Genomic DNA, 57,671 nt, shown 5'->3' with positions numbered 1-57,671 from the left:
CGATGATCTGGGCCAGGTCGGCACCGGGCGGGATGTCGCCGCCGACCACCCGGGCGTCCGGGGGCTCGATCCGGCGGGCCGCCTCGGCGGCGAGCCGGATGCGCAGCTGCGGGTAGCCGTTCATGCCGACCGAGCGGCAGAACCGGATCACGGTCGCCTCGGATGTCTCGGCGGTGGTGGCGAGGTCGGTGATGGTGCGCCGGGCGGCGTCCGCCGGGTCGGCGACCACCAGCCGCGCCACCCGCTGCTCGGCGGGCGACAGCGAGGGGAGCAAACCGCTGATGTGGACGATCAGTCCACCCGGCTCGTGACTCGCAGAAATCTTCGGACTCTTCGCCACGCATGAAACTTACTTTCATGAAGCGTGAGCGTCAACCATCTCCCCGCGTATCGGGAAAAAGTACTCTGGACGTTCATCAGTATTGCGCCGAACACTGCCATTTCCGCAGCTTCCGGCGCTTCCCCCGGCAGGGCCCCACCCCACGCCGGTCGGCGGCCGACGTCCCGCCGTTCCGACGGCCCGGCCTACCGGGCCGGGGACAGCCGGCACCCCCGGCCGGGGTGGCGCGAACGGTCGAGGCCTCGGCCCGGCGCGGGCGTTCCGGCCTACGGGCGGCCCTGAGCCGCCAGCCGCTGGCCCGCGCCCCGGTCTGCCGCATCGGCCCGACCCGGGCCGGACGGTGCCGGCTCCCCGACCGGCGCGGATTGCCCGACCGGCACGGATTGCCCGACCGGCGCGGGTTGCCCGACCGGCACGGGCTCCCCGGCCGGCGCGGGCCACTCGGTCGGCAGCCAGGCGGCCAGGTGGGCCCGGATCTGCCGGGAGACCTCCTCCGGCGGGCGACCGGCATCGACCACCACGAAGGTGGGGAACTCGGGCAGCGTCCGGTAGGCGGTGTCGGCGGCGGTCAGCCAGCCGATGGTCTCGTGGTCGGTGCCGCGCTGCTCGATCCGCCGGTACGCCTCGGCCGGCTCGACGGTGAGCAGGAAGGTGACCTGCGGCGGCGGGAACATCCGGTATCCGGCGCGGGCCAGCCGCTCCCAGCGCTGCCCGCCATGCGCCCGGATGCTGGCGTACTGGCAGGCGGAGTAGCGGTCCATCACGGCCGTCCGGCCGGTGACCAGGCAGCTCAGCAGCGCCGCCGCGATGGCGAGCCAGCGCAGCAGGGACTCGAGGGCGAGCAGGCCGCGCCGGCCGACCAGCCGCTCGGCGTCCGGACGGCCGAGCCGTTGGGCGAGGCGCCCAAGCCAGCGGCGCCCGCCGGCGTTGCGGTGGTATGTCGCCGGACGCCCGGCGGCGGTGAGCGCCTCGGCGAGGTGGTGGGCCTGAGTGGTCTTGCCCGAGCCGTCAATGCCGATCAGGGCTACGGCGCGCAGTCGGGCCTTGCCGCGCCGCTCCCGCAGTGATCTGGCCACTCTCCCCAGCCTATCGGACCCGCGCCCACCACGGCGATTTGTCCGTCCGCACCCCATTGCCGCCCCGTCGGGCGAGGCTCAGGTGTGGGCGACCTCTGTGCCGGGTACGCAATTCGAATCCGCCTGTCCACCTCACGACCGACGGGAGAGCCAGATGGCCGAGCGCGGGGACGAGACCCTGGTGCACACGCTGAAGAAGGTCGCCGCCGTGCTCAAACAGTCCGAGATCCCGTTCGCCCTCGGCGGCAGCTTCGCGGTGTACGCCCACGGCGGGCACTCCAGCGACCACGACGTCGACTTCCTGATCCGGGGGCAGGACGTCGACCGGGCGATGGAGGCCCTGGTCGAGGCGGGCTTCACCGCCGAGCGCCCGCCCGAGGACTGGCTGGTGAAGGTCTACGACGATGGCCGGATGGTGGACCTGATCCACCGGCCGATCGAGACCCCGGTGACCGAGGAGACCTTCGCCGACACGATCGTCCGGCCGGTGGACGCGATCCACATGCCGGTGCTCTCGGCGAGCCAGCTCATGGTGCACAAGCTGCTCAGCTTCTCCCAGCACTACTGCGACTTCGCCCGGGCGCTGCCGCTGGCCCGGTCGCTGCGGGAGCAGATCGACTGGGAACGGGTACGGAAGGAGACGCAGCACTCGCCGTACGCCGAGGCGTTCCTGGTGCTGATCGACCGGCTGGACGTGGTGCCGCACTCCGGCGCCACCGAGGAGAAGGAGATCGTGTGAGCGCGTACCGCGACCATGCCGCCGGGACGCCCGCCGTCGCCGCCGGGGCGCCCGACGAGTACGTGGAGGCCGAGATCCAGCGGCTGCTCGCCGAGGACCCGGCCGTCGCCGAGCAGGGAATCACCGTGGTCCGCCGGGAGCGGGGCCTGGTGCTCTACGGCGAGGTGGAGAGTCCGCACCGGCGGGAGGAGATCCTGCGCCGGGTGGCCGAGCGTTTCCCCGACGTGCCGGTCACCAGCGACATCGGGGTGATCCGCGCGCAGGCGCCCACGGAAGTCGAGCAGTTGCCGTGAGGGAGGTCGAAAGGTGATCCGGATCGCCGCCGTGGGCGATGTGCACGTGGACCAGGACGTGGTGGGCCGGTTCCGGCCCGCCCTCAACGAGTTGGCCGACTGCGCCGACGTGCTGCTGCTCGCCGGCGACCTGACCCGGCACGGCACCGAGGCCGAGGCGCGCTGCGTGGCCGAGGAGTTCGGCGGGCTGGGGGTGCCGGTGGTGACGGTGCTCGGCAACCACGACCACCAGTGTGACCAGGTGCCACAGGTGGTCAAGGTGCTTGAGGACGCGGGCATCCGGGTGCTGGAGGGCGAGGGGATCGTGCTGGAGTTCGCCGGCGGGCGACTCGGCGTGGCCGGGGTGAAGGGCTTCGGCGGTGGCTTCGCCGGCCGGTGCGCCAGCGACTTCGGCGAGCCGGAGATGAAGTCGTTCGTCCGGACCACGAACGAGAGCGCGGAGGCGCTGGGCACGGCGCTGCGGGGGCTGGACTGCGACCTGCTGGTCGCGCTCACCCACTACTCCCCCGTGCCGGACACCCTGGCGGGCGAACCGCTGGAGATCTACCCGTTCCTCGGCTCGTACCAGCTCGGGCAGGCCATCGACTCGGCGCCGACCGCGCTGGCCCTGCACGGGCACGCGCACGCCGGCAGCGAGCGGGGCACCACCCCGGGCGGGGTCCGGGTCCGCAACGTCGCCCACCCGGTGATCAAGCAGGCGTACAGCATCTTCCACCTGGGAGATCATCTGGACGCCGGCGAGGTTTCCCGGATCGGTCACTCGGGTATTCAGCAGCCATGGAGCTGATTCTCTGGATTCTCGCAGTCATTCTCGTGGTCGCCGGCATCCTGGCGCTGTTCCGCCGGCAGATCCTGTGGGGCGTCGTCCTCATCGTGGTCGGGCTGTTGGTCGGCCCGGGTGGTGTCAGCATCTTCAGTTGACGCCTGATCTCGTAACCACCACCGACCCGCCGGGGTCGTCGTGACCGGAGCTCCGTCCTCCCAGACAGGAGCAACGGTCAGGACGGCCCCGGCGTCCTGCCGTCCGTAGGCCGGGTGGGCGCGGGCGGAGTTTTGGTGCCCGGATCGCCGGGCACCTCTTCGGCATGACAGTTTCGGACAGCGCCCGGCGGTCGACCGGGGCGCGGAAGTGGTGGGCGCTGCTCGGCTTCGGCGCGGCGGTGACGGTGGCCGCCGCCATAGGCGGGCTCGGCGTGCGGGGCACCTCCGAGGAGTACGCGAGCCTGAACCAGCCGGACTGGGCACCCCCGTCCTGGCTGTTCGGCCCGGTCTGGACCCTCCTGTACGCGCTGATCGCCATCGCGGGGTGGCTGGTCTGGCGACGGGCCGGCTTCGGCCCGGCGCTGTGGGCCTGGACCGCCCAACTCGTGCTGAACGCGATCTGGACCCCGCTGTTCTTTGGCGCCGGCCGGTACGGCCTCGCCTTCGCCGAGATCGTGCTGATGTGGCTGGCCATCGGGGTGACCGTGGCGCTCTTCGCGAGGCTCTCCCGCCCGGCAGCGACGCTGCTGCTGCCGTACTGGGCCTGGGTCACCTTCGCCGCCGCCCTGAACTGGTCCGTCTGGCAGCTGAACTGAGAGCAGGGCCCCTGTCGACGCGAGGCGTCGACAGGGGGAACCCCTATCGCGCCTCGGCAGCGCGGGACGTTGGGGATGTCGCCGTTGACTGCTCTCAGCGTGTCTGAACTATCCCCCCGGAAGGCCCTCGAACGGCCCTTCGGACGCCTCCCGGGCGGCCACGACCCCTATCCGTGGGAGCGTGCCCACTAGGGGTGAGCGGGTTTCGGGATTGTTACTCGTCCGTGTCCGGCTGGGGCTGGACTCGCTCCAATGCAAGCGCTTGCATGTGGTGACGCCCATCGGACCGGCGCTGCGTCGAGCACGACCGCGCCGGCAAGGAAGGAGAACGGCATGGCGGTATCTGCCAGACCACGCCAGGCTCTCGCGGTCGCTGGCGCACTGGGGCTGGCGCTCAGCGTCACTGCCTGCGGCACCGGCGACGACAAGAAGAGCGAGAACGCGGGCTCCGCGGAGTGCGCGGCATATGAGAAGTACAAGGATCACGACGGCAAGAAGGTCACGATCTACTCGTCGATCCGGGACATCGAGGCCGACCGCCTCGACCAGTCCTGGAAGCAGTTCGAGGACTGCACCGGCATCGAGATCGACCACGAGGGCAGCGGCGAGTTCGAGGCCCAGCTCGGTATCCGGGTCGACGGCGGCAACGCGCCCGACCTGGCCTTCATCCCGCAGCCCGGCCTGATCAAGCGGTTCGTCGACTCCGGCAAGCTCAAGCCGGCCGGCGCCGACACCAAGGCGATGGCCGAGCAGAACTACTCGGCCGACTGGCTGAAGTACAGCACCGTGAAAAGCCAGTTCTACGGCGCTCCGCTCGGCTCGAACGTCAAGTCCTTCGTGTGGTACTCGCCGAAGACGTTCAAGGAGAAGGGCTGGACCGTCCCCACCACGTGGGACGAGCTGACGGCCCTCAGCGACAAGATCGCGACGAGCGGCACCAAGCCGTGGTGCGCCGGCATCGAGTCCGGTGACGCCACCGGCTGGCCGGCCACCGACTGGATCGAAGACATGATGCTGCGGACGCAGACCCCCGAGGTCTACGACCAGTGGACCACCCACGGCATCCCGTTCAACGACCCGAAGGTCGCCGAGGCCCTCGACAAGGCCGGCACCATCCTCAAGAACGAGAAGTACGTCAACGGCGGCTTCGGCGGCGTGAAGAGCATCGCCACCACCTCCTTCCAGGAGGCGGGCACGCCGATCACCGCCGGCAAGTGCGCCCTGCACCGGCAGGCGTCCTTCTACGCCAACCAGTGGCCGAAGGGCACCAAGGTGGCCGAGGACGGCGACGTCTTCGCGTTCTACTTCCCGGCGATCGACCCCGCCAAGGGCAAGCCGGTCCTCGGTGGCGGCGAGTTCGTCGCGGCCTTCGCCGACCGTCCCGAGGTCCAGGCGGTGCAGACCTACCTGGCCTCCGGCGAGTACGCCAACAGCCGCGCCAAGATCGGTGACTGGGTGTCGGCGAACAACAAGCTCGACCTGGCCAACGTGCCGAACCCGGTCGACAAGCTCTCCGTCCAGATCCTCCAGGACCAGAAGACCGTGTTCCGCTTCGACGGCTCGGACCTGATGCCGGCCGCCGTCGGCGCCGGGACCTTCTGGAAGGGCATGGTCGACTGGATCAACGGCAAGGACACTGCCACGGTGCTCAAGGGCATCGAAAGCAGCTGGCCGAAGTGATCCCGGCGGTGGGCCGGCCCGTTGAAGAGGGCCGGCCCACCGGCCGCGTCGAAACCCCGAAGGAGGGTTGATGGAGTTCGACTTCGCCGAAGAGCAGCCGAAGCTCCTCATGCTGATGTACGGGCTGATCGCGTTCGTCGCGGTCGTCGGGAGCCTGCTGCTGCTCCTCGACGCCGTGCCGTCCTGGTTCGCCCGACGCCGTGAGGCGCAGCTGGTCGCCGCCTCGGCGAGCGGGGCCCCGCTGCCCCGGCGCCCGAAGCAGCGCGAGGGCATGTTCGCGTTCTTCTTCCTGCTGCCCGCGGTGCTGCTGCTCCTCATCGGCCTGGTCGTCCCGGCCATCCGCACCACGCTGCTCTCCTTCATGGACGGCAGCAGCGACAACTGGGTCGGTCTGCGTAACTACACCTGGATGTTCTCCGAGGACTCGATCGTCCGGGTGCTGATCAACACGCTCGTCTGGGTGCTGCTGGTGCCGCTGGTGGCCACCGCGTTCGGGCTGCTCTACGCCGTCATGGTGGACAAGGCCCGGTTCGAGTCGGTGGCCAAGTCACTGATCTTCATGCCGATGGCCATCTCGTTCGTCGGCGCCGCGATCATCTGGAAGTTCGTCTACGCCTTCCGCGGCGACGGGCAGGAGCAGATCGGTCTGCTCAACCAGATCGTGGTGAGCCTCGGCGGCGAGCCGAAGCAGTGGCTGCTGGACTCTCCGCTGAACACCCTGCTGCTGATCGTGATCATGGTCTGGATCCAGGCCGGCTTCGCCATGGTGGTGCTCTCCGCCGCGATCAAGGCCATCCCGGGCGACATCGTCGAGGCCGCCCGGCTGGACGGGGTCAGCCCGTGGCAGATGTTCTGGCAGATCACCATGCCGAGCATCCGGCCGGCGCTGATCGTCGTGGTGGTGACGCTGTCGATCGCCACGCTCAAGGTCTTCGACATCGTCCGGACCGCGACCAACGGCAACTACGACACCAGCGTCATCGCGAACGAGATGTACAACCAGGCGTTCCGGTACGGCCAGAACGGGCAGGGCTCGGCGCTGGCGGTGTTCCTCTTCGTCCTGGTGATCCCGCTCGTGATCTACCAGATCCGCAACCTGCGTCAACAGCGGGAGGGCTGAGATGACCACCACGACGCCCACGCTCCCCGCCGGCGCCCAGGCCACCGGGAAGACCGCCACGACCGCCGGCCGGGTGCGCAAGCGGCTGAACAGCCGCACCGCGACCCTGGTCTCGATCGTCATCGCGTTGCTCTGGACGATCCCGACCTTCGGCCTGCTCGTCTCCTCCGTCCGGCCCGAGGACCAGATCAAGTCCAACGGCTGGTGGACGTTCTTCACCGACCCGCAGTTCACCCTGGAGAACTACCAGGACGTGCTGTTCGGCAGCTCGTCCTCGTCGGGGCAGCTCGCCAGCTACTTCATCAACTCGCTGGCGATCACCATCCCGTCGGTGTTGTTCCCGCTCGCGTTCGCGTCCCTGGCCGCGTACGCGCTGGCGTGGATCAACTTCAAGGGCCGGGACTGGATGTACATCGCGATCTTCGCGTTGCAGATCGTCCCGCTGCAGATGGCCCTCGTGCCGCTGCTGAAGTTCTTCTCCACCGGTGTCAGCCTGGGCGGGGTCACCATCATGCCCGCCTGGGACCTGGTCGACGAGCAGAAGTTCGCACAGGTGTGGTTCGCGCACACCTGCTTCGCGCTTCCGTTCGCCGTCTTCCTGCTGCACAACTTCATCTCGCAGCTGCCCAAGGACCTGATGGAGGCGGCCCGGGTCGACGGGGCCACCCACCCGAAGATCTTCCGCACCATCGTCCTGCCGCTGATCACCCCGGCCATCGCGGCCTTCGGGATCTTCCAGTTCCTCTGGGTCTGGAACGACCTGCTGGTCGCGCTGATCTTCGCCGGAGGCGGCAACGAGACCGCGCCGCTCACCGTCCGGCTGGCCGAGATGGCCGGCACCCGGGGCAACGAGTGGCAACGGCTGACCGCCGGCGCGTTCGTCTCGATGGTCGTACCGCTGGTCGTGTTCCTGTCGCTCCAGCGGTACTTCGTGCGCGGCCTGCTCGCCGGCAGCGTCAAGGGCTGAACCGGACGACCGCCGCCGCCCGGTTCCGGGCGGCGGCGGTCGGGTCACCGGGGCGGGATAACCATGACGAAGATCGATGATGTCGCCCGCCTGGCCGGGGTCTCCACAGCCACCGTCTCCCGCGCGCTGCGCGGCCTCCCGACCGTCTCCGCGGCCACCCGTCGCCGGGTGCTCGCCGCCGCCGAGCAACTTCAGTACGCGGTATCGCCGAGCGCGTCGCGGCTGGCCAGCGGCCGGACCGCCACCGTGGCGGTGGTGGTCCCCCGGATCACCCGCTGGTTCTTCGGCACCGTGGTCGAGGCGGTCGAGGAGACCCTGAACGAGTCCGGCTACGACCTCCTGCTCTACAACCTCGGCGGCCGGGAACGCACCCGGCAGCGGGTGCTGCGCGCCGCGAACCTGAACAAGCGGGTGGACGCGGTCATGCTGGTCGCCACCCCGCTGCGCCCGGCCGAACTGGCCGAGCTGACCACGTTGGACCTGCCCGGGGTGACCATCAGCTCCGGCAGCGGGGTGCCCGGCTGGCCCTGCGTACGCATAGACGACGTGGCGGCGGCGCGGACCGCCACCCGCCACCTGCTCGACCTGGGTCACCGCCGGATCGCCCACATTTCCGGCGACCCCGACGACGAGCTGGCCTTCACCGCCCACCTGGACCGCCGCCGGGGCTACCAGGACGCGCTGCGCGCCGCCGGCGTGCCCCTGGACCCGAGCCTCGACATCGAGTCGAAGTTGACCGTCGACGGCGGCAACCTGGCCGCCACCGAGCTGCTCGCCCGGGGCGAACCACCGACGGCGATCTTCGCCGCCTGCGACGAGATGGCGATGGGCGCGATCCGCGCGCTGCGCGACGCGGGCCTACGGGTGCCGCAGGACGTCAGCGTCATCGGCATCGACGACCACGAGCTGTCCGGGGTGCTCGGGCTGAGCACGATCGCCCAGCCGGCGGCGGAGCAGGGCCGGCTCGCGGCGCGCATCCTGCTCGACCCGCTCGGCGGCCGGGCCCTCTCCGAGCCGGTACGGCGGATCGTCCCCGCCCCGGGCGACACCGGACCGGCGGGCCCGGCGTCCGGACCGGTGATCCTGCCCACTCGGCTCGTCGTGCGGGACTCGACCGCGCCGCCCCGGCCAGACTGAACGGATTCGCCCACCCGCCGAGCGGGAACATGACGGGCGGGAACATGACCGGCGACGGCGTCGACACACGGGAGAAGGCCCTGAACACCAACGCGACCCAGCAGGAACCATCCGCCGTCCCGGCCACCGGTTGGTGGACCGAGGCCGTCATCTACCAGATCTACCCGCGCTCGTTCGCCGACTCCGACGGCGACGGGATCGGCGACCTGCCGGGCATCACCGCCCGCCTCGACCACCTGGTCGAGCTGGGGGCGGACGCGATCTGGCTCTCGCCGTTCTATCCCTCGCCACAGGCGGACGCCGGCTACGACGTGGCCAACTACCGGGACGTGGACCCGCTGTTCGGCCGGCTCGCCGACGCCGACCGGCTGATCGCCGAGGCCCACGCCCGCAGCCTGCGGGTGATCGTGGACCTGGTGCCCAACCACACCTCGTCGGCACACCGTTGGTTCTCCGCGGCCCTCCCCGCCGCGCCCGGCAGCCCGGAGCGTGCCCGGTACGTCTTCCGCGACGGCCTCGGCCCCGACGGCGACCGCCCGCCGAACGACTGGCGCAGCGTGTTCGGCGGTCCGGCGTGGACCCGGGTCACCGAGCCGGACGGCCGCCCCGGCCAGTGGTACCTGCACCTGTTCGACCGCGGCCAGCCCGACCTCGACTGGGACAACCCGGAGGTCCGCGCCGAGTTCCTGGACGTGCTGCGGTTCTGGCTGGACCGCGGGGTCGACGGCTTCCGCGTCGACGTGGCGCACGGGCTGGTCAAGCAGGCCGACCTGGCGGACTGGCAGGAGCCCCAGGCGATCCTCTCCGGCAACGAGGTCGACAAGCCGCGCCCGCCCATGTGGGACCAGGACGGCGTGCACGAGATCTACCGGGACTGGCGACGCCTGCTCGACGAGTACCCCGGGGAGCGGATCCTGGTCGCCGAGGCGTGGGTGGAGCCGGCCGAGCGGCTGGCCCGGTACGTCCGGCCCGACGAGATGCACCAGGCGTTCAACTTCGAGTACCTGCTCGCCGCCTGGACCGCCCCCGCCCAGTACGCCGTGGTCACCCGCTCGCTGGAGGCCACCGACAAGGTGGGCGCTCCCACCACCTGGGTGCTGTCCAACCATGACGTCGTCCGGCACGCCTCCCGGCTCGGCCTGCCCGTCGGCACCCCCAAGCCGAACGGCATCGGCATCGGCGACCCGCAGCCGGACGCCGCGCTCGGCCTGCGCCGGGCCCGGGCGGCCAGCCTGCTGATGCTGGCCCTGCCCGGCTCCGCGTACCTGTTCCAGGGCGAGGAGTTGGGTCTGCCGGAGCACATGACGCTGCCCGACGAGGCCCGGCAGGACCCGACCTGGGAGCGCAGCGGGCACACCGAGCGGGGCCGGGACGGCTGTCGGGTGCCGATCCCGTGGGAGGCCGACGCCCCGTCGTACGGCTTCGGGCCGACCGATGCGAGCTGGCTGCCGCAGCCGCCGGTGTGGGCCGAGTACGCCCTGGACCGGCAGCGCGGGGTGCCCGGCTCGACGTACGAGCTGTACCGGACCGCGCTGCGGCTGCGCCGCGAGCACGGGCTGGGCCGGGGCACCCTGTTCTGGCTCTCCTCCGGCGACGAGGTGCTGGCCTTCCGCAACGGCGAGGTGGCCGTGCTGACCAACTTCGGCGACGCGGCGACGCCGCTGCCGGCCGGGGCCGAGGTGCTGCACGCCAGCGCCCCGCTGACCGCCGACGGCGCGGTCCCGACCGACGTGACGGTCTGGTTCCGGGCCGCCTGACAGGCGCGGGCAGGGCCCCTTCCCGGGGGGCCCTGCCTCACAGGCGGTCGGCGCGGGCGTGCAGCAGGTCGTGCACGGCGTCGATGTCCCGGGGCGAGGTGCGGGAGGCGAGCCAGTACATGACCCCGGTGGGGATGAAGAAGAGCTGGAACGCCGCCAGCCCGACGGCGTAGTTCAGCGGCGGCGGGAAGGCCGCCCGCAGGGCGTGGAAGGCCACCCCGACCAGGCCGTTGCCGGCCGCCCGGCCGACCCCGTTGACCAGGTTGCCGAGGCTGTAGACGGTGCCCCGGTGCTCCGGCGGGTTGACGTCGGCGATCAGGGCGAACCAGTTGGGCGAGTTCGCCGAGGTGAGCGCCAGCGCCAGCACGGCGGTGAGCAGGCTCAGCCCGACCGTCGGCTCGGTGACGACGCTGGCCAGCACCGCGCCGACGATCGCGCCGGTGCCGCCGCCGTCGGGCACGTCGATGCGGATCGGCACGAAGAACAGGACCAGGTAGAACGGCAGGGCCGCGAGGATGCCCACCGCCGCGACCAGCGCCCTGCCCCGGGGGGTACGCCGCTGGAGCGCGTCGCCCACCAGGCCACCGACGATGGAGAACACCCCGCCGAGCTGGAACAGGGTGGCGAAGACGCTGCCCACCACGACGGCCGTGACCGCCGAGTAGCCCTGGTCCTCGGCCCGCTCGGCGAAGAGCACCGGCAGCCAGACCAGCGAGCCGAAGGCGGCCTGGGCGGTCAGGCCCTGGAGCACCAGCCACCGGTTGGTCCGGCGGTCCAGGATCCGGGGCAGGTCGGCCCGGGTGATCCGGTAGTCGTACTCGGCGCCGGTGGCGAGCGCCTCGGCCAGCTCCGGCTCGCTCTGCCCGCGCCGGATGCCGTACGTGAACAGGTACGCGAAGGTCGCGGCCAGCCCGACGACGGTGAGCAGCCAGAACGGCCGCCGCCAATCGGTGGCGCCGAGCAGCCCGCCGGCGAGCGTCCCGGCCAGGGTGCCGACGCCCTGGGACAGCCCCCAGAAGCTCATCACCAGCCCGCGTCGGCGCGGCGAGATCAGGTCGGTGACCACCGAGAAGCCGACCGAGCCGACCGCGCCGAGGCCCACCGCCGCGACGAGCTGGGCGGCCAGGAACGTCGGGTAGTTCTGGGCCAGGGCGCTGCCGCCGGTGCCGGCCGCCCAGACCAGGGTGCCGATCATCAGCAGCGGCTTGCGGTCGGTCCGGTCGCCGACGTACGCCCAGCCGACCGCAGCGACGGCGCTGACCAGGAAACTGACCGCGGTGACCAGGCCGAGCAGCCGCTGCGGCACGCCGAGCGCCCCGGAGATCGGCCCGTACAGCGGCGGGACGAGGCCGATCGCCACGTTGTCCAGCGAGGCGAGCAGCACGAAGACCACGACGCTGTAGAGCCGGTGCACCGGGCCGCCGCCCCGGGCCGCCCGGGGCCCGCTCCTCGTCGAGCTCATGTCGGGCAGCCAACCAGGCGCCGACGACGGCCCGGTGAGCGCCCCCCACCGGCGGCCCGGCGGATAGCCCGTTCCCCTCGGGGGCGACCCCGTCCGGTCAGAGGTAGCCGCCGATCTCGGCGTGGACGGAGGGGGTGGTGGGGACGCCGGCGCGCAGCGCGTACAGCTCGGCCAGCGTCGCCCCGACGGTCGGCACCCCGGCGGCGGTGCCGAGCCAGTCGGTGGCCTCCCGGTACGACAGCGGGCCCACCTCGATCCGGGCCAGGCAGCGGCCGGGGCGGACCACCGCCGGGTGCAGCCGGGACAGGTCCTCGTTCGTGGTGATCGCGACGAGCACGTCCCGCCCCTGCCCGAGCAGCCCGTCGGTGAGGTTGAGCAGCCGGGACAGCGCCTGCCCGGTGGCCTGCTTCGCCTCGCTGCGGATCAGCTCGTCGCAGTCCTCCAGGATGAGCAGCCGCCACCGCCGGCCGGCGCGGCCCTCCCCGTCCTCCTCCTCGCCGACGGCGACCTCCGACAGGTACGACGTGTCGGAGAAGAGCACTTCGGGGTCGAGCACGCTGTCGATCTGGCACCACTGCCGCCACCGCCGGCTCAGCGCCCGTAGGGCGGTGGTCTTCCCGGTTCCGGGCGCGCCGTGCAGCAGCACCAGCCGGCCGGTGATGGTCTCCGGGGTGACCGCCATCAGCGCGTCCAGGTCGGCCCGCGCGGTCGCCGTGTAGTTGCCGCGGATCAGCGGCCATTCGGGGGCGGCGATGGACCGCAGGTCCCGCTGGGCGCCCCGGCGCGGGTTCTGGTGCCAGAAGCCGATCCGTCCGGTGTCCAGGTCCTCCGGCTCGGCCGCCCCTTCCACGATCCGGTCGAGGGCCGCCCGGCCGACCTCGTCGCTGACGGCGGTGACGGTCACCTCGGCGCCCCGTCCCTTCCAGATCACCACCCGGGCGGTCCAGCCGTCGCCGGCCAGCAGCCGGGACCGCTGCCGGTTCTCGATGGCGGTGCGCAGCAGCCGCCCGTCGGGCGGGGTGAGGGTCGCCTCGGGACGGATCCGGGACAGCCGCACGGTTTGCGACCAGGGGTGTCGGCCGGTGACGAAGTCCGCCAGCGCCAGCGCGTCGATCACGTCGCACGGGGTGTCCGCGTCGTCGTACTGGAGGACCGAGGGCAGGTGATGCGGGCCGTCACCGGCGGGGATGGTCAGCATCAGTCGATGATCCCCAGCCGGGACGGCCCGCGTACAGCCCATTACGCCGGATCGACGCGGTCGAGCACCCGGTCGCGGGCAGCGGCGTAGCGCTCACGGACGGCGGGGACGGCGTCGGCGGAGTGCTCCTCGGTGCCGGCCGGCGACCAGTCGGGCGGGGCCTCGCCGCCGAGGGCGAGCCAGGCGGCCTGGCGGGCCGCTCCGTCGGCGACGTACTCCCCGGGCGGCGGGACGACGACCGGGCGGCCGAAGACCTGCGGCGCGATGCGGCGCACCGCCGCCGACCGGGCGCCGCCGCCGACCAGGATCACCCGCTCGACCCGGGCCCCCTGGGCCACCAGCGCGTCGAGACCGTCGGCGAGCGCGCAGAGCATCCCCTCGACGGCCGCCCGGGCCAGGTGGGCGGGGGTCGAGGTGGTCAGGGTCAGCCCGTGCACCGCGCCGGTGGCGGACGGCCGGTCCGGGGTCCGCTCGCCCTCCAGGTAGGGGACCACGACCAGCCCGTCCGCGCCGGGCGGCGCGGACAGCGCCAGGTCGGACAGCTCGTCCAGGCCCACCCGGAGCAGGCCGGCGGTGGCGTCGAGCACCCGGGCCGCGTTGAGCGTGCAGACCAGCGGCAGGTACCGGCCGGTGGCGTCGGCGAACCCGGCCACCGCACCGCTCGGGTCGGTCGCCGGGGCGTCGGCGACGCTGAACACCGTGCCGGAGGTGCCGATGGAGACGACCACGTCCCCGGGCCGGGCACCGACGCCGAGCGCCGCGGCGGCGTTGTCCCCGGCCCCCGGTCCGATCGGCACCCCGCCGGTCGCCGGGCCGGCCCCGGACGGCGGGCCGACCAGGGCGGTCGGGTCCAGAGCGCCGGCGGCCTCGGCCGGGCCGAGCACGACGGGGACCGCCGGCCGGCGGCCGAAGGCGCGCTCCAGCAGGTCTAGGCGGTACTCCCCGGTGGCCGGGGACCAGTAGCCGGTGCCGCTGGCGTCGCTGCGGTCGGTGCGCAGGGCGGCCAGGCCGGGCGCGCCGGCCAGCCGCCAGGTCAGCCAGTCGTGCGGCAGGCAGACGGCGGCCACCCGGGCGGCGGCGGCCGGCTCGTGCCGGGCCAGCCAGCGCAGCTTGGTGGCGGTGAAGCTGGCCACCGGCACCGAGCCCACCGCGTCGGCCCAGAACCGCCGGCCGACCGCGCCGCCGCCAGCCTCCTCGATCAGCTCGGCGGCGGCCCCGGCCGACCGGGTGTCGTTCCACAGCAGCGCCGGCCGGACGACCCGGCCCGCCTCGTCGAGGCACACCATGCCGTGCTGCTGCCCGGCGACGGAGACAGCGGCGACGTCGCCCAGCCCGCCGGCCGTCTCGACCGCCGCCTCCAGGGCATCCCACCAGGCCTGCGGGTCGACCTCGGTGCCGTCGGGGTGCCGGGCGCGGCCGGAGCGGACCGGCGCGCCGGTCTCCGCGTCGCGGATCACCAGCTTGCAGGACTGGGTGGACGAGTCGAACCCGGCGACCAGGGGCATGGCGGCTACCTCAGCGGGCGCCGAGCAGGTGCTCGACGGCGAGCTGGTTGAGCCGGACGAAGCCGAAGCCCCGCGCGGCGGCGGCGGCGTCGACGTCGTACTCCTCGAAGGCGGAGCGGTCGGCGAGCAGGTCGGCGTAGCCCTCGCCGGGGGCGAGGGTCGGGGTGGCCAGGTCGGCGACCCGGCTGGCGGCCAGCGCCTCGGCCACCTCCGGGTCGGCCCGGAACGCCGCGGCCCGCTCCTTGAGCAGCAGGTAGGTGCGCATGTTCGCCGCCGCCGAGGCCCACACCCCGGTCATGTCCTCGGTGCGCGACGGCTTGTAGTCGAAGTGCCGGGGGCCGTCGTAGGCCGGGCCGCCGTCGGGGCCGCCGTGCTCGAGCAGGTCCACCAGGGCGAACGCGTTGAGCAGGTCGCCGTGGCCGAAGACCAGGTCCTGGTCGTACTTGATGCCGCGCTGGCCGTTGAGGTCGATGTGGAACAGCTTGCCCTGCCACAGCGCCTGGGCGATGCCGTGGGCGAAGTTGAGCCCGGCCATCTGCTCGTGGCCCACCTCGGGGTTGAGTCCGACCAGATCCGGGCGGGCCAGGGTGGAGATGAACGCCAGCGCGTGCCCGATGGTCGGCAGCAGGATGTCGCCGCGCGGCTCGTTCGGCTTCGGCTCGATGGCGAAGCGCAGGTCGTATCCCTGGTCGACGACGTACTGGCAGAGCAGCTCGACGGCCTCGCGGTAGCGGTCCAGCGCGGAACGGACGTCCTTGGCCAGGTCGTACTCGGCGCCCTCCCGACCGCCCCACATGACGAAGGTGCGCGCGCCGAGCTCGGCGGCGAGGTCGACGTTGCGCAGCACCTTGCGCAGCGCGTACCGCCGCACGTCGCGGTCGTTGCTGGTGAATCCGCCGTCCTTGAACACCGGATGGGTGAAGAGGTTGGTGGTGACCATCGGGACGACCAGCCCGGTCGCGTCGAGCGCCTTGCGGAACCGGGTGATGCGTCCGTCGCGGGTGGCCGGGTCCGCGCCGAAGGGGATCAGGTCGTCGTCGTGGAAGGTGATCCCGTACGCGCCCAGCTCGGCGAGCTTGTCTACGGCCTCGACGGCGTCCAGCTCCGGGCGGGTGGCGTCGCCGAACGGGTCGCGGGCCTGCCAGCCGACCGTCCAGAGGCCGAAGGAGAACTTGTCGGCGGGGGTGGGACGGGACGCCATGGCGGACCTCCGGCAGCTATTAGTTCAGTGGTTGAATTATTTGACGGGCGTGTGGCAGTGTCAAGGGGTGACCCGCCCCGCCGCTCCGGCCGTGGCGGTCCGCCAGCGCAGCCTGCGCGAGCTGAACCTCGCCGTGGTGCTCGGCCGGATCGCCGCCGCGCCCCGCCCACCGTCGCGGGCCGCGGTGGCCGCCGCGACGGGCCTGACCCGGGCCACCGTCTCCGCCGTTGTCGACGACCTGGTCGCCGGCCGGCTGGTGGGCGAGTCGGAGCCGGCCCCCCGCACCGGCGCCGGACGCCCGGCCCGGGGCCTGGTGCTGGCCGGCGACGGCCCGGCCGGGCTGGGCCTGGAGGTCAACGTCGACTACCTGGCCGCCTGTGTGGTCGACCTGGCCGGCGAGATCCGGCACCACACCGTGCGCCGGGCCGACCTGCGCCCGGTCTCCCCCGCCGACACGCTGGCCCGGCTCGTCGGGCTGGCCGCCGCCGCCCGGGTCGACGCCGAACGGCAGGGGCTCACCCTGGCCGGGGCCGCCCTCGCGGTGCCCGGGCTGGTCGACGCGGCCGGGCTGGTCCGGCTCGCCCCGAACCTAGGCTGGCGGGACGTGCCCGTCCCCGAACTGCTCGCCGCCCATCCGCCGCTGGTCGAGCCGGTCCCCGGCATCCCGGCGCTGGTGGTGGAGAACGAGGCCAACCTGGCCGCGCTGGGCGAGCTGCACGCCGACCCGGACGGGCCGGTCAGCTTCCTGCACGTCTCCGGCGAGGTCGGCATCGGCGCCGGGATCGTCCTCGACGGCGCCCTCTTCCGGGGCGTACGCGGCTGGAGCGGCGAAATCGGTCACATCCCCGTCCAGCCGGAGGGCCGGCCCTGCCGGTGCGGCGGCCGGGGCTGCCTCGAACGGTATGCCGGCCAGGAGGCCATCCTCGCCGCCGCCGGGCTGGACCGGGCGGACCTCCCGGCCGACACCGCCGCGACCCGGCTGGCCGACCTCGCGGCCGCCGACCACCCCGCGACCCGGGCGGCCCTGGCCGAGGCCGGGCAGGCGCTCGGGGTCGCGGTGGCCGGCGTGGTGAACCTGCTGGACCTCGACACCGTGGTGCTCGGCGGCGGATACGCCCTGCTCACGCCCTGGCTGCGGCCACCGGTGCTGGCCGAGGTGTCCCGGCGGGTGCTCACCGCCGGCTGGTCGCCGGTGACTGTGCGCTCCTCGGCGCTCGGCCCGGAGGCCGCCGTGGTCGGCGCGGCCGGCTCCGTCGTCCGGCGGATCGTCGCCGACCCGGTCGGATGGCTGAACCGCACCGGCTGACCTGCTCTTCGTCGATGCACGGCGGACACCCTCGCCGTGGGTGGTCCGGGTCGCCGACCCGCGACTGCTGCCGACCGGGGATGCGGACCAGGGTCAGGCCGTACGCGACCAGCCGCCCGCGGCGGCCTCGCCGGACCACCCGCTCGGTGCGTCGCCGGTCGACCGGCCGTGCGGTATCCCGCCGGGCCGGTTCCCGCTCGACCAGCCGGCCTGCGGCTCCCCCGAGGACCAGTCACCCGGCCCGGTCGCCGTCGCCCGCTCCCCCGACCGGGTCTCGGCGGACGGCTCCGCGACCGGCGGCTCCGGCGGGTGCCGGTGCCGGGCCACCTCGTCGAACTCCTGGAGGCCGGCGAGCAGCGCCCGACGCCCCTCGGGGGTCATCCCGGCCAGGATCACGGCAAGCCGCTGCCGGCGGTCGGCCCGCAACTCGGCGAGGAGCCATTCGGCCTCCGCGGTGAGGTGCAGGGAGATCTCCCGGCGGTCGGACCGGCCGGGCTCGCGCTCCAGCATGCCCGCGGCCACCAGCCGGTCGCAGAGCCTGCTGGCCGAGGAGAGCAGCATGTCGAGCAGCGTCGCCAACCGACGCAGGTTGATCCCGTCGTGCTGCTCGACCACCATCACCGCGCGCAGTTGCGCCCCCGAGAGCCGGCTGGTGGTCCGCTCGCGCGCCGCCTCGAAGACCGTGAGCAGGGTGCCGGCGGCCGCATCGAGGGCGGCGGCCATACTCGCTTCTGGTCCGCGTGGACCGTGTTCTTCGGACATGGTGGGCACGAGACTACCCGGCGTCCCTGGTCGCCGGCCCTCCGAAACAGAGGAGCGACGATGATCGGTGCGGAAGACCGGGCCCGCCGGACGCTGACCGAGGCGCCGGCCGACCTGCTGGTCGACCGAATCGCCACGGACCTCGAACGGTCGTACGGGATCACGGACGTCGAACTGCTCCAGGTCGACTACCGACTCGCGGCGCTGCTTCCGCTCACGGAAGGTGAGCCGGTGACCGGGCCGGGACATCCGGCCTGGCGGTGCTTCGACCACCAGGAGCCGATCCTGGCCGACCGGACCGGCTACTTCCCGGTGAGCATGCGGGGGGAACGGCGCGGGGTGCTGCGGGTCACCCCGCTCCCCGAGGACCGGGCCGCCCGAGACGAGCTGCTCGGAATCGCCACCGCCCTCGGCCACGAACTGATGGCGGTGAACGAAGGCACCGACGTGTACCGGGCCGCCCGCCGCAGCCGCCGGCTCACCCTGGCCGCCGAGATGCAGTGGGAGTTGCTGCCCGGCCGGAGCCGGATCCGCCCCTCGTTCAGCCTGGCCGGACAGCTCGAACCGGCGTACGCGGTGCGCGGCGACAGCTTCGACTGGTCCGACGACGGGCACCGGCTGTGGCTGTCGACGATCAACGGGATGGGTGAGGGGGTCACCGCGTCCGTGCTGACCGCGCTGGCCACCCACGCCCTGCGCAACGCCCGACGGGGCGGGCTCTGCCTGGCCGACCAGGCGGCGCTGGCCGACCAGGCGGTGTACGCCCTGCACCGGGGCGAGCAGCACGTCTCGGCGTTGCTGCTGGAGCTGGACCTCGCCGGCGGGACGATGACGGTGGTCGACGCCGGCTCACCCCGACTGGTGCTGCTGCGCGACGGCGACGTGGTCGAGCAGCCCCTGGAGGCGCAGTTCCCGCTGGGCATGTTCGACGGGACCGACTACCGGGAGCAGCAGTTCACGCTGCGCCGCGGGGACCGGCTCTTCGTCCTCAGCGACGGCGTCATCGAGGCGACCGGCCAGGATGCCCGGTACGGCGGGACGGCGCTGGACCGGTTCCTGCGCCGGACCGGCCCGATGGAGCCGCTGGAGGCGGTCCGGTCGCTGCTCGGCGACCTGCGGGCGTTCGTCGCCGGCGACCTCGTCGACGACGCGGTGGTGGTCTGCCTGGACTGGACCGGCCCCCAGCCGTGACCGGGGCTGGCCCAGCCGTGACCGGGCCCATCAGCCGGGGCGGGATCGCTGCCGGCGTCGCCCCGCCGCCGGGTGGTCAATAGGCGCCCCGGCTGCGCATCACCGCGCCGAAGGTCTTCCACATGATGGTCAGGTCGGCGGCCAGCGACCAGTTCTCCACGTAGTAGAGGTCGAGCCGGATGCCGTCCTCCCAGCTCAGGTCGGACCGGCCGCTGACCTGCCAGAGGCCGGTCATGCCGGGCTTGACCAGCAACCGCCGGGCCACGTCGCCGTCGTAGCGGGCCACCTCGGAGGGCAGCGGTGGGCGCGGGCCGACCAGGCTCATGTGGCCGAGCAGCACGTTCGCCAACTGGGGCAGCTCGTCCAGCGACCACTTGCGCAGCACCCGGCCGACCCGGGTCACCCGGGGGTCGTCGCGCATCTTGAACATCAGGCCGTCGGTCTCGTTGCGGGCGGCCAGCTCGGCGAGCAGGGCGTCGGCGTTGATCACCATGGTGCGGAACTTGAACACCCCGAACTCCCGACCGCCCTGGCCGACCCGGGTCTGCCGGAACAGCACCGGCCCCCGGCTGTCGAGCTTGACGGCCAGCGCGATCACCGCCACCAGCGGCAGGAGCAGCGCCAGCGCCACGGTGGCGGCGGACCTGTCGACGAAGCCCTTAACCAGCTTGCGGGCCCCCCGGAACTCGGGGGCCTCCACGTGGATGAGGGGGAGGCCGGCGACCGGCCGGGTGTGGATGCGGGGACCGGCCACGTCGGTCAGCGCGGGCGCGACGACCAGGTCCACCCCGGTCCCCTCCAGCTGCCAGCCGAGCCGCCGCAGGCGGGTCGCGGTCAGCTCACCGGAGGCGGTGACCGCCACGGTGTCGGCGCCGATCGCGGTGGCCGCCTGCGGGATGCCCCGGAACGAGCCGACTACCGGAACGTCGCCGAGCCGCTGCGGCACCGGTGCCAGCAGCGCGTCCGGGATGCAGGCACCGACCACCTGGTAGCCGGCGTACGGCTCCCGGCGCAGCTGGTGCACCAGCTCCAGCACGTGCGCGGTGTCGCCGACCACCAGCACCTTGCGCGACCAGCCCCGGCCCTGGGACCGGGCCCGGTGCAGCCGCTTGCGGGCGGCGAACCGCGCCGCCTCCAGGCCCAGCATGCCCACCGCGAACGAGATCGCCAGGAAGCCCCGGGACACGCCGACGTCGGCGATGTAGCCGGCGATCGCGGTGCCCCCGGCGAGCCGCAGGCTGGCCGTGCTCACCCGGCGGTACTCGTCGGCGCCGTAGCCCAGCACCCGGTCGTCGTAGCAGCGCAGCACCTTGAGCGAGACCAGCCAGGTGAACACGAGCGCGGGCGCGACCACGACGTACGGGATCTTCGAGCCCACCGGCTCCTCGTCGCCGAATCGGGTGACGTAGCCGACCAGCACGGCGACGGCCAGCACGGCGGTGTCCAGCACCACCAGCATGCGGACGTACGCCCGCTCGTCGACGCGGGCCACCGGCCCGGCCCGGTGGTCACCAGGACGCGACGGCGTCCTGGTGGGGGTCAAAAGCGTCGTCGAGGTCACCGGCCCTCCCCACTTCTGCTGAGGCCGACCCCGGTCGACTGTCGATCCTCTTCATGGGACCAGCGACGCCGGAGCACCCCGACATCTTGCCTTAGAACCATGGCCACCGATCGCCTCGGACGTATTGCCGTCATTTGCTTCGAAAGAGCTTTCACGTGAGGACTCTCCGTCGCAACGGGTCCACCAGCACGACGGTCCAATCTGCACTGATTGGTTACTCAGCGTGGGGCGTTCGGGCGGAGCGCGATCGCCTTCAGGAAGATGTCACCGATCCTGGTCGGATCCTCGGTGACGAAGTTCCCCCCACCGGTGACCTTGGTGATCGACTCCAGCTCGGCCTTGCTGACGTCGGCGCCGATGCCGATGATGACGACCTGGACCGGCCGCTCGGGGTCGGCGATCCGCTTCAGCTCGGAGAGCAGCTTCTGCTGGGAAATGCCGTCGTCGTCCTCGTTCTTGCCGTCGGTGAACAACACCACCGAGTTGACCCGGCCCGGTTCCCAGTCGTTCTGGACCTCCTGGTACGCGGCCAGCAGCGTGTCGTACAGGCCGGTGTCGCCGTTCGAGGGCCGGATCGTGGCCAGCCCCTGCTCCAGCCGGGCGCGGTTGCCCGACAGCGGGTTGATCGGCACCAGCTCGCGGTAGTCCCGGGCGCCCGACAGCTTCGTGGAGAAGGTCCACAGCCCGATCGACCAGGAGTCGTCGAACAGGCGCAGGCCCCGGCTGGCCGCCGCCACCGTGACCTGCTCCCGGGTGGCGTTGTCGGCGCTCGGCACCGGCTGCTTCATCGAACCGGAGACGTCGATCACGCACAGCATCCGGCCGGACTGGGTGGCGATCGACCAACTGGAGACGACGCGCTCCATCGCCGCCGGGTCCAGGCCGCCGGCACCGTTGCCGGCCGGAGCGGGCGTGACGCCCGCGCCGCCGCCCGGACTCGGCGCGCCCCGCAGCGCCTTGAAGCCCTCGCCCCAGGTGCCGTCCGGCGCGCGCAGCGACCGCCCGGCCAGCCGGTCACGGAAGCCGGGCGTGGTGAGCGCCCCGAACAGGACCCGGGCCGCGGACTGCTTCGCCGGCTCGACACCGGGCAGCACCGCGTACGGGTAGTCCAGCGGCACCGGCGACGGTTCGAGGTAGAGCGCCGCCAGCGGGACCGGCGGCTTCCCCTCGTTGTACGCCATCACGGCCTCCTCCGACAGCGTTGCGGCACCGAGGCCGCCAGCGATCGCTGTCGGGTCGGACGAACGCGGGAACCGGGCGAGCAGGTCCTCGCGCAACGCGGACCGGCCGGTGGCCAGCGCCCGCAGCGTGCCGGTGGTCGCCTCCTGCGCGTCGCCGCCGGAGGCGCTGGCCGTCGCGGCCAGCGACAGCAGCCCGGACAGGCCGGCCGCGTCCCGGGTCGGTTCCACGATCCCGGTCCGCAGCGGCTTGCTGCTGCTCACCTGCCGCAGCAGGTCGGACCAGGTCAGCTTCTTCTCCGGCCAGCCGAGCCGGGAGGAGGCCACCGGCTCGGGCACCGCCACCACGACGGGGCTGCGGGCGATGGACCCGCCGTTGCTCGGGGCGAACGCGGTGGCCCCGGCGTTCTTCAGCCGCAACAGCCAGGTCGAGGAGTCCGGCACCCACACGTCCGGGGTGACCGCGGTGCCGCTGACCTGACCCACACCGGGAAGCTGCACGCCGTGCTTGCTGGCCACGGCCGCGGCGACGTCCACGGAGTCGACGGCCGAGACGTCGACCGCGATGCAGGTGCCACCGACCGCCGCGCCGTCGGCCACCCACCCGGCGGCCTCGGCCCGCACTGCGGGCGCGAGCTCGGGGGAAGCCGCGACGGTGAGCTGGACCTGCCCCGAGCACGCCGGCTGCACCAGTTGGCGGTACCCGAACCAGGAGCCCGCGACGACGACGACCAGCGCGGTCGCCGAGGCGACGGCACCTGCTCCGCGGAGACTTGAACGCATGCGATGGCGGCCTGGCACGGTGACCATCTTGCGTAACCGCTACCGGCGCTGCCACGGCCGTTCGGACGAAAGTTACCCAGCAGAAACAGTTCCCGACCATGTCGTTACCCTGAGTCGCCGGCTTGCTTCCTTTTGTCGCCGGAACGCCACTGAGCAGGGACGCAGCGTGATGCCGGTCGCCGCCCGGTCAGGGCAGGACGCAGGTCGGGCTGGGCACCGGGACGGGCTCGCCGACCGGCGTCGGCACCCCCGTCGCCGGGTCCACCCGGAACACCCGGATCATGTCGGCGCGCTCGTCGGCGACGTAGAGGTGCCCGCCGGCCAGCGCGAGGTGCCGGGGCCACTCCCCGCCGGTCTCCACCTCGGCGACCAGCTCGGGCAGCTCCCCCGCCAGCGCGAAGACCGACACCGTGCCGACGCCCCGGTTGCCGACGTAGAGGAAGCGGCCATCCGCGCCGACCGTGATCTCGGAGGGCTGGACGTGGCCGGCGCGGGTGCTGGCGTCCACCCAGCCGCGCTGGTGCAGCGCCCCGTCGGGGGTCAGCTCGTACGCGGTCACCGTGCCGTCCAGCTCCCCCGCCAGCCAGCAGCGCCGGCCGTCCGGGTGCCGGGCCAGGTGCCGGGGGCCCGTGCCGGCGGCCATGTGCACCCGGGGGCCCCGGGGCACCAACCGGCCGGAGGCGGCGTCGAGGTCGTACCGGTAGACGGAGTCGGTGCCGAGGTCGACGGCGAGCAGCGGCCCGGAGTCCGGTGCGGGGGACACCATGTGGCAGTGCGCCTTCTCCTGGCGCTGCGGGTCCGGCCCGTGCCCGGAGTGCACCACCAGGTCGCTGCGCTCGCCCGGAACGCCCTGCGGGTCGAGTGGGAGGACGGCGACGCTGCCGCCGCCGTAGTTGGCCACGACCAGGTGCCCGCCGTCCGGGGTGACCGCCAGGTGACAGGGATCCGCGCCGCCGGTGCCCCGCACACCCAGCGGGGTCAGGTCGCCGTCCGGGCCGGTGCGGAACGCGCTGACCTCCCCCTCGGCCAGCTCGTTCACGGCGTAGAGCACCGGCAGGACGGGATGCCGGACGAGAAAGGACGGCGACGGGGTGACCGCGACGGTGCCGAGCGGGGTAAGCGCCCCGGTCCCCGGGTCCCGCCGGGCGGCGACGATCCCGTCGCCCCTGCCACCGCTGGCCGCCGTGTAACCACCGAGGTGGACGATCGTCTGCTGCCCGGTCACCCGATCCGCCTTCCGCCGCTGTCCGTATCGATCCCACAGAGCTTTCCCCGCCACCCACCGCCTCAGCCCCGATTCCCGCGAATCGACAGAATCGCCGTCCCGCCGGGAGCCGCCGCGAGCCGGGTCAGGCCACCGGCACCGGCTCGCCGCGCTGCCGGGCGACGTGCTCGACCAGCGAGATCAGCACCTCCTTGCCGGACTGCCGGTCCCGGGCGTCGCAGAACACCAGCGGCACCCCCGGGTCCAGGTCCAGGGCCTGCCGTACGGAGTCCAGGCTGAACCGGCGGCCGTCGTCGAAGCAGTTCACCCCGACCACGAACGGGATGTTCCGCTGCTCGAAGTAGTCGATCGAGGGGAAGCAGTCGGCCAGCCGGCGGGTGTCGGCGAGCACCACCGCGCCGAGGGCCCCGAAGGCCAACTCGTCCCAGAGGAACCAGAACCGGTCCTGCCCGGGCGTGCCGAACAGGTAGACCTGGAGGTCCTCGTTGATGGTGATCCGGCCGAAGTCCATCGCCACCGTGGTGGTCGACTTGCCCTCCACGCCGGAGATGTCGTCGACGCCGATCCCGGCCCCGGTCAGGACCTCCTCGGTCTGCAACGGCCGGACCTCGCTCAACGCGCTCACCAGCGTCGTCTTGCCGGCGCCGAAGCCGCCGGCGATGAGGATCTTCAGGGCCAGCGGGATCCGCACCCTTGTTCCGTCACGGTCATAGCGCACGGAGTCCATTGACCACCGCCTTGAGGATGTTGTCGTCGGGTAGGAACGCGGTGCCGGCCGGCGCGTGCACGGAGACCAGGCCGCGGGCGAGCAGGTCGCCGACCAGCACCCGGACCACGACGACCGCGAGGTCCAGCTCGGCGGCGAGCTCGGCGACCGGCACCGGCCGGCGGGCCAGCTCGACCAGTCGCCGGTGCTCCGGGTGCAGTCGCGAGTGGGTGGCGGCATCGACGGCCCGGGCGGTGAGCACGAAGGCCACCAGGTCGAGACCGGCCGGCGGCCGGACCCGGCCACCGGTCAGGGTGTACGGGCGGACCACTGGACCGGCGTCGGCGTCCAGCCACTCGTGCTGCGGCCCGGGAGACTCAGCCCGCATCGGCGGCACCCGACCCGGTCCGGGCCGGCGCGGTGAGGTTCTCGCCCACCCGGATCACCAACATCGCCATCTCGTACGCCACCAGGCCGATGTCCGCGTCGGCCTCGGCGACCACCGCCAGACACGCGCCCTGGCCGGCGGCGGTGACGAAGAGATATGCCGCCTCCATCTCCACCACGGTCTGCCGGACTCCCCCGGCGTCGAGGTGCCGGCTGGTGCCCTTGGCCAGGCTGGAGAAGCCGGAGGCCAGGGCGCAGAGGTGTTCGGCGTCGCTGCGGTCGGAGTCGGCCGAGGCGCCGAGCAGCAGCCCGTCCGCCGACAGCACCACCGCCTGGCGGCTGGCCGGCACCCGTTCCACCAGGTCGTCGAGCAACCAGTCGAGATCGACGTTCGGCTTCGTCGTGTGCACCACTAGGCATCCCTCTCAGTTGCGGTCGGGGGTTGCGGAAGCGCCGCCGGGGTGTCCGGATTCGGTGACGCGTCGACGGCGGAGGTGGCGTTGGTGGAGGAGACGGGCGGCACGGGACTCCCGGCGGCGGCGCCGTCCCGGCGGCCCCGGGCGGTGCCGGCCTGGAGGGCGGACATCAGCCGGCGGGCCTCCTCCGGGGCGCGTGGGGCCGGCGCGTCCAGGGCGGCCGGCCGGGGGCGGGCGACGGGGCCGCGCTGGCGCACCCGGCGGGGCAGGCCGTCGCCCTCGCCGGACGGGTCGACCGGCACTGCGCGGCTGGGAACCAGCGGCACCACGGCGGTCTGCGAGTCCGCCCGCTCCCGGTTGATCCGGGCCGGACGCGTCCGGGGCAGGGTCTTGAGCCGGGTCACCTTGGCCATCCGCCGGTCGTCGACCGAGCCGTCCGGCGCGGCGGGCGGCGGATCGGGCGGCGGCTCGGTGGTCACCAGGTCCGGCGGGATCAGCACCACGGCGGTGACCCCGCCCTGGGCGGCCCGGCGGAGCCGTACCCGGATCCCGTGCCGGGTGGCGAGCCGCGCCACCACGAACAACCCGAGCCGGGCGCTGTCCGCCGGATCGAACTCCGGTGACGTCGCCAGCCGCCGGTTGGCCTCCTCCATCGCCGGGACGGACATGCCCAGCCCCTGGTCGGTGATCTCCAGCGCGTACCCGTTGGGCAGGCTCTGCCCGCGCACCGACACGTGGGTGCCCGGCGGGGAGTACGCGGTGGCGTTCTCCACCAGCTCGGCGAGCAGGTGGGTGACGTCGCCGACCGCGCGGCCCACCGTGGCGGCGGGCTGCATGTCGATGATGTCGACCCGGTCGTACGACTCGACCTCGGAGATGGCCCCCCGGACCAGGTCGACCATCGCGACCGGGTTGCGCCAGCCCCGGCCGGGCGCGGCACCGGCCAGGATGACCAGGTCCTCGGCGTGCCGGCGGAGCCGGGTGGCCAGGTGGTCCACCCGGAACAGCTCGGCCAGCTCGTCCGGGTCCTCGACGCGGCGCTCCATCCGGTCCAGCAGGGCGAGCTGCCGGTGCACCAGGCCCTGGCTGCGCCGGGCGATGTTGAGGAAGACCTCGTTGAGCCCTCGGCGCAGGCTGACCTCGTCGACGGCGGCGCGCACGGCCGTGCGGCCCACCTCGTTGAAGGCGTGGCCGACCTGGCCGATCTCGTCGCGACCGTAGTCCAGAGCGGGCGACTCCCGGGCCACGTCCACGTCCTCGCCGCGGCGCAGCCGGGCCACCACGTCCGGCAGCCGGTGTTCGGCCATCTCCAGCGCGGCGGTGTGCACCCCGGAGAGCCGCTGCGCCAGCGACCGCCCCACCCGCAGGGACACCAGCACCGACACCACCACGGCGGCGAGCCCGAGCACGCCGGCCGCCCCGAGGCGGGCGAGGATGCCGACCGCCACCGGAATCGTCCGCTCGGCCAGTCCGTCGGCCTGGGTCAGCTCGAAGTCGCGCAGGCTCTGCTGGACGGCGTCCTGGCTGGTCTGCCAGGCCCGGAGGTCCACGGCGGGCGCCCGGACGGGGTCGGCCCGGACCAGGGCGTCCTGGAGGGCCCGCAGCCGGGCGAAGGCGTCGCTCTCGGCCAGCCGCTGGTAGGCGGCCCGGTCGTCGGCCGGCAGGTCGGCCACCGCGGACTCGATCAGGAAGCGCTGGTTGCCGATGGTCTGCACGAGCTGGGCGTGCTCGCCCTCGGCGAAGCGCCCGCTGACCAGCACCCCGGCGAGCAGCGCGTCGGCCTGCCCGAGCAGCTCCCGGGAACGGCCGAGTGCGGTCAGTGCCAGGGCCTGCCGGTTCAGGTCGTCGTCGGGGAGCGTGGCCAGCGCCGAGAACGCCTGGAACGCCGCGCCCACCATGCCGCTGTAGAGCCCGATCGCGCCGGCCCTGTCGACCTCCCGGCGGTCGATGAAGCCCCGGCCGGTGGGCAGCCCGTCCAGCGCGCCGAGCAGGCGGTCGACGCGGGCGTCGAGCAGGTCGTCGGCGGCGTCGCGCAGGCGTTCCCCGGAGACCCGGCCGCGCAGTTCGGCGACCGCGACGTCGGTGCGCCGCCGCTGTTCGGCCAGCGCCGGCAGCGCGGCGTCACCGGCGAGCTGCACCACGCTGAGCCGGCGCTCCCGTTGCAGCTCGGCGACGACCGTCTCGCCCGGCCGGCCGAGGTCGGACAGGAGGGTGCTGGCGGAGAGCAGGTCCCGGGCCGGAGCGAAGGTGAGGGTGGTCGCGAAGATCCAGAGCACCACCAGCGCGCTCACCGGCGCGATGACCAGCGCCGTCAGCTTCGAGCGAATCGGCCAGTCGCGGGTGTTCATCAGACCTCGCCCGGAAGGTGTGGCAGCGGGTGGCGCCGACGCCGACACGGGCTTCGCCCGCTGCGGCGCCGAGGCACCGGCACGGCGCCTTGGGCAGGATACGTAATCGCCGGCCATTGCGGTACCGGCTCTATGCCCCGCGCGCTCACCCCGGCACGCTCCGCTGTGGACGGCGAATGCGCGAGCGCCCCGCCCGGGAACGGGCGGGGCGCTCGGTCCGGTGCCTGCGCAGCAGGTGGGGTCGTGCGGTTGTCGGTGTCCACCCGGCCGGTTCGACCAGGGGCGCCTGCAAGGTCCGACCGGCGCGGGTCAGGCGTCGGCGGAGATGCCCAGACCCTCGGCGATCCGCCGGCCGTAGTTCTCGTCGCACTGGCTGAAGTGCCACACCATCTTCTCCTGGATGTGCTTGTCGCACTGGGCCAGCAGGTTGGTGAGGTTGAGGACCAGGTCGTCGCGCTCCCAGTCGGCCATCTCACGGTAGCGGCGGCCGGCCTGGGAGTAGTTGTTCTGCCGCTCGATCGGGGCCCGCATGATCTGGCCCGAGACGAACGGGCGGTACTCCCGGTAGGACTCGTCGGCCTCGCTGAGGCCCGCCACCGAGGACGGCTCGAAGTTGATGTGCGGGTTGCCGCCCCGGTTGTCCACCCCGTACGACATCTGGCCACCACCCTGGTTGGTGCTGACCTGAACGTCCTCGCGCGGCCGGTTGACCGGCAGCTGGAGGTAGTTCGGGCCGACCCGGTAGCGCTGGGTGTCCGAGTAGGAGAACGTCCGGCCGATCAGCATCTTGTCGTCGGAGAAGTCGATCCCGTCGACCAGCACGCCGGTGCCGAAGGCGATCTGCTCGTTCTCGTTGTGGTGGTCGGTGATGTTGCGGTTGAGCGTCATCATGCCGACCGGGAGGTACGGGAAGTCCTCCTCCGGCCAGATCTTGGTGTCGTCCAGCGGGTCGAAGTCGAGCTCGGGGTGCTCGTCGTCGCTCATGACCTGGACGTTGAGCTCCCACTGCGGGTACTCGCCGCGCTCGATGGCCTCGTAGAGGTCCTTCGAGGCGTGGCCCAGCTCGCCGGCCTGGATCTCGGCGGCCTGCGCCTCGGTCAGGTTGTGCTCGCCCTGCTGGGTCATCCAGTGGAACTTGACCAGCACGCCGTCGCCCTCGGCGTTGACGAAGCGGTACGTGTTGACCCCGGAGCCGCGCATGGTCCGGTAGTTCTTCGGGATGCCGTACGGCGAGAAGAGCCAGGTCAGCATGTGCATCGACTCGGGCGTGTTCGACATGAAGTCGAAGATCCGGTTCGGCTCCTGGCGGAAGGTCACCGGGTCCGGCTTCAGCGAGTGGATCACATCGGGGAACTTGATCGCGTCCCGGATGAAGAAGACCTGGAGGTTGTTGCCCACCATGTCCCAGTTGCCGTCCTCGGTGCGGAACTTCACCGCGAAGCCGCGCGGGTCGCGGGCCGCCTCGGAGGAGTCCCGGCCGCCGATGACCGTGGAGAACCGGATGGTGAGCGGGGTCTTCTTGCCCCTGGTCTGGAACAGCTTGGCCCGGGTGTACGTCGACGCCGGCTCGTCGCCGATCGTCCCGTACGCCTCGAACTCGCCGTGCGCGACGAAGCCGCGGGCGTGCACCACCCGCTCCGGGATGCGCTCCCGGTCGAAGTGGCTGATCTTCTCCAGGAAGTGGTAGTTCTCCAGCGTCGCCGGGCCGCGCGAGCCGACCGTCCGCTGCTGCTGGTTGTTGTGCACGGGGTGGCCCTGGCGGGTGGTCAGGATCGGCCTGCTGGCCTGCGGGTCGCTCATCGCTCTCCTCCGGATAGGTGTCGCTGCTGGCAGTCGGGGCAGCGCCCCCAGTACGTGACCTCGGCGAACTCCACCGCGAAGGTGGCCGCCGTCGAGGGGTCGAGGCAGGGCCCCGGTGCGGGGCTCCGGTCGGTGTCGTTGATCACGCCGCACTCCCGGCAGATCAGGTGGTCGTGGTCGGTCCCGCGCACCTCGTACCGGGCGGGACCACCGGCCGGGACGAAGCGGCGCAGCAGGCCCGCCCCGGTCAGGGCGTGCAGGACGTCGTAGACCGCCTGACCGGAGAGCCGCCCGAGGCGGCTGCGGGCGAGGCGGGTGATCGTGTCGACGTCCAGGTGGGGCCGACCGCGCACCGTCGCGAGCACCGCGAGGCGGGGCTGCGTGACGCGCAGCCCGGCCGCCCGGAGGCGTTCGGCGTCTGACTCGACCGGCATCACCCCACCCTGGCGCGCTTTCTGGAACCAGTCAAGTTTTCGCCGGGATCGGTCCTGTGGGCCGGGTCATCCCGCCGTCCGGAAACCGGACGGCGACGCGCAGCGCGCCCGGAACCGCCCGTGTCGCGCCCCGCTACCCGTGATCACCCAGGAAATTCCCCCGGATCGGGATTGGCGATCAGTGGCCAGCGGGAATACCAGAGGGACGAAGGAGGATCCATGTCGCCCACGCAGGTAATCGTCATAGTTCTTGTCGTGCTGGTGGTCGTCGCGGCGCTGGCCGTCGTGCTCCGGCAGGCCGCCCGCCGCCGCGCGCTGCGGTCCCGGTTCGGGCCCGAGTACGACCGGGTGGTCGCGGAGCAGGACAACCGGTCGGCCGCCGAGCGGGAGCTGCGGGACCGGGAACGCCGGCACGCCGAGCTGACCCTCACCCCACTCACGCCCGAGTCCCGGGCCCGGTACGCCGCCGCGTGGGAGGAACTCCAGGTCCGCTTCGTCGACTCCCCCGCCGAGACGGTGAGCGACGCCGACGAGCTGGTCGGCCGGCTCGTCGCCGAGCGCGGCTACCCGACCGGCGAGTTCGACGACCAGGCCGCCCACCTGTCGGTCGAGCACGCCCGGACGCTGTCGCACTACCGGGACGCGCACGAGATCCGGCTGCGCAACGAGCGCGGCGAGGCAGGCACCGAGGAGTTGCGGCAGGCCGTCGTCCACTACCGGGCGCTCTTCGCCGACCTGCTCGGCAAGGACCCGGTGGGCAGCCACACGCCGGAGCAGCACCAGCCGGTACACGTGCCCGGGCACCAGCCGGACGCCACGCCCGAGCAGCGGGCCGATGTCACGCCCGCCGACCGTCCGCACGACGTCACGAGCCGTTGAGGAGAGCCACGATGCGCCAGGAGCAGCAGACCAGCAGCGACCACCCGGAGGCCGTCCGGTCCGCGCCGGTGCCGGTCCCGCCCCCGGGTGACCGGCCCACCGAGGCCGGCCACCACCGGGACCGCGACGCCGACGGCCGAGTCGACCTGCCCGAGGACGTACTCGACGACCGGGGCACCTTCGACGACCCGGCCGTGGCCGGGGAACGGAACGGCGAGCACGGGACGGACCGGCAGGGCGAACGCAATCGGGCGGCCGACGACCTGGACGACACCCGCCCGTACGACGTGCGGGACGCCGACTCCGACCGGGCACCCGAGTTCCACGAGCCGGCCCCCCTGCCCACGGCGTTCGGGGCGACCACGGTGGGCGACGCGGTGGCGGCCTCGGCCATGGCCAGCGGCCGTCCGGAAGACGAGCGCGACCCACGCGGCGAGGACACCGCCCAGCCGGGCGACGGCGCCCCCGGACGCACCGACGCGTTCGACGCCGAGCGCGCCGACCCGACCGCCGGGGACCGGCTGCACGACCGGGACCGCTGGAAGGCGGCCGGGACGGCCGACGGGCCCGACGACGCGCGGCACCCGGGCGACGCCGAGGCCGACCGGGTCGACGAGCGCCACGGGGCGGACCGCAGCCGCGAGGACGCGGTGGTCGCCGGCGCTGCCGGGTACGGCCGGCCCGAGCCGGGCATGATCGACCCGGACGCCACCGCCCCGGACGCAGCTCTCGGCGCGGCCACGGCCCGGCCGAACACCGGCGCGGTGCACGAGGACGCCACCGCCCTCTTCGAGCCGGACGCCGCTCAGGCCTTCCGGGACCGCTGGCGCGACGTCCAGCTCCGCTTCGTCGACGACCCGAAGGCCGCCGCCGGACAGGCCCAGTCGCTGGTGGAGGAGGCCATCCAGGCGCTCGCCGCCGCGCTCGCCGAGCAGAAGAACAAGCTGGGCGACTGGCAGCAGACCGGCGACGACACCGAGCAGCTACGGGTCGCGGTACGCCGCTACCGGGACTTCCTGGACCGCGTGCTCGGCCGCTGACCGCACTCCCGACGCCACCTCGCCGCACGCCCCGGCCACGACGGCCGGGGCGTGCGGCGCGTCCGGGGAACCGCCCGTCCAGCTCTCGATCACCTGTTTGCGCCGGGTCGCGGACTTCTGGAAGGGCCACAGGTGGCCTGCCCGAAGGGGTCCGCTGATCCAACCCGCTGGCCAGCCGGTGCTACGACCGACTGGCCTCGAAAAAGGATGAACGCGAGACTATCCGCCGCATTCCCAAATCTTGCTTGCCGCCATTGTTATCTCGACAACCCGCTGGCGGGTAAGTGCCACATTCCATCCGTCGCAGAAGTAGTCCACTTCCCCGCCCGAGAATTCAATGTACCCGGACCACCCGCCGGCATGAAGAAGGTACCCCTGAGAGTTGAGGGAATAGGTGTTGCTGCAGTTTCTCGTCCAGGTTGCCACAGTATTACTGCCGCTGGGCGAGTAGTACGAGTACACAAGCTCGGCCCCAGCCCCCTGGCACCCTTGAGTCCCGATGGTCCCCGCTACCGCCGGCGATGGCGTCAGCACCAACGCAGCGGCCAACCCAGCGACAGACATGACACTTGCCATCTTCTTTCGAATTCTCAACTTGTCCCCTAACGGATAGGAATTCGGGTCATCGGCTGCCCGACAACAACATACAATCTGGATCTATCCACGAACGCAACAGACTGTCGATAGCACGACATGACATTGACATACACCCATCTAACGGGCTAAAGTCCGACCCGGAAGAGCTGCCCCAACTCGTCGCGTACGTCGGGAATTCGCCTGGCCCTACGAGGCGACACGGGTGGTCTGCGTCCCGAACGGTGATGCTCGGAGTCGCCACGAGCTCACGGGATTCACACCCCCGTTCCCCGGATGAGGAAGGGACCGATGATCAGCGTCACCACGCTCCAGTCAGACGACCGTCCGGTGTGGGAGCAGCTGTTTTGCGACTACCACACCTTCTATGGACGCACGTGGCCCGCGGAACGGTATGACCATTCCTGGCAGGAGTTCCGGCGTGGTGACCGAGTGCACGCACTTGGGGCGCGGCTGGACGGTCGCCTGGTCGGCATTGCCCACTTCTTGGTCCACGCCAGCACGACGTCGCCCGACGTGTGTTATCTGCAGGACCTGTTCACGGCTGTCGACGTGCGTGGCAAGGGAGTTGCCCGGGCGCTGATCGGAGCCACCCAGGCGTGGGCTCGCCAGCAGGGTTGTGATCGGCTGTACTGGAATACAAAGCAGGACAACCACACGGCCCGGCGGCTGTACGACCAGGTCGCCGAGAACCGCGGTTTCATCCAGTACGTGGTTGCCTTTTAACTTCGTGCATCTGAGCTCTTTCGACGGCTGGCCTTGCTGAGGATCTGGTCGGTGGTATTGGTCCCTCGACCACGTTCATCCAGATGCGCCGGTCGGAGTGGAATGCATGGTCACGGACGGGGATGACGGCCCCTCCCCCACCCGTCGGGCCCCCGGTCCGCGCCGTCGGCATGTCCGGGGCGCTGCGGGGTACGCCGGGGGGATCAGGCAACACCTGGGGACAGGAGGGCAGCAGGATGACGAAGCGCGACCGGAACGCCGGGCGACCGCTGGAGGAGAGCCCCGAGGTGGCCGCGGCGGTGGACGACGAGAGCACAGTGCGGCAGTTGGCGACCGGTGGCGGGGCCGACCGGGACACTCCGTCCTTCGGCGGGCCGGGGGACGTCCCGGAGGGCGCCGGCTCGACCGAGGACCTGCTCGGCGACCCGCACGGCGCGGGTACGGGGGCCGGCGGGGACAACATCCGCACCGGCGCGGAGCAGGAGTGGGAGCCGGAGGACCTGGTGCGCGCCCGGGGCCAGGACCTGACGCCGAAGAACATCGAGCGGGCCCGCCGCGACCTGGCCGAGCAGGGCCGGGCGGCGGTGGAGAAGACCGTGCCCTGAGCCTGCGTGACCAGTTGACGGCTGGCTGGCACTGAGTTGCCGTGATCGTCTGCTGTGTACCGGCACCCGCTCCGGCGTGTCGTGCCGGTCAGGCGCAGGCGATCACGGGGCCGGTACCGGCGGGGGCCCCTGGCCCGACCGGTGAACGGTCGGACCAGGGGCCGGGGAACCTGCCGCTGAGAGTGCCTCACTCCTCGCCAGCGGCGGGCAGGCGTGCCTGGTGAAGCGTCAGAGCGCCGGGTAGGCGTTCTGCATGAGCTGGGCGAACTGCGCCGAGAACCAGGCGCCCGAGATCGGGGCGTCCGGCAGGGCACCGCTCATGCTGTTGCCGTTGCGGGCGTTGCCGGTGTAGGTCGGGTCGCACATCCGGTCGAAGCCCTTGCCCTCGTTGTTCGGGATCTCCTTGCTGGAGCCGTCCGACTCGCCCGGGGGCTTCACCCAGACGTAGGCGTCGATGCCGGACTCCGGAGCGGCCTTGGGACGCTCGCCGAGGCCCGCGCCGGACTGGTTGCACCAGTTGCCGGCGTGGATCCGCCGGTCGACCCGGCCACCGTTGACGTAGGTGTCGACGCTGGTCAGTGCGCCCGGGCCCGTCGGCCGGGCGGTGCCGCCCCAGCCGTTGCGGGAGGTGTCGATCAGCATGCCGATGTTGCTGTTGAAGCCGACCGAGACCAGCTTGGTACGGAACGCCTGGGCGAACGAGAGCTCGTCGGTGTAGAAGTTCCAGTCGATCCACTTCGACTGCCGGACGGACGTGCCGTTCACGTTGTCGGTGATCTTGACGTACGGCTCACGAAGCGCCGAGTAGTTGGCCGTGTTGACGATGAAGCCGTGCACGTTGTTCACGGTGCTGCCCGAGGCGACGGCGGCGGCCTTGAGCTGGTCGGCGGTCGGGCCGAAGTTGCTGTCCCAGCCGATCCAGCCGTGGTGCGCGGCGTCGATGTAGTTGTAGACGTTGCCCAGCGCGCCCAGCTTCGCCAGGGCGTACCCGACGCCGTTGACGTAGGCGCCGTTGGCCTTGACGGTGTCGCACATCACGGTGCCGCCCGGGTTGCCGGAGGTGTTGGTCACCAGGTTCGGCAGCGAGTCGATCTCGATGATGTTGATGATCCGCAGGCTGGCGTACTTCGCGTCGCCCTGGATCGCGGCGATCGGGTCGATGTACTCGGCCTTGTACCGGGGCAGGTCGTTCGGGCCCAGCTCACCGTTGGAGGCGAGCGCGGCACAGTCCCGGCCCGGCAGGTTGTAGACCACGAACTGGATGTACTTGGCACCCTGCTTCAGCGCCTCGTCCAGGTGGGCACGGACGCCCATCGCACCGTTGGAGCTGCTGTCCGGCGTGCCGTTGATGGCGGCGATCCGGTCGATCCACACGGCGGTCGGGTTGTTGGACACCCGGTTGCCGCCGGCCACCGACTCGGCCTTGGCCTTCCACTCGGGGTTCACGTACCCCTTGGCGTTCAGGTAGGGGTTGTCCACCTTCTCCCCCGGCGGGGGCGTCGTCGGCGGAGGCGTGGTCGGCGGAGGCGTGGTGGGGGGCGGCGTGGTCGGGGGCGGCGTGGTGGGGGGAGTGCTGCCGTTGCAGACCACGCCGTTCAGGGTGAACGAGGTGGGCTTCGGGTTGCTGCCGCTCCACGCGCCGTTGAAGCCGATGCTCACGCTGCCGCCACTGGCGATCGAGCCGTTGTACGACTCGTTCGCGGCGGTCACGTTCTGCCCGGCCTGGCTCCACTTGGCCGACCAGCCCTGCTGCACCCGCTGGCTGCTGTTCGGGAAGGTGAACCCGAGGTTCCAGGAGCTGACCGCGTCACCCAGGTTCTTGATGGTGACGTTGGCGGTGAATCCGCCGGCCCAGTCGTTGGTGGTGTAGTCGATGCTGCACTGGGTCGCGGCCTGGGCCGCGGTGACCGGGAGGGTCACCAGGCCGGCGGCGACCAGGACACCCGCACCGGACAGTGCGAGCGCCCGGCGGTGGCCGGACAGTCTCTTCCTCATACTCATGGCACAGATCTCCTTGGCGTGACCGGACTCGCGGCCCGGCGGAACGGCGCCCGACGTCCTGCGCGGACGATCGGCGGCGCCACGGGGGGATTTCGGGGTGCCCGACCCGGACGGGCGATTTTTATCGGTGGTGGTGCGCGACCGGCGCGGAAAGCGGCCGGGCGGGCGGCGGACGGCGTCCGGTGGGACCGGTGCCCTCGACGTCTGCCTTGTGCGGTGTGGCTCCCCGTACCGCGTGAGGGAAATTCTTGCATGGGAGCGCTTCCATGGCAATGGTTCGATGCTTGTTCGACGGACCCAACAGGACGTCCGGAGCAGTGCGGCGTGATGACACCGCTGGAGACAGCCCGGGGCGAGACACCCCCGTCCCCCGAAAGGGTGCGCCCCGCGCAGCCGGGCAGCAACCCTTCCCCGGGTCGGCAACGCCCGAGGAGTGCCGACGAAGTGCGCTTGTCGGACCTTCCACCCGAAGATCAGGAAACTGCAAAAGATGAATCTTTCCTCTTATAGCTCGCGAACCGGTCTAACGTCTTGAGTAGCTCGGCTGACGTCGGGCTCAGGACGAACAGGGATGGAGTGACGCAGGTCATGGCAAACAAGATGCTCGGGAAGGTCGTTGCGGGTGCCGCCCTCGGGGGGGCCTCCCTGCTGGTGTTCACGCCAGGGATCGCGTTCGCGGATGGCCACGACGGCGAGTCCCGCGACGGCAAGGTCTACGTCAAGCCGCACGTCGTCAAGGCGGGCGACAAGGTCGAGCTCCTGGAAATCTGCTCGGAGCCGCAGCGGAATGCCTTCGTCTGGTCCAAGGTCACCGGCAAGGTCAAGCTGCACGCGGCCGACGACGACCGCGGCCAGCACGGCAAGGACGGGGGCAAGCCGGGCGAGGACCACGGCAAGGACGACGGCAGGGACAACGGGGAGCACGGCAAGCCGGGCGACGAGCAGGGCAAGGACGACGGCAAGCCGGGCGAGGACCACGGCAAGGACAACGGCAAGGACAACGGGGAGCACGGCAAGCCGGGCGACGAGCAGGGCAAGGACAACGGCAAGCCGGGCGAGGACCACGGCAAGGACAACGGCAAGCCCGGCGGGGAGTCGGGTGGCAAGGGCGGCGGCACCGCCGACCCGTACGGCGAGCAGGACTGGGGCGGCTACGAGCAGGGCCAGAAGGCCGAGAAGGACCACGGCAAGGAGTCCGGGAAGGGCCGGTCCGACGAGGGCTCCGGCTGGGGCCGGGACGAGGAGTCGGGCCACGGCAAGGACTCCGGCTACGGCAAGGACTCGGGGCGCGGCAACGACTCCGAGTACGGCAAGGACTCGGGCCGCGGCAACGACTCCGAGTACGGCAAGGACTCCGGCCGCGGCGAGGACGAGCGGTCCTGGGAGCACAAGAAGGACTTCGTCTACTTCGGCGAGGCCGAGGTTTCCGAGGACGCCGAGCCGGGCCGCCACAAGCTGCACGGCTCCTGCGGCGAGGGGGAGCTGGTCGTGCTCCCGCGCGGCCACGTCGACGGCGGTGACGGCGGCGCGACCACCGGCACCGACCGTGGGATGGCCACCACCGGGGCGGGCATGCTGGGCGCCGCGGCGCTCGGCGGCATCGTGCTGATGCGGCGGCGTCGGGTCAATGGGTCCCTCGTCTGACGTGACGGCGACACCGGCCGGCGGCCGCCACGGGAGACCGTGGCGTGCCGTCGGCGCGGCCGTCGTCGTCACGCTCGCGATGGTCGGTGCCGGCCTGGTGGGCGCCTCGATGCGCAGCACGCCCGAGTCCGCACCCCGGCCACCTCAGCCGCTGTCCCAGGCCCAGGCCGGCGCGGACGGCCACGCCACCGCCGGCCCCGGCGGGAACGGCGTCGACCAGGAGCCCACCGATCCCGACACCGGGCCGGCCGGCGAGGGGCAGCCGGCGGCCGGGCTGGGCCGGGCCACGCCGACCACCATCGCCATCCCCCGGATCGGGGTCGACGCCCCGATCATGACGCTGGGCACCAACCCCGACGGCACCGTCCAGGTCCCGTCGCTGGAGCAGGCCCTGAGCGCGGGCTGGTACTCCCCGGGGCCGAGCCCCGGCGAGATCGGCAACGCGGTGGTCGTCGGGCACGTCGACTCGGCGAAGGTCGGCGGTCCCGCCGTCTTCTTCTCACTCGGCGCGCTCCAGCCGGGCGACGCCATCACGGTGTCGCGGGACGACGGCAGTCAGGCCGCCTTCACCGTCGACGAGGTGAAGTCGTACCCGAAGAAGGCCTTTCCCACCGAGCTGGTGTACGGCCCGAACGACCGGGCCGGCCTGCGGGTCGTCACCTGTGGCGGGCAGTTCGACAAGAACGCGGGCAGCTACCTCGACAACGTCGTCGTCTTCGCGACGATGACCGGCTGAGAAGTGGGGGACGGGCGGCCCCGGGACGCGCCACGGCCGGTCGGGGACACCGACCGGCCGCGACGCGCCCCCGGCGGCTCAGGCCGCCGAGGTCCGCACCAGGGTACGGATCTGACGCAGCAGCACCGACAGCGCGGCGAGGTCCGCCCGGGACTCGTCGAACTCCCCCATCGCCCGCTGGGCGCGGTGGATCGAGGTGGCGTTCGACTGCTCCCACTGCAACACCCGCTCCAGCGGCGGCAGGTCGTTCGGGGTGGAGCCGAGGACCTCCGCGGTGAGCGCGGCCAGCGCGGCGTACAGGTCGTAGCGCAGCGCCATCCGGGCCAGCGTCTGCCAGCGGTCCTCCCGCGGCAGCAGAGAGATCTTCGACAGCAGGGAGTCGACCCGGAACCGGTCGGACAGGACGAAGTAGACCGAGGCCACCTCCCCGACGTCCGGACCGGTGCTCGCCGAGGTCTCCACCACGTCGAGCAGCCCGAAGCTGTACATCAGCCGGGTCGCCTGCTCGGCCAGGCCGCGCGGCAGCCCTCGGGAGGTCATCTCGTCGATGTGCGCGGCGATGGCCTCCCGCTCGCTGCCGTAGAAGAGGTTCTCCAGGCCGGGCAGCAGCCGGGCCACCCCGTCGCGCAGCCGGGCGGTCTCGGCCGGCACGTCGATCGGCGAGCGCCGGTTGGTGACCAGCCAGCGCACCGCCCGATCGAGCAGCCGCCGGGTGTCCAGGTAGACGGCGGTCTGCAGCTCGGGGTCGACCTTGTTGTCGAGCGACTCGACCGCGTCCCACAGCTCGCGCAGCCCGAACACCTCGCGGACCACCACGTACGCCCGGATCACGTCCGCCGCGGACGCCGCGGTCTCCTCGACCACCCGGAACACGAACGAGATGCCGCCCCGGTTGATCGCCTCGTTCACCAGCACGGTGGTCACGATGTCCCGGCGCAGCCGGTGCTGGCCCATCCGGTCGGCGAACCGCTCCCGCATCGGGGTCGGGAAGTAGTTGACCAGCACCTCGGTCGTCCACTCCTCGTCGGCGAGCCCCTCGGTGAGGATCTCCCGTTCCAGCACGATCTTCACGTACGCCAGCAGCACCGCGAACTCCGGCGCGGTCAGCCCGGACTCGGTGCGCACCGCCAGCTCGTCGTCCGGCGGCAGCCCCTCCAGCGCCCGGTCCAGCGCGCCCGAGCGCTCCAGCTCGCCGATCATCCGGCGGTGCACCGGCAGCAGCGAGGCGGCCTGGGCCTGCGAGTTGTTGATCGCCCGGGCCTGGTCGTAGTTGTCCCGCAGCACCAGCTCGCCGACCTCTTCGGTCATCCCGGCCAGCAGCTCGTCGCGCTCGGGCCGGGTCAGCGCCTCGTCCGCGACCGCCGTGTTGAGCAGGATCTTGATGTTCACCTCGTGGTCGGAGCAGTCCACCCCGGCCGCGTTGTCGATGAAGTCGGTGTAGATCCGACCGCCCGCCCGGGCGTACTCGATCCGCCCGAGCTGGGTGCAACCGAGGTTGCCGCCCTCGCCGACCACCCGGCAGCGCAACGCCTTACCGTCCACCCGGATCGCGTCGTTGGACTTGTCGCCCACCTCCGCGTTGGTCTGACTGGACGCCTTGATGTACGTGCCGATGCCGCCGTTCCAGAACAGGTCCACCGGCGCGGTGAGGATCGCCTTCATCAGTTCCTGCGGGGAGAGCTGGCTGACGTCGTCGTCCAGCCCGAGGACCGCCCGGACCTGCGGCGAGATCGGCACCGACTTCGCCGCGCGCGGGTACACCCCGCCCCCCTCGGAGATCAGCGACCGGTCGTAGTCCTCCCAGGACGACCGGGGCAGGTCGAACAGCCGCTTGCGCTCGGCGTACGAGGCGGCGGCGTCCGGGTCCGGGTCGAGGAAGAGATGCCGGTGGTCGAACGCGGCCACCAGCCGGATGTGCTCGGACAGCAGCATCCCGTTGCCGAACACGTCACCGGACATGTCGCCGACGCCGACCACGGTGAAGTCCTGCGTCTGGGTGTCGTGCCCCAGCTCCCGGAAGTGCCGCTTCACCGACTCCCAGGCGCCCCGGGCGGTGATGCCCATCTTCTTGTGGTCGTACCCGGCCGAGCCGCCGGAGGCGAACGCATCGCCGAGCCAGAAGTTGTGCGCCGCCGAGATCTCGTTGGCGATGTCGGAGAACGTGGCGGTGCCCTTGTCCGCCGCCACCACCAGGTACGGGTCGTCGCCGTCGTGGCGGACCACGTCTTCGGGCGGCACGATCTCACCGGCGGCGATGTTGTCGGTGATGTCGAGCATCGCGCCGACGAACTCCTGGTAGCAGGCGACCGCCTCGTCCCGGTCCCCCGGCTTCTGCTTGAGCACGAAGCCGCCCTTGGCGCCCACCGGCACGATCACGGCGTTCTTCACCATCTGTGCCTTGACCAGGCCGAGCACCTCGGTCCGGAAGTCCTCCCGCCGGTCGGACCAGCGCAGCCCGCCCCGGGCCACCGGCCCGTACCGAAGGTGCACGCCCTCGAACCGGGGCGAGTAGACGAAGATCTCGAACTTCGGCCGGGGGGCCGGCAGGTCCGGGATGGCCTGCGGGTCCAGCTTGAAGGCCACGTACGCCTTCGGCCGCCCGCCGACCGGCTTCTGGTAGAAGCTCGTGCGCAGGGTGGCCTGGATCAGCGTCAGGTACGACCGCAGGATCCGGTCCTGGTCGAGGCTGACCACGTCGTCCAGCGCGGCGCCGATCTCCGTCACCAGCTCGCCGCTGCGCTCGCGGCGCTGCTCGGCGGTCGGCTCCCCGGGCGCGAAGCGGGTCTCGAAGAGATCCACGAGCAGCGCGGTGATCCGCGGGTACGCGATGAAGGTCTGCTCCATGTACTCCTGGGAGAAGACCGTCCCGGTCTGTCGCAGGTACTTCGCGTACGCCCGCAGCACCACCACCTGCCGCCAGGTGAGCCCGCCGCGCAGCACCAGCTCGTTGAAGCCGTCGACCTCGGCCTCGCCCCGCCACGCCGCCGCGAAGGCGTTCTCCACGTGCGGGCGCACCTCGGCCAGTTCCTGGTGGCCCTCGGGCAGTTGCAGCCCGAAGTCGTACAGGTAGACCCGGCCGTCGATCCGGTCCACCTCGTACGGGTGCTCGTCGACCACCCGGACGCCGAGGGAGTGCAGCACCGGCAGCACCGCGGAGAGCATCATCGGCTCGCCGTACCGGTAGACCTTGAACCGGACGTCCATCGCCTCGTCCAGGTCCGCACCCCGGCCGGCGCCGTTGCCGCGCGGGGCGAACTGCTTGCGGAACAGGTGCATCTCAAGCTGGCCGGGCTCCTCCAGCAGCTCCAGCTTCGCCAGGTCCTTCATCGCCTCGTACGGCGTGTGCCCGTCCTTGTAGCCCTCCGGGAAGGCGTCGGCGTACCGGCTGAACAGGTGCTTGGCCTGCTCGTCGCCGAGCTTGCGCTCCAGCACGAGGCGGTAGTCGTCGTCCCACAGCCGGGTGGCGTCGGCCAGTTCCTCGGCGAGCAGGTCCGCGTCGATGTCCCCCGGTGGCCGGGTCGGATCGGTGCGGACGATGAAGTGCACCCGGGCCAGCATCGACTCGGTGACCCGGGTGGTGTAGTCCACCCCGACGCCGTTCAGCTCGCGCAGCAGGATGTCCTGCATGCGCAGCCGGTTCTGCGTGGTGAACCGGTCCCGGGGCAGGTAGATCAGGCAGGAGATGAACCGCCCGTACGCGTCCCGCCGCAGGAAGACCCGCAGCTGCCGGCGGCCGGCCATCCGCAGCACGCCGATCACCGCGTGGTACAGATCCTCGGTCTTGATCTGGAACAACTCGTCACGCGGGTACGTCTCCAGGATCTGGAGCAGGTCCTTGCCCGAGTGGCTGCGTCGGCTCAGGCCGGAGCGGTCCAGCACCTCGGCCACCTTGCGGCGGACCACCGGCAGCTCCCGGACGCTGGTCCGGTACGCCGCCGTGGAGAACAGCCCGAGGAAGCGCCGCTCGCCGATCACCTGACCGGCCTCGTCGAAGATCTTGAAGCCGATGTAGTCCAGGTACGCCGAGCGGTGCACGGTGGCCCGGGAGTTCGCCTTGGTGATGATCAGCAGGCGCTTCTCCAGCGCCCTCTCGTGCGCCTCGGACGTCATCGAGGACAGTGCCCGCACCTCCGGGGAGTCCGAGCGCAGGATGCCCAGGCCGGTGCCGAGCACCGCCTCCACCGCCGAGCCCTCACCGCCGGGGGCGTCCACCAGCCGGTACTCGCGGTAGCCGAGGAAGGTGAAGTGGTCGTGGGCCAGCCAGCGCAGCAGCTCCACCGAGTCGGTGATGTCCTTCTCCGGCACCGGCGGGCGGTTGTCGGCGGTACGGGCGGCGGCCAGCTCGTCGGCCAGGGCCAGGGCGCGCTGGCGCATCTTCGGCCAGTCCTCGACCGCCTCCCGCACGTCGGTCAGCACCCGTTGCAGCTCGCGGCGCAGCTTTTCCCGCTCGCCGGCGTCGCGGACCGGGTCGATCTCGATCCGCATCCAGCTCTCGACCAGGTCCCCGTCGATCGCGTCGTCGGGCTCCACGTCCGCGGCTACCTCGGTCAACCGGCCCAGCGGCTCCCGGCGCACCACCACCAGCGGGTGCACCAGCAGATGCACGTCGAGGTGGTGGGCGTTGAGCAGGGCGGTCACCGAGTCGACCAGGAACGGCATGTCGTCGGTGACGATCTCGATCACCGTGTGGTGCTGGTCGGCGTCCGGTTCGTGGATGCGCAGCTTCAGCTCGCCCGGCACCCGCTGCTGCGCCAGGTCCCAGTGCGCCCGAGCGGCGTCGAGCATCTCCTCGGCCGTGAACCCAATCAGTTCCTCGTCCGGGGCGAACCGCCAGAAGCGCCCGACCAGTGTCGCCGCGTCGTGGTCGTCGCCGGCGAGCACGACCGCCTGGGCGACCAGGCGCTCCACGTTCGGCACCGGCTCGTCGAGCTCGGCGTCCTCCACGTCGTCGGCCAGCGCATCCGCCGGCAGCCCGAGATCATAGATGGTGTCGATACTCGAACCGGTCATCCCGGTCGCTCCCGTGTCGAGCCGGCCGAAGCCGTCCCCGTCGGTCGCCGAATCGAAGTCGTCCCGGCCGGTGTCATCCTGCCGGAGGTCGGGTCCCGGTTTGATCGCCGGACGCCGGTCCATCGGTGCCACTCCCCTCGACCCACCGCATTGTGGGTCACTCTGCCGCCCAGCCTAGGCCCTGCCGCTCCGTGCCTTCGTCGGCGGACCACCGGCCGGACTTCCGGTTCGGGACTCTGTCCTTTCACCCGTTGCAGATATGCGGTCAGCCGGCTGGGGAGTACCCCGGTCGGGATGTTCATCACACCTTCGCGAGCCCTCTTTGCGCACGTGGCGGGCCGGGCGGGGCACCGCGACCGGCGGGGCCGTACTACCGTGGCGGAAGCCCGAGATTCGGAAGGGACGGCCCCATGCGCCTGTCGTACCCCCTTGGTGGGCTCCGCCGATCGCGCTCCCGCCGGCTGGTCGCGGCGCTCACGGCCACCGCGCTGGCCGCCGCCGCGCTGACCGGCTGCTCCGCCGAGGACGGTCCGGAACGCGCCGTGGACGCCTTCCTGTCCGGTTGGGGCAAGGGCGACCTCCAGGCGGTCGGCTTCGTCGACCCGACCGGGAGGAAGGTGCCCGCCGTCGACGTGACGCGGGAGATCCGGGAGCTCTCCGGAGAGCTGGCGGCCACCCCACCGGCGCTGCGCCGCGCCGGGGACCCGAAGATCGACGCAAACATCGCGACCGCCGGCATCCGGGTGGAGTGGACCCTGCCCCCGTCCGGCACCCGCTGGGGGTACGACCGGCAGGTACGGCTCACCCGGGGCGACGACGACCAGTGGCAGGTGATCTGGGAGCCGCAGGTGGTGCACGAGCAGCTCACCACGGGCGACCGGCTCGCGGTGCGCCGGGACGTCGCGCCCCGGTCCGGGGTGCTCGACAGTGCGGGCGCGCCGGTCGTGGCGCCCCGCCCGGTGGTCCGGGTCGGGCTGCAACCGAGCGAGGTCACCGACGTGAAGGCGGTCTCCCGGAAGCTCGACGCCGCGTTCCGGGCGATCCGGCCGGCGCTCACCCCGCCGGTCGACCTCGCCGACCTGCCCAAACGCCTCGCCGAGGCCGACCCGGGCGCGTTCGTCGAGGTCGTGACGCTGCGCGACGAGGCGTACCGGCAGATCCGCTCGCGGGTCTACGACCTGCCCGGCACCAAGTTCCGGGCCGAGAAGCTCGACCTCGCCCCCACCCGCGAGTTCGCCCGGGCGCTGCTCGGCTCGGTCGACCAGGCCCAGGCCGACGACCTGGCCGCCCACCCCGACCGGTACCGGCGGGGCGACCTGGTCGGCCACGGCGGCCTCCAGGGGCGGTACGACGAACGGCTGCGCGGCGTGCCCGGGCTCACCGTGATCAGCGAGCGGACGGAGCCGGACGGCACCGTCGCGCCGACCGGCACGACGCTGTTCCGCGAGGAGCCGAAGGCCGGCCAGGCGGTGAAGACCACCCTCGACGTGGCCACCCAGAACGCCGCCGACACCGCGCTGCGCGGGGAGAAGCGCCGCGCCGCCCTGGTGGCGGTGCGGATCAGCGACGGCGCGGTGCTGGCCGCCGCGAACGGGCCGGGGGCCGCCGGGGAGAACCTGGCCTTCACCGCCCAGGTGCCGCCCGGCTCGACGTTCAAGATGGTCAGCGCCCTCGGCCTGCTGGACCGGGGCGCGGTCACTTTGGACGGCCCGGTCGCCTGCCCGAAGACGTTCACCGTGGACGGCCGGTCGTTCAAGAACTCCGACAGCTTCGCCCTCGGCTCGGTGCCGTTCCGCACCGACTTCGCGAAGTCCTGCAACACCGCTTTCGCCGCGCTCGCCCCGAAGCTGGGCGCGGACGGCCTCGCCCAGACCGGACGGGCGCTCGGCCTGGAGGCCGGGTGGGACCTGGGCGTCGACGCGTTCACCGGCAAGGTCTCCGCGAACGGCTCCCCGGCCGAACAGGCCGCCGCCTCGTTCGGGCAGGGCACCACCGTTGTCAGCCCGCTGGCCATGGCCGCCGCCACCGCCGCCGTCGCCCGGGGCCGCTGGGAGCAGCCGAAACTGGTCCTCGACCCGGCCCCGGCCAAGGCCGCGCCCGCCGGGCCGGAGCTGAAGCCGGAGTCGGTGCAGCCGCTGCGGACCATGATGCGCGAGGTCGTCACCGCCGGCACCGCCGGCGCGCTCAAGGACGTCCCCGGCGGCCCGGTGCACGGCAAGACCGGCACCGCCGAGTACGACGACAACCCCGCGCACACCCACGCCTGGTTCGTCGGCTGGCAGGGCGACGTGGCGTTCGCGGTCTTCGTGGAGCGGGGCGGGTCCAGCACGGCCAGCGCGGTGCCGGTCAGCGAACGCTTCCTGCGCGCCCTCGCCGCCTCCTGACCGCTGACCCCCCGCCTTACCGCCTTACCGCCTGTCCGCCTGTCCGCCTGTCCACCGCCCCACCAGCTCCACCGCCCCACCAGCTCCACCGCCCCCACCGGGCCACCGGCGGCGCACCCGGCCACCGGCCCGTGGGGACGGTGCTCGCCGACCGGGCTTACGCCGGGCGGTTCCCAGCACGGGCCTGTGCCTGAGTGCCTTTGCAGCTGCAACATCGCCCTCGACATGCTGCGGGGTCTCGGCGTTGCCGGCACGGGCCTGCGCCGGAGCGCCTTTGGAGCTGCCCGCACAGACAGGGCACCTTCTCGCCCTGAACACCTCTACGGGCGCTCGCTCATCACCCGCCCTTGCGGCCCCCGGACGACACCACCCCCAGCTCTGCGGGCAGGCGACTCCGGCGTCCAGGTGGGCGCACAGACGGGGCAGCTCCAAAGGCACTATGCGGATGCCGCCGGCCGCCTCACGACCCGGCGGCCGGCGACCCGGCAACCGGCGACCCGGCCACGCCCCAAGGTAACGCCTCGACGGACCGGTGGGTCAGCACCGAACAGATCAGCAGGCGGCAACGGACGGACCGCAGCAGACGCGGCAAGCCGACGCGGCAGACCGACCGCAGCAGACCGAACGCGGCAGACGGGCTGCGGCGGACCGACGTGTCAGGCGATCCCAGCTGCGGAATGCGACGTGTCGTCGCCCGTGCCGGGGCGGCCAGCGCCCGGAGACGGTGCGGGAACACGGCGCAACAGGCCCGGGCCGGCCGAGGCGGGGGGCCCGACGGGTTCCAGGACCGGGCCCGGGCCACCCTCGGTCGGGCCGCCCAGATCCGCCGGCCTGTCCGGCTCCTCCGGCTCCTCCGGCCCGCTCGCGGCGCCGTCGACGTCGTCGGGGAGGGCGGGGGCGGCCGGGAGGGCGGGGGCGGCGGGCAGGGCGGGGAGGACGGAGACGGCGGGGGCGGTGGGAAGGGCGGCATCGGCGGGGGCGGTGACATCGACCGGCTCCCCTGCCGCGCCCCGGTGCGGCGCATCAGCGGGGAGGGCCGCAGAGACGGCTGGGCGACCGGCCGGGGGAGGGCGCCGGCCGGGGGCCGCCGGGAGCAGCCGGGGCGACACCGCGCTCGGGGCGGTGACCGGGGCCAGCCCGGCCACCACCGTGTTGACGATCTCGGCGGCGTACGCCCCGTCCTGGTCGTAGTCGGGGTCGAAGACGGTCAGCTCGACGCCGAGGCAGTGCGGGGTGTCCACCAGCCCGGCGAGCAGGATCTCCAGCTCGGCGAAGGCGATCCCGCCCGCGTCCGGGGCGTCCACCGCCGGCATCACCGCCGGGTCGAGCACGTCCACGTCGACGTGCACCCAGTACCCGGCGCAGTCGGCCAGCTCCTCGTGCGCCCACTGGGCGGTGCGGGCCGCACCCTCGGCGCGCAGCGCCGGCACCGGCCGGGTGGTGATCCCGGCGGCCTGGAGGTCGAGGCGGTACTCGTCCTGCGCCCGGATGCCGAGCACCACCACGTCGATGTCCCGGAAGTACGGCCGGCGCCCCTCGATGGCCGCCAGGTCGGCCTGCCCGCGCCCGGTGACCAGGGCCAGGTCCTCCCCCGCCGCGGCCCCGACGTAGGAGGCGTTGCCGGGGTGCCGGAAGTCGGAGTGGCCGTCGACGAAGATGAGCCCGATCCGCCCGCCGACCGCCTCGCCGAGCCGGTGCATGGCCAGCGCCGAGCCGAGCAGGATCGAGCAGTCCCCGCCGAGCACTAGCGGGAACTCCCCCCGGTCGATGATCGAGCCGATCCGGTCGGCCAGCGCGGCCGAGTACGCGGCGATCTCCGGGGCGTGGCAGACGCCGTCGCCGGGACGCCAGTCGCCCGGGTCGTACCGGGGCGCGGTCAGACAGCCAGCATCGCGGGCCCGCAGCCGGGCCAGCAGTCCCTGGTCGCGCAGCGCGCCGGGGGCCTTGCCGCAGCCGGGGACGGCGGTGGGGGTGGGCGGGCGTAGCCCGAGGTTGGACGGCGCATCGAGGACGGCGATTCGGCGCATATGGGCTCCCGTCCTCGTGGGTCGGGCGGGCCGGCGAACGCCGGCCCGCGCTGGCGTACGGCGGAACTCAGAACAGGGCGCTGGCCAGGGCCCGGCGGGCGGAGGCGACGGCGGGATCGTCCGGCCCGGCGACGGTGAACAGGCCGACCAGGTGCTGGCGTGCCTTCTCCCGGTCTTCGCCGGCGCTGCGCCGGACCAGACCGACCAGGCGCTGGTAGGCCTGGTCCGCCATGCCGCTGAGCACCTCGACGTCGGCGGCGAGGAGCTGGGCCTCGACGTCGTCGGGGTTGGCCTGGGCGGCGGCGAGCGCCACGCCCGGGTCCGCCCCGGCGACCCGGCGGGCCAGCCCGACCTGGGCCAGGCCGGCCTCGGCCGCAGCGTCCCCCGGCGACTCGGCGAGGATCTTCCGGTACGCCTGCTCGGCGGCGTCCAGGTCGCCGCCCATCAGGGCATCGTCGGCCTCGTCGAGGCGCGGGTCCTCCGGCTCGGCGACGGTGGCCCCGCCGGCCTTGAGCACCGCGCCGATCCACTGGCGCAGCTGGGCCTCGGGGACCACCCCGGAGAACGCGTCGACCGGCCGCCCGCCGACGACCGCGTAGACGGTGGGGATCCCCTGGACCTGGAACATCTGGGCGATGCGGGGATTGTCCTGGACGTCGACCCGGGCCAGCACCCACGCGCCGCCGCCCTCGGCCGCCAGCCGCTCCAGCACCGGCGCGAACTGGTCGCTCTCCGGGTAACCGGCCGCGCCGAAGAAGACCACGACGGGCAGGTCCACGGACCGTTCGAGCACCTCGGACTGGAGGGTGGCCTCTGTCACGTCGATCACGGCGGCCCCGCCGCCGGTGGCGACGCCACCCGGCAGACCGGAGGGCGGGCCGGCCTGGGCCGGTGTGCTGGAACGGGTGGGGGCCGGTGCGGTGCCGCGCAGTGCGCTGAGGTCGACCGCGCCGCGGGTGAAGATCGACGAGGTGATCCGTGGGTCGCTCATGGTTACCTAGTCTCGCACGGCCGCCGCCCAACTCCGATCAACCGCGACGGCGACAAATGTGACTCTCGCGGCTGGTCACCGGCCGTGTCGCCGCACCCCGTCGAGGGGTGCGGCGACACCCGGTCAGAAGCGTGCCGGTTCGCGGTAGACGCCCCATTCGGCGCGCAGCGCGTCGCAGATCTCGCCGAGGGTGGCCTCGACGCGCACGGCGTCGAGCATCGCCGGGATCATGTTCTCCCCTGTGCGGCTCACCTCGACCATCCGGGTCACTGCGGCGGAGACCGCCGCGTCGTCCCGGGCGGTCTTGCGCTCGGCCAGCATCCGGCGCTGCTCCACCTCCACCTCGTGCGAGATGCGCAGGATCTCCAGGTCCTTGGCGACCGTGCCGGTGTGGCAGTTGACCCCCACGATCCGCTTGTCGCCCTTCTCCAGAGCCTGCTGGTAGACGAAGGCCGACTCGGCGATGTGGCCGGTGAACCAGCCGTCCTCGATGCCACGCAGGATGCCGGAGGTCATCGGGCCGATCTGGTGCGGCCCCTCGCCGCCGAGCTGCCGGATCCGGGCGAAGATCTCCTCCGCCTCGGCCTCGATCCGGTCGGTGAGCGCCTCGACGTACCAGGAGCCGCCGAGCGGGTCGGCCACGTTGGTCACCCCGATCTCCTCCATCAGCACCTGCTGGGTACGCAGGGCGATCTCGGCGGACTCGTCGGTCGGCAGGGCCAGGGTCTCGTCGAGGGCGTTGGTGTGCAGCGAGTTCGTCCCGCCGAGCACTGCGGCGAGCGCCTCCACGGCGGTGCGGACGACGTTGTTGACCGGCTGCTGGGCGGTCAGCGACACCCCGGCGGTCTGGGTGTGGAACCGCAGCCACAGCGCCTTCTCACTGGTCGCGCCGTACACGTCGCGCAGCCAACGCGCCCAGATCCGGCGGGCGGCGCGGAACTTGGCGATCTCCTCGAAGAAGTCGACGTGCGAGTCGAAGAAGAAGCTCAGCCCGGGGGCGAAGACGTTGACGTCCAGCCCGCGCGACAGCCCCAGCTCGACGTAGCCGAACCCGTCGGCGAGGGTGTACGCCAACTCCTGCGCGGCGGTCGAGCCGGCCTCGCGGATGTGGTACCCGGAGACCGACAGCGGCTTGTACCGGGGGATCTCGCGGGCGCAGTACTCCATCAGGTCGCCGATCAGGCGCAGGTGCGGCTCCGGGTCGAACAGCCACTCCTTCTGCGCGATGTACTCCTTGAAGATGTCCGTCTGCAGCGTGCCGTCCAGGGCGGACACGTCGGCGCCCTGCCGCTCGGCGGCCACCAGGTACATGCAGAACACCGGCACCGCCGGGCCCGAGATGGTCATCGACGTGGTGACGCCGGCCAGGTCGATGCCGTCGAAGAGCGCCTCCATGTCGGTGGCGGTGTCGATGGCGACGCCGCAGTGCCCGACCTCGCCGAGCGCCTGCGGGTCGTCGGAGTCGCGGCCCATCAGCGTCGGCATGTCGAACGCGACGGACAGGCCGCCGCCGCCCGCGCCGAGGATCATCTTGTAGCGCTCGTTGGTCTGCCGGGCGTTGCCGAAGCCGGCGAACTGCCGGATCGTCCAGGTGCGCCCCCGGTAGCCGGTCGGGTACAACCCCCGGGTGTACGGGAACTCGCCCGGCCAGCCGATCCGCTCGAAGCCCGGGTACGTGACACCCTCCGGCGGGCCGTAGACCGGGTCGACGGTCATCCCGGAGAGCGTGGTGAAGTCGGCGTCCCGCTTGCGTGCGGCGTCGTAGCGGGCCTGCCAGCGTGCCCGTCCGGCAGCGATCTCGTCGGCGTCCATGCGCGGGGCTCCTCCTCGGGTCCTCGTCAGAAGACCGAGTGTAGAACCCATGCCTGAACGATCGCTAAGGAGTTCGGTACCGGCTGGTAACCCGGCTCAGGCCGCAGGGCCGGCCGGCTCGCCCAGGGCCACGTCGTCGACCCGGATGTTGATCTCGTCGACCCGCAGCCCGTACGCCTCGACGGCCTGGGTGACCGCAGCCCGCACCCCGTCGGTCACCTGCGGAACCGGCCGGCCGGCGTCGATCACGATGACCAGGTTGATCACCGCCGCGCCGTTCGTGACGTGCGCCGAGCAGCCGCGCCGGGCGTCGCCCACCTGGTCCAGCCCGACCTTGTCGAGCACCGCGTTGAAGAACCGGGCCACGTCGCCGCCCAGCTCCGACACCCCGGGAACCGACCGCGCGGCGGCCACCGCGATCTTCTCCACCACCTCGTCGGAGATCTGGGTGGTCCCGCCCGCCACCGCGTCCGGCGTCACCGACAGCTCCTGCGTCGCCTCGTCGCCCATGCTCTCCCCCAGTACGCTCGCACCGCCCCACGGTGCCGTGGAGCGGTGCGAGCGTACTAGTTCGTGGGGGTCCGCAGTGGACATCTCAGGAGCGGAGCTGGGCCAGCAGTTCGTCGGCCGCGGCGTACGGGTCGAGGGCCCCCTCGGCCACCTTCGCGGCGAGCGTCGGCAGCTCCGTACCGTCGCGCAGCGAGCCGATCCGGGCGCGCAGCACGCCCAGCGCGATCGCCTCGATCTCGGCGGCGGCCCGCGTCTCCCGACGGCGGCGCAGCTCGTCGTGGCGCTCCAGCCAGTCGCGGTGCTTGTCGATCGCCGCGGCGATGTCGTCGATCCCCTCGCCGCGCGAGGCGATCGCCCGGACCACCTGCGGCCGCCACTCGCCGGGCCCCCGCTCGCCCAGGGCGATCATGCCCTGGATGTCTCGGACGGTGGCGTCGACCCCGTCCCGGTCGGCCTTATTGACCACGAAGACGTCGGCGATCTCCAGGATGCCGGCCTTGACCGCCTGGATGGCGTCGCCCATGCCGGGGGCGAGCAGCACCAGCGTGGTGTCGGCCAGCGAGGCGACCTCCACCTCGGCCTGCCCGACGCCGACGGTCTCCACCAGCACCACGTCGCAGCCGGCGCCCTCCAGCACCCGGACCGCCTGCGGGGTGGCCGCCGACAGCCCACCGAGGTGGCCCCGGCTGGACATCGACCGGATGTAGACGCCCGGGTCGGTGGCGTGGTCCTGCATCCGCACCCGGTCGCCGAGGATCGCCCCGCCGGTGAACGGGCTGGACGGATCGATGGCGAGCACCCCGACCCGGTGCCCCCGCGCCCGCAGCGCGCGGACCAGCTCGTTGGTGGTGGTCGACTTGCCCACCCCGGGAGACCCGGTCAGCCCGACCACCTGGGCCTGACCGGCGTACGGGGCGAGAGCCGCCGCCACCTGGGGCAGCGCCTCGTCGCCTGACTCGACCAGCGTGATCAGCCGGGCCACCGCCCGGGGGTCACCGGCGCGGGCCCGTTCCACCAGCATCGGCACGTCCCGGCTGCGGCGCACCGACGGCACACCGGCGGCCTGGGCCTGCTCGACCGCTCCGCTCACCGTGCCGCCTTCGTTCGCGACTGCGGGGCTCGCACACCCCGCTCACTCCTCGCGCTCACCCTGCCTCGCCGGGGCTGGGGACGTGGATGATCAGCGCGTCGCCCTGGCCGCCGCCGCCGCACAGCGCCGCCGCGCCGGTGCCGCCGCCACGCCGCTTCAGCTCCAGCGCGAGACTGAGCACCAGCCGGGCGCCGGACATGCCGATCGGGTGGCCGAGCGCGATGGCGCCGCCGTTGACGTTCACCTTGTCCGGGCTGATCCCCAGGTCGCGGGCGGACTGGACGCCGACGGCGGCGAACGCCTCGTTGATCTCGACGAGGTCGAGGTCGGAAATACCCAGGCCGCCCTTCTTCAGGGCGTGGCTGATCGCGTTGGACGGCTGCGAGTGCAGCGAGTTGTCCGGGCCGGCGACGTTGCCGTGCGCGCCGATCTCGGCCAGCCAGGTCAGCCCCAGCTCCTGGGCCTTGGCCTTGCTCATCACCACCACGGCTGCGGCCCCGTCGGAGATCGGCGAGGAGCTGCCGGCGGTGATCGTGCCGTCCTTGGCGAACGCGGGACGCAGCTTGGCCAGCGACTCGACGGTGGTGTCCGGCCGGATGCCCTCGTCCTCGCCGATCACCAGCGGGTCGCCCTTGCGCTGCGGGATGATCACTGGGGTGATCTCCTCGGCGAAGTGGCCGTTCTTCTGCGCGGCGGCGGCCCGCTGGTGACTGGCCGCGGCGAACGCGTCCTGCTCCTCGCGGGTGATGCCGTGCTTCGCGCCGTGCCGCTCGGTGGACTCACCCATCGAACAGCAGTCCCAGGCGTCGGTGAGCCCGTCGAGCGCCATGTGGTCCTTGATCGTCACGTCGCCGTACTTGTAGCCGGCGCGCTGGCCGAGCATCAGGTGCGGGGCGTTGGTCATCGACTCCATGCCGCCGGCCACCACGATGTCGAACTCGCCGGCCCGGATGAGCTGGTCGGCCAGGGCGATCGCGTCCAGGCCGGAGAGGCAGACCTTGTTGATGTTCAGTGCCGGCACCGACATCGGGATGCCCGCCTCGACGGCTGCCTGCCGGGCCGGGATCTGGCCCGCGCCGGCCTGGAGCACCTGGCCCATGATCACGTACTGCACCTGCTCGGGGGCGACCCCGGCGCGCTCCAGCGCGGCCTTGATCGCGACACCGCCGAGCTTCGTCGCCGGGAGGTCCTTGAGGTTGCCGAGCAGGCGACCCATCGGGGTCCGCGCGCCGCTGACGATCACCGAAGCCACTTGCCGCCTCCGAGGGGGATGCCGAGCCGTACACCTTAACGATTGTTTGGTTACCCGGGTGTTCGGTCAGACTAGCGCTATGGCTGAGAACTCCCCCGCCGAGCCCACTGCTGACTTTGTCACAGACATCGGCCTGCGCCGCATCGACCACGTCGGGATCGCCGTCGCCGACCTGGACGCCGCGATCGACTTCTACCAGCGGACCTTCGGCATGCGCTGCGTGCACACCGAGACCAACACCGAGCAGGGCGTCCGCGAGGCGATGCTGGCCGTCGGCCCGAGCGCCGAGGGCGGCTGCGTGCAACTGCTCGCCCCACTGACCCCGGAGTCGACCATCGCGAAGTTCCTCGGCCGCAACGGCCCGGGGGTGCAGCAGGTGGCGTACACCGTGGCCGACATCGACGCGGCCTGCGCGGCGCTGCGGGAACGCGGGATGCGGCTGCTCTTCGAGACCCCCCGCCGGGGCACCGCCGGCTCCCGGATCAACTTCGTGCACCCGAAGGACGCCGGGGGCGTCCTCGTCGAGCTGGTCGAGCCCGCCGAGCACTGATCTGATCGCCGGCCGGGGGCGCGGCAGGGGCCCTGCCCACTCCCCGCCGGCCCCTCCGGCACCGGGCCCGCCCTCGGTCGGCGAGCGCGACGGTGCGCGGTTGAGCAGCCCAGCGGACACCTCCACACATCGGCCGATGCAGTTTTTCACAGACCCTTCCCGCCCTAACTACCGTTCAGTAACGTCCTGCTCCGACAGGAGCGGCCGTTGCCGGGGTCGGATGCCGACATCGCGGTCGGTACGCACCGGTGCCGACGGCAGCACCCGGGCCGAAGCGACGGCCACCAAGCGGATCCGCCGGGCCCCGACGCGGGTGCGGACGAACGGGAGGTCACCGTGCAGGACATCCTCGAAGCGATCATGGCGGTGGAGGGCTCCGACGAATCCGGGCGACAGCTCGCCGGCCTCGCCGACCTTCCCGTGCCGAAGAGCTACCGGGGCGTGGTGGTGCGCGCCGACCAGGCCCGGATGTTCGAGGGGCTGGCCACCCAGGACAAGGACCCGCGCGAGTCCCTGCACGTCCAGGAGGTGCCGACCCCCGAGCTGGCGCCCGGCGAGGCGCTGGTCGCGGTGATGGCCAGCGCAATCAACTACAACACCGTCTGGACCAGCATCTTCGAGCCGCTGTCCACCTTCAAGTTCCTTGAGCGGTACGGCCGGATCTCCGCGCTGACCGCCCGGCACGACCTGCCGTACCACGTGGTGGGGTCGGACGCGGCGGGCGTGGTGCTGCGCACCGGGCCCGGGGTGACGAAGTGGGCCGCCGGCGACGAGGTGGTGGCGCACTGCCTGTCGGTGGAGCTGGAGGACGCCGCCGGACACGACGACACCATGCTCGACCCGCAGCAACGGATCTGGGGCTTCGAGACCAACTTCGGCGGCCTGGCCGAGCTGGCCGTGGTCAAGGCCAACCAGCTCATGCCGAAGCCCCGCCACCTGACCTGGGAGGAGGCGGCCAGCCCCGGGCTGGTCAACTCCACCGCGTACCGGCAGCTCGTCTCGCACCACGGGGCGAACATGAAGCAGGGCGACGTCGTGCTGATCTGGGGCGCCTCCGGCGGCCTCGGCGGGTACGCCACCCAGCTGGCGCTCAACGGCGGCGCGATCCCGATCTGCGTGGTGTCCTCCCCGGACAAAGCCGAGCTGTGCCGGCGGATGGGCGCCGAGTTGGTGATCGACCGGGCGGCGGAGGGGTTCCGGTTCTGGTCCGACGAGCACACCCAGAACCCGGACGAGTGGCGGCGCTTCGGCGAACGGATCCGGGGGCTGACCGGCGGCGAGGACCCGGACATCGTCTTCGAGCACCCGGGGCGGGAGACCTTCGGCGCGAGCGTCTACGTCGCCAAGCGCGGCGGCACCGTCGTCACCTGCGCCTCGACCAGCGGCTACCAGCACCAGTTCGACAACCGCTACCTCTGGATGCACCTGAAGCGGATCGTCGGCAGCCACTTCGCCAACTACCACGAGGCCTGGCAGGCCAACCGGCTCGTGGCGCTCGGCCAGATCCATCCGACGGTGTCGAGGACGTACCCGCTGGAGCAGGCCGGCCGGGCCGCGTACGAGGTACACCGCAACCAGCACCAGGGCAAGGTGGGGGTGCGCTGCCTCGCCCCGACCGACGGCCTCGGCGTGCGGGACCCGGAGCTGCGTTCCCGGCACGAGGACGCGATCAACCGGTTTCGCGATCGCTGAGCCGTCCGGACGCCGCACGGCACCCGGGCCGTCCGGGGGATGCCCGGCCGGCCATTGCGGTGGTCGCGCATTGCCTTTCGACAGGGGTCATCGGCCCTCCTTTCGCGTGATAACGCCACGAGTCGACAAAGGGTCGTGGAGTGTTCGCGCGGCCCTTTGCCCACCCGGCCGGCCGGCCGCCCGACCCGGCCGGGAGCTGCCAAGATCGCCGTCGACACGGGCCGGGTGACAGCGGCCAGTTGACCATGTAAAGAGGACACGAAAGCCCTGCACCGCTCTTGCGAAACACCCCGGGGCGTCTGCGAGTATGTCCCAATGCCCCAGCAGCAGTCCTCCCCTCTTGCGTTCTTCGATAACGCGAACTCGCAGCCAGATTTCACCGTTGGCCTGCGCGGATACAACGTTGGGCAGGTCGATGACTTCATCGGTCGACTCACCGCCGCGCTGACCCAGTCCGAGCAGGCCCGCGCCGAGGCCGAGCAGCGGATGAACGACGCCCAGCGTCGGCTCCGCCAGGCCGAGCAGCGTCAGAGCGCGCTGGAGCAGAAGCTCACCGAGACCAACAAGCAGCTCGAGGAGAACAGCCGGCCGACCCTCTCCGGCCTGGGCACCCGCGTCGAGCAGATCCTGCGGCTGGCCGAGGAGCAGGCCAACGACCACCGCAACGAGGCCAAGCGCGAGTCCGAGGGGATCCTCTCCGCGGCCCGCCTGGAGGCCCGCGAGATCACCGACAAGGCTCGCGCCGAGGCTGCCGCGATGAAGGCCACCGCCGAGCGCGAGGCCGGCAGCGCCCGCACCGCCGCCGAGCGGGAGGCCGCCGAGGTCCGCGTGCAGGCCCGCCGGGAGGCGGACACCCTGCGCGCCGACGCCGAGCGGGAGACCAAGCAGCTGCGCACCGTCACCGCGCACGAGGTCGCCGAGCTGAAGTCGACCGTCGAGCGGGAGGTCGCCACCCTGCGCGCCACCGCCGAGCGGGAGATCACCCAGCAGCGGGCGAAGGCGGCGCGGGAGGCCGAGGAGAAGCGCGCCGAGGCGACCAAGCTGCTCACCGACGCCCGCGACAAGCGCGACAAGGATCTGCAGGCCCTGGAGCTCCAGCTCGCCGAGCGGCGCGAGAAGTCCGAGCGCGAGGAGTCCGAGCGGCACGCCGCCCAGGTCGCCCAGACCCAGAAACTGGTCGGCGAGGCCGAGCAGCGGGCCCGGGCCGCCCAGGAGCGGGCCAAGGAAATCGAGCAGCGCGCCGAGGCCCGCCGGGTCGAGTCCGAGCGCACCGCCAACGAGACGGTCGAGAAGGCCAAGTCGCTCTCGGAGAAGACCCTCAACGAGGCGAAGTCCGAGGCGAAGCGGCTGCTCACCGAGGCCCGCACCGAGGCCGACCTGACCACCCAGGCCGCCCGCCGCGAGGTCGATGACCTCACCCGCCAGAAGGACGCCGTCACCTCGCAGCTCGGGCAGATGCTCTCCGGCCTCGCCGGCATCGTGCCGGGCATTCCGTCGGCGCCGGCGCAGGCCACCCCGGCGGCCGCCAAGGTGGACACCAAGGACGAGCGGGTGACTGCGGAGCCCGCCGGCTGACCGACCGTACGGCCGGGGCATCACACGGCGCGGGGTGACACCGGGTGACCGGTTCAACCCCGCGCCGTATGCGTTTCCCAACCCTTGACACCGCTGTCGGTGGCGTTTGTGAAGTACCTCCCATCCGGGCCGCCCGTATCGCCCCAGCCGAGCCTGATGCGTGTGAGGATGGGGGCATGTCGCGCGGCGAGGAACTGTTCGCCCTCGGCGGGGATGTGACCACGGAGCCCAGCTTCGAGTCCGCCCTGCGGGGGTACGAGAAACGACAGGTGGACCGGTACGTCGCTCGTGCGGAGCACGAGATCGCGACCCTGGCGGCCGAGCGGGAACAGGCGTACACACAGATCCACAAGCTGGCCGGGCAGGTCGAGGTGCTGCAACGCGACCTCGCCCAGGTGCGCAAG

46 protein-coding genes and 1 pseudogene (2 of these 47 only partly in view) are annotated in these 57,671 nt (G+C 72.5%); 23 read left to right on the top strand and 24 right to left on the bottom strand.

The genetic code is table 11. The features are described from left to right. Both ACFYZF_RS04465 and ACFYZF_RS04460 read right to left on the bottom strand, forming a co-directional pair. Window positions 1-340, bottom strand: partial view of a MurR/RpiR family transcriptional regulator gene (locus ACFYZF_RS04465; RefSeq protein ID WP_387015900.1) — the beginning only. It extends 575 nt beyond the left edge of the window; the window shows 340 of its 915 coding nt (coding positions 1-340); its start codon is at window positions 338-340; the stop codon falls past the left edge of the window. 266 nt (window positions 341-606) lie between these two features. Next, complete coding sequence (locus ACFYZF_RS04460) at window positions 607-1,416, bottom strand: dTMP kinase (protein WP_387015898.1); 810 nt, start codon at window positions 1,414-1,416, stop codon at window positions 607-609. Here ACFYZF_RS04460 and ACFYZF_RS04455 point away from each other — a divergent pair. From ACFYZF_RS04455 to ACFYZF_RS04410, 10 genes are all read left to right on the top strand, one after another. Further along, window positions 1,352-2,155 (top strand): nucleotidyltransferase family protein, encoded by an 804-nt coding sequence (locus ACFYZF_RS04455; RefSeq protein WP_387015896.1) that lies wholly within the window; start codon window positions 1,352-1,354, stop codon window positions 2,153-2,155. The two genes, ACFYZF_RS04460 and ACFYZF_RS04455, sit on opposite strands and share 65 nt — an antisense overlap. Continuing rightward, window positions 2,152-2,448 (top strand): hypothetical protein, encoded by a 297-nt coding sequence (locus tag ACFYZF_RS04450; RefSeq protein ID WP_387015893.1) that lies wholly within the window; start codon window positions 2,152-2,154, stop codon window positions 2,446-2,448. The genes ACFYZF_RS04455 and ACFYZF_RS04450 overlap by 4 nt, the downstream gene beginning before the upstream one ends. Before the next feature lie 13 nt (window positions 2,449-2,461). Then, window positions 2,462-3,235, top strand: a complete 774-nt coding sequence (locus ACFYZF_RS04445) for a metallophosphoesterase (protein WP_387015890.1) — start codon at window positions 2,462-2,464, stop codon at window positions 3,233-3,235. Further along, complete coding sequence (locus ACFYZF_RS04440) at window positions 3,226-3,369, top strand: GPGG-motif small membrane protein (protein ID WP_350884567.1); 144 nt, start codon at window positions 3,226-3,228, stop codon at window positions 3,367-3,369. Before ACFYZF_RS04445 ends, ACFYZF_RS04440 begins: the two co-directional genes overlap by 10 nt. A gap of 164 nt (window positions 3,370-3,533) precedes the next feature. After that, window positions 3,534-4,025, top strand: a complete 492-nt coding sequence (locus ACFYZF_RS04435; RefSeq protein ID WP_387015887.1) for a TspO/MBR family protein — start codon at window positions 3,534-3,536, stop codon at window positions 4,023-4,025. A gap of 333 nt (window positions 4,026-4,358) precedes the next feature. Continuing rightward, entirely contained in the window at window positions 4,359-5,705 is a 1,347-nt protein-coding gene (locus ACFYZF_RS04430; protein ID WP_387015884.1) for an ABC transporter substrate-binding protein, read from the top strand. Window positions 5,706-5,775: 70 nt separating this feature from the next. Then, window positions 5,776-6,825 carry a carbohydrate ABC transporter permease gene (locus ACFYZF_RS04425; RefSeq protein WP_387015882.1) on the top strand — a complete coding sequence of 350 codons (1,050 nt, stop codon included), beginning with the start codon at window positions 5,776-5,778 and terminating at the stop codon, window positions 6,823-6,825. Between the two features lies 1 nt (window position 6,826). Continuing rightward, complete coding sequence (locus ACFYZF_RS04420; protein ID WP_387015879.1) at window positions 6,827-7,792, top strand: carbohydrate ABC transporter permease; 966 nt, start codon at window positions 6,827-6,829, stop codon at window positions 7,790-7,792. Between the two features lie 63 nt (window positions 7,793-7,855). Beyond that, a complete protein-coding gene (locus tag ACFYZF_RS04415; RefSeq protein WP_387015877.1) occupies window positions 7,856-8,929 on the top strand; it encodes a LacI family DNA-binding transcriptional regulator in 1,074 nt (357 codons plus the stop codon). Between the two features lie 80 nt (window positions 8,930-9,009). Then, window positions 9,010-10,686: an alpha-amylase family glycosyl hydrolase gene (locus tag ACFYZF_RS04410; protein WP_387016071.1), complete on the top strand. Its 1,677-nt coding sequence runs from the start codon at window positions 9,010-9,012 to the stop codon at window positions 10,684-10,686. 37 nt (window positions 10,687-10,723) lie between these two features. Here the strand turns inward: ACFYZF_RS04410 and ACFYZF_RS04405 are convergent, their stop codons facing one another. The 4 genes from ACFYZF_RS04405 to xylA all read right to left on the bottom strand — a co-directional run bounded on the left by ACFYZF_RS04405 (window position 10,724) and on the right by xylA (window position 16,052). After that, complete coding sequence (locus ACFYZF_RS04405) at window positions 10,724-12,148, bottom strand: MFS transporter (RefSeq protein ID WP_387015873.1); 1,425 nt, start codon at window positions 12,146-12,148, stop codon at window positions 10,724-10,726. Between the two features lie 97 nt (window positions 12,149-12,245). Beyond that, window positions 12,246-13,346: a DUF5925 domain-containing protein gene (locus ACFYZF_RS04400; RefSeq protein WP_387015871.1), complete on the bottom strand. Its 1,101-nt coding sequence runs from the start codon at window positions 13,344-13,346 to the stop codon at window positions 12,246-12,248. 41 nt (window positions 13,347-13,387) lie between these two features. Continuing rightward, complete coding sequence (gene xylB, locus ACFYZF_RS04395) at window positions 13,388-14,851, bottom strand: xylulokinase (RefSeq protein WP_387015869.1); 1,464 nt, start codon at window positions 14,849-14,851, stop codon at window positions 13,388-13,390. 10 nt (window positions 14,852-14,861) lie between these two features. Next, the gene (gene xylA / locus ACFYZF_RS04390; protein WP_387015865.1) at window positions 14,862-16,052 is read right to left on the bottom strand and encodes a xylose isomerase; all 1,191 of its coding nucleotides are present in this window, start codon (window positions 16,050-16,052) and stop codon (window positions 14,862-14,864) included. Window positions 16,053-16,092: 40 nt separating this feature from the next. Here xylA and ACFYZF_RS04385 point away from each other — a divergent pair, with 40 nt between their 5' ends. Continuing rightward, window positions 16,093-17,358 (top strand): ROK family protein, encoded by a 1,266-nt coding sequence (locus ACFYZF_RS04385; protein WP_387015863.1) that lies wholly within the window; start codon window positions 16,093-16,095, stop codon window positions 17,356-17,358. 93 nt (window positions 17,359-17,451) lie between these two features. On the opposite strand, the gene ACFYZF_RS04380 is transcribed toward ACFYZF_RS04385, so the two are convergent. Then, window positions 17,452-18,081, bottom strand: a complete 630-nt coding sequence (locus tag ACFYZF_RS04380) for a MarR family winged helix-turn-helix transcriptional regulator (RefSeq protein WP_387015860.1) — start codon at window positions 18,079-18,081, stop codon at window positions 17,452-17,454. Between the two features lie 99 nt (window positions 18,082-18,180). Here ACFYZF_RS04380 and ACFYZF_RS04375 point away from each other — a divergent pair, with 99 nt between their 5' ends. Further along, on the top strand, window positions 18,181-19,311 hold the full coding sequence (locus tag ACFYZF_RS04375) for a PP2C family protein-serine/threonine phosphatase (protein WP_387015857.1): 1,131 nt from the start codon (window positions 18,181-18,183) through the stop codon (window positions 19,309-19,311). A 76-nt stretch (window positions 19,312-19,387) separates the two neighbouring features. On the opposite strand, the gene ACFYZF_RS04370 is transcribed toward ACFYZF_RS04375, so the two are convergent. The 9 genes from ACFYZF_RS04370 to ACFYZF_RS04330 form a co-directional block, all read right to left on the bottom strand. After that, complete coding sequence (locus ACFYZF_RS04370) at window positions 19,388-20,872, bottom strand: sugar transferase (protein WP_387015855.1); 1,485 nt, start codon at window positions 20,870-20,872, stop codon at window positions 19,388-19,390. Between the two features lie 218 nt (window positions 20,873-21,090). Then, window positions 21,091-22,833, bottom strand: coding sequence for a substrate-binding domain-containing protein (locus tag ACFYZF_RS04365; RefSeq protein WP_387015853.1), 1,743 nt, complete (start codon window positions 22,831-22,833; stop codon window positions 21,091-21,093). A 187-nt stretch (window positions 22,834-23,020) separates the two neighbouring features. Further along, on the bottom strand, window positions 23,021-24,058 hold the full coding sequence (locus tag ACFYZF_RS04360) for a lactonase family protein (protein WP_387015851.1): 1,038 nt from the start codon (window positions 24,056-24,058) through the stop codon (window positions 23,021-23,023). Between the two features lie 124 nt (window positions 24,059-24,182). Further along, a complete protein-coding gene (locus ACFYZF_RS04355; protein WP_387015848.1) occupies window positions 24,183-24,785 on the bottom strand; it encodes an ATP/GTP-binding protein in 603 nt (200 codons plus the stop codon). Next, entirely contained in the window at window positions 24,766-25,152 is a 387-nt protein-coding gene (locus tag ACFYZF_RS04350; RefSeq protein ID WP_387015845.1) for a DUF742 domain-containing protein, read from the bottom strand. The genes ACFYZF_RS04355 and ACFYZF_RS04350 overlap by 20 nt, the downstream gene beginning before the upstream one ends. Further along, window positions 25,142-25,564, bottom strand: a complete 423-nt coding sequence (locus ACFYZF_RS04345; RefSeq protein WP_387015842.1) for a roadblock/LC7 domain-containing protein — start codon at window positions 25,562-25,564, stop codon at window positions 25,142-25,144. The genes ACFYZF_RS04350 and ACFYZF_RS04345 overlap by 11 nt, the downstream gene beginning before the upstream one ends. Then, entirely contained in the window at window positions 25,564-27,915 is a 2,352-nt protein-coding gene (locus ACFYZF_RS04340) for a nitrate- and nitrite sensing domain-containing protein (RefSeq protein ID WP_387015839.1), read from the bottom strand. The genes ACFYZF_RS04345 and ACFYZF_RS04340 overlap by 1 nt, the downstream gene beginning before the upstream one ends. A 309-nt stretch (window positions 27,916-28,224) precedes the next feature. Next, a complete protein-coding gene (locus tag ACFYZF_RS04335) occupies window positions 28,225-29,715 on the bottom strand; it encodes a catalase (RefSeq protein WP_387015836.1) in 1,491 nt (496 codons plus the stop codon). Next, on the bottom strand, window positions 29,712-30,149 hold the full coding sequence (locus ACFYZF_RS04330) for a Fur family transcriptional regulator (RefSeq protein ID WP_387015833.1): 438 nt from the start codon (window positions 30,147-30,149) through the stop codon (window positions 29,712-29,714). Before ACFYZF_RS04330 ends, ACFYZF_RS04335 begins: the two co-directional genes overlap by 4 nt. A 219-nt stretch (window positions 30,150-30,368) precedes the next feature. Here ACFYZF_RS04330 and ACFYZF_RS04325 point away from each other — a divergent pair, with 219 nt between their 5' ends. From ACFYZF_RS04325 to ACFYZF_RS04310, 4 genes are all read left to right on the top strand, one after another. Continuing rightward, window positions 30,369-31,028 (top strand): hypothetical protein, encoded by a 660-nt coding sequence (locus tag ACFYZF_RS04325; protein ID WP_387015830.1) that lies wholly within the window; start codon window positions 30,369-30,371, stop codon window positions 31,026-31,028. A gap of 11 nt (window positions 31,029-31,039) precedes the next feature. After that, window positions 31,040-32,068: a hypothetical protein gene (locus ACFYZF_RS04320; RefSeq protein WP_387015828.1), complete on the top strand. Its 1,029-nt coding sequence runs from the start codon at window positions 31,040-31,042 to the stop codon at window positions 32,066-32,068. A gap of 885 nt (window positions 32,069-32,953) precedes the next feature. Then, window positions 32,954-33,388 carry a GNAT family N-acetyltransferase gene (locus ACFYZF_RS04315; RefSeq protein ID WP_387015826.1) on the top strand — a complete coding sequence of 145 codons (435 nt, stop codon included), beginning with the start codon at window positions 32,954-32,956 and terminating at the stop codon, window positions 33,386-33,388. Between the two features lie 236 nt (window positions 33,389-33,624). Further along, window positions 33,625-33,993 (top strand): hypothetical protein, encoded by a 369-nt coding sequence (locus tag ACFYZF_RS04310; protein ID WP_387015823.1) that lies wholly within the window; start codon window positions 33,625-33,627, stop codon window positions 33,991-33,993. Window positions 33,994-34,221: 228 nt separating this feature from the next. Here the strand turns inward: ACFYZF_RS04310 and ACFYZF_RS04305 are convergent, their stop codons facing one another. Next, window positions 34,222-35,994, bottom strand: a complete 1,773-nt coding sequence (locus ACFYZF_RS04305; RefSeq protein WP_387015821.1) for a glycoside hydrolase family 6 protein — start codon at window positions 35,992-35,994, stop codon at window positions 34,222-34,224. A 588-nt stretch (window positions 35,995-36,582) separates the two neighbouring features. Here ACFYZF_RS04305 and ACFYZF_RS04300 point away from each other — a divergent pair. Both ACFYZF_RS04300 and ACFYZF_RS04295 read left to right on the top strand, forming a co-directional pair. After that, window positions 36,583-37,638 carry a hypothetical protein gene (locus ACFYZF_RS04300; protein WP_387015818.1) on the top strand — a complete coding sequence of 352 codons (1,056 nt, stop codon included), beginning with the start codon at window positions 36,583-36,585 and terminating at the stop codon, window positions 37,636-37,638. A gap of 1 nt (window position 37,639) precedes the next feature. Next, window positions 37,640-38,374: a class F sortase gene (locus ACFYZF_RS04295; protein ID WP_387015816.1), complete on the top strand. Its 735-nt coding sequence runs from the start codon at window positions 37,640-37,642 to the stop codon at window positions 38,372-38,374. A gap of 78 nt (window positions 38,375-38,452) precedes the next feature. Here the strand turns inward: ACFYZF_RS04295 and ACFYZF_RS04290 are convergent, their stop codons facing one another. Continuing rightward, a complete protein-coding gene (locus ACFYZF_RS04290; protein ID WP_387015813.1) occupies window positions 38,453-43,507 on the bottom strand; it encodes an NAD-glutamate dehydrogenase in 5,055 nt (1,684 codons plus the stop codon). Window positions 43,508-43,794: 287 nt separating this feature from the next. Here ACFYZF_RS04290 and ACFYZF_RS04285 point away from each other — a divergent pair, with 287 nt between their 5' ends. Beyond that, on the top strand, window positions 43,795-45,768 hold the full coding sequence (locus tag ACFYZF_RS04285; protein ID WP_387015810.1) for a penicillin-binding transpeptidase domain-containing protein: 1,974 nt from the start codon (window positions 43,795-43,797) through the stop codon (window positions 45,766-45,768). A 1,051-nt stretch (window positions 45,769-46,819) separates the two neighbouring features. Here the strand turns inward: ACFYZF_RS04285 and ACFYZF_RS04280 are convergent. From ACFYZF_RS04280 to ACFYZF_RS04255, 6 genes and pseudogenes are all read right to left on the bottom strand, one after another. Further along, a pseudogene (locus tag ACFYZF_RS04280) lies at window positions 46,820-47,795 on the bottom strand (arginase family protein); the annotation flags it as partial. Between the two features lie 67 nt (window positions 47,796-47,862). After that, on the bottom strand, window positions 47,863-48,786 hold the full coding sequence (locus tag ACFYZF_RS04275; RefSeq protein ID WP_387015808.1) for a tetratricopeptide repeat protein: 924 nt from the start codon (window positions 48,784-48,786) through the stop codon (window positions 47,863-47,865). Between the two features lie 123 nt (window positions 48,787-48,909). Then, window positions 48,910-50,598, bottom strand: coding sequence for a methylmalonyl-CoA mutase (locus tag ACFYZF_RS04270; protein WP_387015805.1), 1,689 nt, complete (start codon window positions 50,596-50,598; stop codon window positions 48,910-48,912). 96 nt (window positions 50,599-50,694) lie between these two features. Continuing rightward, window positions 50,695-51,108, bottom strand: a complete 414-nt coding sequence (locus tag ACFYZF_RS04265) for an Asp23/Gls24 family envelope stress response protein (RefSeq protein WP_387015803.1) — start codon at window positions 51,106-51,108, stop codon at window positions 50,695-50,697. An 85-nt stretch (window positions 51,109-51,193) separates the two neighbouring features. Beyond that, complete coding sequence (gene meaB, locus ACFYZF_RS04260) at window positions 51,194-52,129, bottom strand: methylmalonyl Co-A mutase-associated GTPase MeaB (RefSeq protein WP_387016070.1); 936 nt, start codon at window positions 52,127-52,129, stop codon at window positions 51,194-51,196. A gap of 124 nt (window positions 52,130-52,253) precedes the next feature. Continuing rightward, window positions 52,254-53,450, bottom strand: a complete 1,197-nt coding sequence (locus ACFYZF_RS04255) for an acetyl-CoA C-acetyltransferase (RefSeq protein WP_387015801.1) — start codon at window positions 53,448-53,450, stop codon at window positions 52,254-52,256. 79 nt (window positions 53,451-53,529) lie between these two features. On the opposite strand from ACFYZF_RS04255, the gene mce reads away from it, so the two are divergent. The 4 genes from mce to ACFYZF_RS04235 all read left to right on the top strand — a co-directional run. Next, window positions 53,530-54,000 (top strand): methylmalonyl-CoA epimerase, encoded by a 471-nt coding sequence (mce, locus tag ACFYZF_RS04250; RefSeq protein ID WP_387015798.1) that lies wholly within the window; start codon window positions 53,530-53,532, stop codon window positions 53,998-54,000. 336 nt (window positions 54,001-54,336) lie between these two features. Further along, the gene (gene ccrA, locus ACFYZF_RS04245; protein WP_387015795.1) at window positions 54,337-55,692 is read left to right on the top strand and encodes a crotonyl-CoA carboxylase/reductase; all 1,356 of its coding nucleotides are present in this window, start codon (window positions 54,337-54,339) and stop codon (window positions 55,690-55,692) included. Window positions 55,693-56,007: 315 nt separating this feature from the next. Beyond that, the gene (locus ACFYZF_RS04240) at window positions 56,008-57,267 is read left to right on the top strand and encodes a cell division protein DivIVA (RefSeq protein ID WP_387015792.1); all 1,260 of its coding nucleotides are present in this window, start codon (window positions 56,008-56,010) and stop codon (window positions 57,265-57,267) included. A gap of 176 nt (window positions 57,268-57,443) precedes the next feature. Continuing rightward, window positions 57,444-57,671, top strand: the 5' portion of a protein-coding gene (locus tag ACFYZF_RS04235; RefSeq protein WP_387015789.1) for a hypothetical protein. 1,827 nt of this gene lie beyond the right edge of the window; 228 of the gene's 2,055 nt are visible here — the first part of the coding sequence; its start codon is at window positions 57,444-57,446; its stop codon lies beyond the right edge, outside the window.

It is taken from the genome of Micromonospora sp. NPDC001898 (assembly GCF_042891255.1).
Classification (GTDB): Bacteria; Actinomycetota; Actinomycetes; order Mycobacteriales; family Micromonosporaceae; genus Micromonospora.
Note: the sequence above shows the minus strand (reverse complement) of the source record. Positions and strands in the feature narration are given on the sequence as shown.

Bases quoted from the DNA above. Each gene is read 5' to 3' on its own strand.
- ACFYZF_RS04325 (WP_387015830.1), top strand. From the start codon at position 30,369: ATGTCGCCCACGCAGGTAATCGTCATAGTTCTTGTCGTGCTGGTGGTC.
- xylB (WP_387015869.1), bottom strand. From the start codon at position 14,851: ATGCCCCTGGTCGCCGGGTTCGACTCGTCCACCCAGTCCTGCAAGCTG.
- ACFYZF_RS04285 (WP_387015810.1), top strand. From the start codon at position 43,795: ATGCGCCTGTCGTACCCCCTTGGTGGGCTCCGCCGATCGCGCTCCCGC.
- ACFYZF_RS04340 (WP_387015839.1), bottom strand. From the start codon at position 27,915: ATGAACACCCGCGACTGGCCGATTCGCTCGAAGCTGACGGCGCTGGTC.
- ACFYZF_RS04435 (WP_387015887.1), top strand. From the start codon at position 3,534: ATGACAGTTTCGGACAGCGCCCGGCGGTCGACCGGGGCGCGGAAGTGG.
- ACFYZF_RS04400 (WP_387015871.1), bottom strand. From the start codon at position 13,346: ATGCTGACCATCCCCGCCGGTGACGGCCCGCATCACCTGCCCTCGGTC.
- ACFYZF_RS04320 (WP_387015828.1), top strand. From the start codon at position 31,040: ATGCGCCAGGAGCAGCAGACCAGCAGCGACCACCCGGAGGCCGTCCGG.
- ACFYZF_RS04315 (WP_387015826.1), top strand. From the start codon at position 32,954: ATGATCAGCGTCACCACGCTCCAGTCAGACGACCGTCCGGTGTGGGAG.
- ACFYZF_RS04300 (WP_387015818.1), top strand. From the start codon at position 36,583: ATGGCAAACAAGATGCTCGGGAAGGTCGTTGCGGGTGCCGCCCTCGGG.
- ACFYZF_RS04455 (WP_387015896.1), top strand. From the start codon at position 1,352: ATGCCGATCAGGGCTACGGCGCGCAGTCGGGCCTTGCCGCGCCGCTCC.
- ACFYZF_RS04415 (WP_387015877.1), top strand. From the start codon at position 7,856: ATGACGAAGATCGATGATGTCGCCCGCCTGGCCGGGGTCTCCACAGCC.
- ACFYZF_RS04355 (WP_387015848.1), bottom strand. From the start codon at position 24,785: ATGGACTCCGTGCGCTATGACCGTGACGGAACAAGGGTGCGGATCCCG.
- ACFYZF_RS04405 (WP_387015873.1), bottom strand. From the start codon at position 12,148: ATGAGCTCGACGAGGAGCGGGCCCCGGGCGGCCCGGGGCGGCGGCCCG.
- ACFYZF_RS04440 (WP_350884567.1), top strand. From the start codon at position 3,226: ATGGAGCTGATTCTCTGGATTCTCGCAGTCATTCTCGTGGTCGCCGGC.
- ACFYZF_RS04265 (WP_387015803.1), bottom strand. From the start codon at position 51,108: ATGGGCGACGAGGCGACGCAGGAGCTGTCGGTGACGCCGGACGCGGTG.
- ACFYZF_RS04365 (WP_387015853.1), bottom strand. From the start codon at position 22,833: ATGCGTTCAAGTCTCCGCGGAGCAGGTGCCGTCGCCTCGGCGACCGCG.
- ACFYZF_RS04290 (WP_387015813.1), bottom strand. From the start codon at position 43,507: ATGGACCGGCGTCCGGCGATCAAACCGGGACCCGACCTCCGGCAGGAT.
- ACFYZF_RS04310 (WP_387015823.1), top strand. From the start codon at position 33,625: ATGACGAAGCGCGACCGGAACGCCGGGCGACCGCTGGAGGAGAGCCCC.
- ACFYZF_RS04425 (WP_387015882.1), top strand. From the start codon at position 5,776: ATGGAGTTCGACTTCGCCGAAGAGCAGCCGAAGCTCCTCATGCTGATG.
- ACFYZF_RS04270 (WP_387015805.1), bottom strand. From the start codon at position 50,598: ATGGACGCCGACGAGATCGCTGCCGGACGGGCACGCTGGCAGGCCCGC.
- xylA (WP_387015865.1), bottom strand. From the start codon at position 16,052: ATGGCGTCCCGTCCCACCCCCGCCGACAAGTTCTCCTTCGGCCTCTGG.
- ACFYZF_RS04380 (WP_387015860.1), bottom strand. From the start codon at position 18,081: ATGGCCGCCGCCCTCGATGCGGCCGCCGGCACCCTGCTCACGGTCTTC.
- ACFYZF_RS04305 (WP_387015821.1), bottom strand. From the start codon at position 35,994: ATGAGTATGAGGAAGAGACTGTCCGGCCACCGCCGGGCGCTCGCACTG.
- ACFYZF_RS04350 (WP_387015845.1), bottom strand. From the start codon at position 25,152: ATGCGGGCTGAGTCTCCCGGGCCGCAGCACGAGTGGCTGGACGCCGAC.
- ACFYZF_RS04275 (WP_387015808.1), bottom strand. From the start codon at position 48,786: ATGAGCGACCCACGGATCACCTCGTCGATCTTCACCCGCGGCGCGGTC.
- ACFYZF_RS04240 (WP_387015792.1), top strand. From the start codon at position 56,008: ATGCCCCAGCAGCAGTCCTCCCCTCTTGCGTTCTTCGATAACGCGAAC.
- ACFYZF_RS04335 (WP_387015836.1), bottom strand. From the start codon at position 29,715: ATGAGCGACCCGCAGGCCAGCAGGCCGATCCTGACCACCCGCCAGGGC.
- ACFYZF_RS04430 (WP_387015884.1), top strand. From the start codon at position 4,359: ATGGCGGTATCTGCCAGACCACGCCAGGCTCTCGCGGTCGCTGGCGCA.
- mce (WP_387015798.1), top strand. From the start codon at position 53,530: ATGGCTGAGAACTCCCCCGCCGAGCCCACTGCTGACTTTGTCACAGAC.
- ACFYZF_RS04375 (WP_387015857.1), top strand. From the start codon at position 18,181: ATGATCGGTGCGGAAGACCGGGCCCGCCGGACGCTGACCGAGGCGCCG.
- ACFYZF_RS04420 (WP_387015879.1), top strand. From the start codon at position 6,827: ATGACCACCACGACGCCCACGCTCCCCGCCGGCGCCCAGGCCACCGGG.
- meaB (WP_387016070.1), bottom strand. From the start codon at position 52,129: ATGCTGGTGGAACGGGCCCGCGCCGGTGACCCCCGGGCGGTGGCCCGG.
- ACFYZF_RS04330 (WP_387015833.1), bottom strand. From the start codon at position 30,149: ATGCCGGTCGAGTCAGACGCCGAACGCCTCCGGGCGGCCGGGCTGCGC.